Consider the following 57671-nt stretch of genomic DNA (forward strand, 5'->3'; position numbering starts at 1 on the left):
AACCATCAGCCAGATGAGCGATGATCCGCTCATCAGCCTGCCAGCCGTGGCGCGCTGATCATCCCGGCCCATGCCGGAGAACGCGGCGACCAAGGCCGCCACCTACACCACTCCCTGGGACAGGATCCGCGGGTGCCTTGTGCTTTTTTGCTCGACGTGTTTGCCACCGCGGATGAATTCTTCTGGAGATTTTGACCGCGCGCGACGATCCGGCAAGCCATCGAAGCGAGTATCGGTGATTTGGTATCGTCTTTTCAGGCCGGCGGCCGCCTGATAGCGCGAACCGCTACGCAACAGGGCGCTATCGACCATGTCAAAATTGTTTGAGCCGTTTCGACTAAAGGACACGGTGCAGCGCAACCGCATCGCTGTATCTCCGATGTGCCAATACAGCGGTGTCGAAGGTTCGGTGACGGATTGGCACCTCCCGCACTATGCAAACCTTGCACGCGGCGGAGCTGGACTGGTCTTCGTGGAGGCGACCGCCGTGGCACCTGAGGGGCGCATCACCGAAGGATGTCTCGGGCTCTGGAGCGATGAGCAGGGCAAAGGGCTCGCGTCCGTTGCAAGCGCTATTCGGGCGGCAGGCGCCGTGCCGGGTATCCAGATCGCCCACGCTGGCCGCAAGGCCAGCGCCAACCGTCCGTGGGAGGGCGACAACCACCTCGCAGAAGACGATCCACGCGGATGGCAGCCAATAGCGCCTTCCAGGATCGCATTCGGAGCCAACCTACCTCGCCTTCCAAGAGAAATGTCGACTGATGAAATCAAGCGCGTCAAACAGGATTTTGCCAACGCCGCATGGCGCGCTGCAAATAGCGGCTTCGAGTGGCTCGAGCTCCATTTTGCGCATGGCTATCTGGTGCAGAGCTTCGTTTCGGTCCATTCGAATCTCAGAGAAGATTCCTACGGTGGAAACTTCGCAGGTCGATCCCGCTTTCCGCTGGAGATTGTGGAGGCCGTGCGCTCTGTTTGGCCGGAGCGTCTGCCCCTGGCGGTCCGCTTCGGCGTCGTTGAATTTGACGGTCGCGACGAGGAAACTCTCGAGGAGTCGATCCAGTTGCTCCGGGCGTTCAAAAAGGCCGGTGTAGATCTCGTTGACGTGAGCGTCGGGTTCACCATACCCGAAGCATCCGTACCGTGGGGACCGTCGTTTCTTGTTCCGACTGCCGCGCGCGTCAGGCATGAGACCGGCCTTCCGGTTGCGACTTCGTGGAGCATATCGCCGCTTGCGGCCGAGCAGGCCGTTTCGGGTGAGCAGCTGGATATGGTAATGGTCGGCCGCGCACATCTTGCGTCACCAAATTGGACCTATGCCGCCGCTGGCACGTTGAAAGTAGATCAGCCCACGCAGTTCCTGCCGGAGGCTTATGCCCACTGGTTGAAAAGATACAGCCCCGTCTAGGCAGCTCGGAGAAAGCATCGCTCCACAGCCATGCTTGCCCTGGCTGTGGAGCGATGCGGGGACGAAAGTGCGCTCTACTGCGAAAGGCGTGATGTCGCCTGCGATACGAAATCGTGTCCGACCTCTGCAATCCACTGCGTCGTGAGGCGCCGGGTCACCGGCCCCGGAGCCCCGGCTTGCATCAACTCCCCATCAATGCTGCGCACAGGCAAGATGCAGAAACTGGTCCCGGTCAAGAAGGCCTCGTCGGCATTCTGCACATCATATAGGCTCATTCGAGTGACCCGAAGCGGGATGCCGATGCGGCTTGCCAGCTCAAACACTGTCTGCCTAGAAATCCCCATGAGCACGTGGCTGTCAGGCGCGGTCAGCAACTCACCCTCAATGACGGCGAAGAAGTTTGCTCCCGTGCCCTCGGCCACATATCCATCGGTGTCCAGCAGGAGGGCATCAGCACCCGCACTTATCGCGGATACTTGTTGGATAGCCAGATTATTCAGCATTCGGCTCGTCGTCTTCATGCGCGAATCGGGAGCGGACGACGCGCATATGCGCACCGAAGGAACCAGCAGAGGTACGCCGTCTCGATAACCCCTGCCGATGGAAGAGAAAGGGAGACGCTCCGTATGAATGATGATGCTCGGCCTACCGTCGGATGGAAGGCCTATCCGGCTTGCCATGCCTCGGGTCACAAACTGGCGGATCCACACGTCGTCGTCGGCATCGAGAAATCTGACGTTGTGTTCGAGCACTTCGAACGTCAGGCTCTCCAGTTCTTCGATGGACATGCCCGCATCAATGCGAGCGTATCGCAGCGACCTGAACAGGCGCTTGGTGTGTTCGCGCAGCTTGTACGGCTTATGCGCTATCGTGCGCACAGTATCGAAAACGGCGTCGGCGGTGCGAAAGCCCCGATCGAAAATCGAAATTGCTGCCTCTTCCTGGGGCACCAAGCGTCCGTTGACATATGCAATAGGCTGGTCTGGCAGAGCCATGTCTTCTCCAATAGAATTGCCTGAGCGCTTTGGGGCGTGCTTGCGACCTTAGCCGCTTGCAGAAGCAAACCCTTCAAGGAAGTTCGCGACGTTGATCCCCAACATATCCAGGTTGTATCCGCCCTCCATTGTGATCACCGTCGGCAGGCCGAGCGCGCCAATCATCTCGCCCGCCCGCAAGAAGTCCTCGCTTTCCAGCTGGAAGTGACAGGTCGGATTGGGCTCATCCTTATATGTGTCGACGCCCAGCGCGATAACGACGGTCTCGGCGCCGAATTCCCTGATAGCGTCAAGCGCCATCCCCAACGCACCGCTCCATCGGTCAAAAGCGCAACCAGGCTGAAGGGGGAGATTGATGTTGAGACCTTCACCCTTACCCCTGCCTTTCTCTTCCGCTGCGCCGGTATAGAACGGATAGGCGGTCTGTGGATCGGCATGGATGCTACATGTCAGAACTTGATCGGATTCGTAGAAGATTTCCTGCGTGCCATTCCCATGGTGATAGTCGAGATCAAGGACCGCGACCCTTTGGGATGTCTGTCTTGACAATTGGGCAGCCGCGATAGCGGCATTGTTGAGAAAGCACGAGCCGGCCATGATATCTGGCCCGGCATGGTGTCCGGGTGGGCGGCAGAGCGCAAACACCGCCTGATCGCCTGACGCCACGCAGGCCGCTGCCGTGGTGGCGCAATAGGAAGAGTAGAGTATCGCCTCCCAACTGCCTTCAACCAGGCAAACACCGGGATCGCGCGCGTAGTAGTCGACCATGTTCTCGACACCGAGACCGGGGCGCATCCCGGCTGGCCTCATGCGCCAGAAACTTGGCACAATCGGTCCGCTGCGCCCCGTTTCGGTCCAAAGACGCCAGGCAGATGAAAGGAAGTCGACGTATTCCGGCGAATGCACTGCGAGAATGGGAGCAAGCCCGCTCTCGACTGGCGGCGATACGTCTCCAAGCCGCCTCGCGGTCACCTCCCGTAGTATGGCCGAAGCACGCTCCGGCACTTCCGAAACTGCAACGAATGTCGCACCCACCGGTTCCACGCGATCCTTGTGACCAAAATGCCTGTCCGAGTAGACGATCCTCATGACTTCACATGGTCAGAGCTGGCGAGTCCCCACTTCTCATCGCGCACAAGCTCCTCCTGGCAGCGCAGTATAGCGAGCCGCAGCAGCCGCGCGAATTCGTCGATCTCACCTCTTGAAAGCACCAGCGGTGGCGAAAGGATGATCATGCTGCCAAGAGGGCGCACGATCAGGCCGAGTTCGCCAGCATGACGGGCGACGATATCGCCGACCGAAATCGAGGGATCGAATGGTTCCTTTGTGTCCTTGTCCTTGACGCATTCGATGCCGATCATGAAGTGACTGCCCCGAACCTCGCCGACGATACCGATGTCAGCTAGTTCCTTCATTCGCCTCTCGAAGTGAGCCCCTTCCATCCGGACATGCGCGCAAATGTGTTCGTTCTCCATCAGCGCGATGTTGGCGAGACCGGCTGCGCATGCGCCGGGATGCGCAGAGTAGGTGTATCCATTGCTCAGCGGATAGGGATAATTCGCCGCAACAAGCGTAGCGTGGATCGCGTCCGAGTAGATGAACCCGCCGAGCGGCTGGTAGCCCGAGGTCACTCCCTTGGCGAACACAATCATATCAGGCTCGGTTCCAAAGACCTCTTTGGAAGCAAAGAAATGACCGAGCCTGCCAAACGCAGTGACGACTTCGTCGGCAACATAAAGGATGTCAAATTCGCGGCAGACTTCCCAGGTTCTGCGGTTGTAACCCTCCGGCGGTACGATTACGCCTCCTGCGCCAAGGATGGGCTCAGCGAAGAACGCGGCGATGTTGTCCGCCCCGAGGTCGAGGATTTTGGAGCGGAGTTCATCGACAAGGAAGTCGCAAAATGCTTCTTCGCTCATCCCCTCGGGGCGTCGATACGGATTTGGGCATGACACCTGACGGAAATTGTCCATTACGAACCGTAGGTGTGGACTGCGCTCCGCGGGATTGCCGCCCATGGAGGCCGTCATGATCGTGCTGCCGTGATAAGCCCTTTGACGCGTGATTACGAGGCGCTTTTGTGGTTTGCCGCGAATGCTTTGGTAAAACTCGATGAAGCGAAGCGCGGAATCGTTTGCCGTCGAGCCGCCGCAGGTGAAGAAAACGTGGTTGAGGTCACCGGGCGCAAGCGAGGCGATCTTTTCAGCAAGCTTCACACCCGGTGCGTGAGCCAAGCCATCGGCCGGACTGTAGTAGGGCATTATGCGCAACTGACTGGCGACGGCATCACAGATTTCGTCACGGCCATAGCCCATGTTCACGCACCAGAGGCCCCCCATGCCGTCCAGATACTGCCGCCCGCTCGCGTCGAACACGCGCGCGCCGGCGCCACCACTGATCAGCAGTGCGTCCTCATTGACCTTGGAACGAAACACCGGCCAGGCGTGGGTCAGGTGCTGGTAGTCAGCCTGTAGAAGGAGGTCAGTGTCGTTTTTTGAGAGAGTGAACTGAGATCGGGACAAGGCGGCTTCGGTCAATGTCATCTTCTTCGCTCCATCGTTATACCTGCAGATGCAACTCACTACGGTTCGGCAAAACCCTGCAAAGCCTGGCCTAAAACCGCCCGTGACCTATGTTCGCTGCACTGTATGGGGGCGTTTGAACGAATTGTATCGGAAATGAGCCCTGCACGGTTCGGATTGGCGCGAGGCTCTGCGGACCGGGATCCGCCGTGCCGTTTGGCCTGATATCCCTTAGATTTGCCGTCGATTGTGAGGGCTTTCGCTGCTTGCGCTTCGAACGCCTGCTCGCCCAGCAGGATGAGTGACCCCGATTCGTTTCGCACTAGGGATCTGGCGCGTTGGCAGCGCGGCGTTCCGCACTGTGTTACAGCCGCTGCAAAGCACCTTGTTCCGGACCCCGCCTGCACGGTCGGCGTCGGCCGCAGTATGCGTATGAGGCGGCCGACAGACGAATAGGATTTCACGGTTCAGTTTCTAATTCTTCGCCCTACTTGCCGGAGAATTTGGGCGTGCGCTTCTCGATAAAGGCTTGCATACCTTCTTTCTGATCCTGGGTCGCAAAGAGGCTGTGAAAGACGCGCCGTTCGAACAGAATACCTTCCCTCAACGTCACTTCGTCGGAGCGATTGACAGCTTCCCGTGCCCAGCGGACTGCAGATTTGGAATAGCTCGCGATTTGCGCTGCTGCAGCGATCGCTGTCTCCAGAACCTTGTCATCGTCGACGAGGCGCGCAACCAGACCCGCGGACTTCGCCTCTTCGGCATCCATCATTCGCCCGGTCAGGATCAGATCCATGGCAAGCCCGCGTCCCACCAGCCGACTTAGCCGTTGACTGCCGCCAATTCCCGGAATAACACCCAGTTTGATCTCCGGCTGCCCGAATTTCGCAGATCTCCCCGCGATGACGAAGTCGCACAACATCGCGACCTCACAGCCTCCACCAAGAGCGAAGCCGTTGACTGCAGCAATCTTGGGAGTGCGGATCGCGGAAAACTCTTCCCAGATCGAAAAGTAGTCTTCATCGGCCATCTCCGGATAGGTGCGTTCCTGCATTTCCGCGATGTCTGCGCCTGCCGCGAAGGCCTTCTCATTGCCAGTCAATACAAAACACCCGAGATCGCGGTCGCGGTCGAGCGTGCTCGCCGTCTCCACAAGTTCCGCCGCCAGTTGAGCGTTCAACGCGTTCAGCTGTTTTGGGCGGTTGAACTTCAGCACCGCTACCCTTCCGACGCGTTCCACCGTTATCATTTCGGTCATTCTTAAATTTCCTCGTGCGCTCGTCCGCGTTTCTCGAAGCGAGGCAGGAGGGCGGAAAAATCCATCCCCCTGCCGTCCTCTTCCTCGACGAATGCTTCATAGATCCGCATTGCGAGCTCCCCCATAGGCGTGTCGGCATCCGCGGACACGGCTGCGGATTGCGACAGGCGCAAGTCCTTGAGCATGAGTTCGGAGGCGAAGCCCGGCTTGTAAGCGTTGTCTGCCGGGCTCTGGGGGCCGACGCCCGGAGCCGGGCAATATGCGTTCATCGACCAACTGTAGCCTGAAGAGGTCGAGATGACATCGAACATCTTGGCTCGGTCCAGTCCAAGTTTGTCTGCGAGCGCGAAAGCCTCGCACGTGGCCGTCATTGTGACCCCGAGGATCATGTTGTTGCAGATCTTGGCGGCCTGTCCGGCGCCCGACGTTCCGCACTGTACGGTCTTCTTGCCCATGACGTCGAGGAGCGGTGCGGCGGCTGCGAAAGCCGCGTCCGATCCGCCGACCATGAATGTGAGTGTACCCGCCACCGCGCCGCCGATACCACCGGAAACAGGTGCATCGAGCGCTAACACCCCCGCGGCTTCGGCCATTGCAGCCACCGCGCGTGCACTCTCGACATCTACAGTGGAGCAGTCGGCGAGAACCGCGCCAGCTTTCATCACGGGCAGGATCTCTTCGGCGACGGAGCGCAATATCTTGCCATTCGGCAACATGGTGATGACCACGTCGCGATTTTCGGCAGCCTCCGCTGCGGAGCCCGCCTTGGTCACTGCTTCGGGAACGTCTGCCACCAGATCGAACCCGGTCACGTTGTGGCCTGCCTTGGCCAGATTTGCGGCCATGGGACCGCCCATGTTTCCAAGGCCGATGAAGCCAATGTTCATTTTACCGTCTCCTTTTGATCAAATGTCAGTTCGGCGGCGCCGAGCGGACCAAGCATTGCAAAAGCCGCCGTTCTATCCAGCTCGGCGACCGACCGATGTCGCCATTTCGGAGTACGGTCCTTGTCGATGATTGCCGCACGGATGCCCTCCAGAAAGTCGGAGTGCTCGCAACTGCGATGCGTGAAGCGGTATTCGAGCGACAGTGCCTCACGGACGCCACCGCCGTTGTATGCATCGAGGATCGCAAAGGCCGACGCCAGGGCGAGGGGGCTTGCTTTTGCCATGGCGCTCAAAGCCGACCGGGCGAAGTCGCTTTGCGTGTTTTCCAGCCGTTTCAGAATGTCCGCGACATCGCGGCCGGCAAAGAGCGCGTCAATCTCGGGCCGGCTTTGCAACGTGTGCGCCGATCCGGCGTCGACGATTTCATCCTGCAGCACTCCCACATTGCCCGTCTGCGCCAAAGCTTCTATTATCGCGGGCCATCGTTCGTCGGGTATATGGAAATCGGCAAATCCGGCATGGATGGCGTCCGCAGGTCCAAGCTGGGCTCCGGTAAGGGCGATATAGCGGCCCAGACGACCGGGTGCTTGGGCTAGAATGCGGGTCGCTCCCACGTCGGGAATGAGGCCGATGCCGCATTCCGGCATGGCCAGACGCGTGGTTGCACCAACGACGCGATGGCTCGCATGGCAGCCAACGCCAACTCCGCCGCCCATCACGAACCCCTGCATCAGGCTGACGATGGGCTTCGGAAACTCGGCCAGCTTGCAGTTCATGCGATACTCGTCGCGCCAGAACTTGCGGCCGTATTCATAGTCGCCGGTGCGACCGGCTCGATAAAGCTCGGCAATGTCCCCACCGGCGCAGAAGGCCCTTTCACCTTCGGCGTCGATAACAATCAGCGCCACAGTAGTGTCGTTACGCCAGCTTTCGAGCGCCGCCTCGATCGCGAGGCACATGTTGTGCGTGAGCGCATTCAGAGCCTTGGGGCGACGAAGCGTGATGCGCCCGATTTTCTTGTCAGTTCGGATATCGATTTCGTCCACATTCACCCCCGCTCTGCGAGCAACTGGCGCGCAACAATCAGTCGCATGATCTCGTTCGTCCCCTCGAGGATCTGATGCACGCGCAAGTCACGTACGATTTTCTCAATGCCGAAGTCGGCCAGATACCCGTACCCTCCATGCAACTGCAGGCACTGGTCGGCGACACGTGAGCCAGTTTCGGTCACGAACCGCTTTACCATCGCGCAAGCCTTTGTTGCGTCGGCAGCGCCATGATCGAGTTTCCATGCAGCCTGACGTAAGAACACGCGGGCGGCTTGGAGCTCGATTTCCAGATCTGCCACGCGGAACTGCAGCGCCTGAAATTGATCCAGGCTTTTGCCGAATGCCTGGCGTTCGCCCATATACGCAAGCGTGGCGTCGAGTGCCGCCTGGGCGCCGCCCAGAGAGCAGGCCGAAATGTTAAGGCGACCGCCATCCAGGCCGGCCATCGCGTAGCGGAACCCGTTTCCTTCCTCACCAAGCATGTTGCTCTCAGGGATGGAGCAGTCGTCCATCTGCACCTGTCGGGTCGGCTGGGCTTTCCAGCCCATCTTGTCTTCCAAGCTACCGAAACTTAGCCCTGAAGCGTCTTTATCGACCACAAAGGCAGAGATGCCCTTTGCACCTTCGGCTCCGGTCCGTGCCATGACAATGTAGGCATCCGAGTAGCCACCGCCGGAGATGAACGCCTTGGTGCCGTTGAGGACAAAGTGACCATTGGCACGCGCCGCTCGCGTCCTGAGTGCGGCTGCGTCGGAACCGGCGCCCGGTTCCGTCAGGCAGTAGGACAGCACCGTCTCCATTGCGACGGCTTTAGGTAGATACACTTGTTGGAGATGGTCGGATCCGTATCGATCTATCATACTCGCGCACATGTTGTAGATCGACAAGAATGCCGCAACGGATGGGCAGGCCATCGCCAATGCCTCGAAAACAAGTGTCGCATCGAAGCGGGAAAGCCCCGCGCCACCCGAGCTTTCAGAGACATAGAGCCCGCCAAAGCCAAGTTGCGCAAGCTCCAGCCAGAGATTGCGCGGGATTGTCCCGTCCTTCTCCCATTGCCGTGCGTGAGGCGCGATCTCGCGTGCGGCGAAATCGCGAGCCATCTCAAAGATGGCGCTTTGTTCTTCGCTGATCGTGAATTCCATCAGTGCCTTCCACTGCCAATGCCCGGTGCTGCGACGTCATTCCGTTGACGCCGTCAGATGCTGCGGCGCAACCCCAATGCAGACTGGTATCTGCCAAACCGGATTTTTAAGCCAACCCCTCACTTAGTGAGCGGCATCGCACGCGCTTGGGGCTGCAAACCGTAGAACCGACACTAGCAAAGCGTCAGCGCCAACGATCATATGGCTCGGCTCTGCATACTCATCTTCATTGTGACTGATCCCGCGATAGCACGGAATAAAGATCATCCCCGCCGGACACGTTGAGGCAAGCAGCTTTGCGTCGTGAGTGGCGCCCGATATTATGTCCGTCGACTCGGCCATCGAGCTTGCTATCTGGCGGATGGTCGAGACTATGTTGCTGTCAAAGCGAACCGGCGGTGAATCCAGGATTTGGACGACGCTCGCTACGAATTGCGAGTCTTCAGCGGTACTGACCTTCACGATCAATTCACAGAGCTCTTTGAGGACGGAGCGGTCCGGATGTCGCAAGTCGATCGTAAAGCTCACTTCGCCCGGAACAGTATTTACCGCGTCAGGAAAAACGCGCAACGAGCCCACTGTGAAACGGACGCGATCATCGTAGCGCTCGACACGCGCTGACAATTCATCGATCAACTGCATTGCATATCGCAGAGCGTCCTTGCGAAGATACTTTGGTGTCGTACCGGCGTGGGCGAGCTCGCCCTTCACGGTGACGCGAAACTGAGCGACGCCTTGAATATCCGTGACGACGCCTAGGGCAAGTCCGCCTGCCTCCAGGACAGGACCTTGTTCGATGTGCGCCTCGAGATAGAGGGCTGTAGGGGTTCCGAGCGGGATATGCTGAAGCTTTCCCAGGCTCCGGATACTGGCCTCCAAAGCAGAGCGCACGGACACTCCATTGACATCCGTTGTTTCAAGCGCGGCGTCGATCGACAGTTCGCCGGCGTGCACTGCCGAGCCCATTGTGGTCGGGGGAAAGCGGCAGCCTTCCTCATTGTTCCATACGACCACTTCAAGTGGAAATTTCGTGACCAGGCCATGATCATCGATCGTCTCCAGCACCTCGAAAGCCGCCAGCACGCCATATACGCCGTCGTAGTTGCCTCCTGGCATCTGGCTGTCGAGATGCGACCCTATCCGGACGGGCGCCAAAGCGTCGTCGGATCCTGGTCGGCGGATGAAGAGATTGCCGATCGGATCCATGGCACACGTGAAGCGGCGTTCGCGCGCCCAATCAAGCAGAGTGCGCCGTGCAGCTGTCTCCTCGGCGCTCAGTGCGGGCCTGACAACGCCGCCATTTCCGGTCGCACCATGCGATGCCATGGCATGATGACGATCGAGCAATCGCGCTCCGTTCACTCGGAGCCGGGACATTTCAAGACTCGTGGCTGAAAGGTTGGTTGGAAATGACATTGTCTGGTTCCAGTTAATTCTGGCGAACTGCATCTTGCCAATAGGCCAACTTTAGCTCTCGCTTCAGTACCTTTCCGTAGGCGTTTTTCGGAAGGGCTTCGACGAAGTCGACGGATTTTGGCTTCTTGTACGAGGCGAGTCTGCTGCGGCAAAACTCGATGAGCGCGTCCGCAGTCGGCGCATCGGCGCCCGCCTTCAAGACAACGACTGCTTTCACCGATTCACCCCAGGTCTGATCGGGAACACCGATCACACAGGCTTCGTTGATCGCTTCATGTTGCAGGAGGACTTCTTCAACCTCGCGCGGATAGATGTTGGAACCGCCCGAGATGATTAAGTCCTTCACGCGGTCGGTAAGGAACAGATACCCTTCGTCGTCAAGGTATCCAACGTCTCCGGTATGGAGCCAGCCGTCCTTCAACGCTTCAGCCGTTGCCTCCGGACGGTTCCAGTAGCCGGGCATAACGACATCCGAGCGTACCGTGATTTCTCCCGGCACGTTGCGCCCGACCTCGCGTCCTTCACTGTCCACGAGCCTCAGCATGACGCCAGGATATTCGCGGCCCACGGATCCAAGCCGGCTCGACTTGGCCGGATCATGGGGGTCATATTCTGACTTGTGGACACCGACCAGAGCAGGCGCCTCGCTCTGCCCATAGTTCTGGCAGAACACTGGACCAAACACCTGAATTGCCTTGCGAAGCACCTCCACATACATGGGGCCACCTGCGCACAGGACGTTTTTCAAGCTCTTGACGTTGTAGTTCGCGACGCTCGGGCACTGCAAGAGCATCTGAACCATCGTCGGCGCCAGGAAAGCTGCCGAAACCCCAAAACGCTCGATCGCCTCCAGCGCTTTTTCCGGGTTGAAATTCGAAGTCAGCGGAAAGCACTGGGCAGCGCCGACCGAAAGATGAGCCAAGCCAACGCTGGCCGTCGCATGGGCGATCGGAGCAAAATGCATGACCACATCGGTTTCATCTGCGTCCGTGAATACGCCCAAGCGAAGGTGCTGGATCATCGCAAGAAGATTGCGATGTGTTTCCATGACCCCCTTAGGCTTCCCAGTCGTACCAGAGGTGTAAAAGAGCCAGGCAACATCGTCTGGCTCGATCAGCAGGTCAGGGCGTGAATCTGTGCTGCCTTCAAGCAGGTTTCGGTACGCCACGAAACCTGGAGCGTCTTCCATGCAGACCCACTGTTCGACAGTGGGTAGTTGCCCGCGAACTGAAGAGATTGCCTCGATGTATTCCGGCGAGAAAATGACGAACCGCGCGCCCGAGTCCGCTATCATGAGGGAGAGCTCAGACGCGTGCAGCTTGGGGCTGAGTGGGGTCGCGGTCATTCCCGCGTTCAAAGCGGCGAGGTAGGCCTCGAAGGCTTCGAACCTGTTTGTCGAAACGATAACAACGCGATCACGCTGCCTACCCATCCCAAGCAGGGCGTTGGAGATCTTGTTTATTCGTCGGACGCCGTCTCCGTAATTGATATTGACGTCTGCTCCCAACCATAGGGGACGCCCGGGATAACGTAGCGCTGAGCGATGGAGTAAATGGGCCAGATGCATGGGATCACCGTGTTGAAGGAAAGAGGGGCTTTCGATTTTCCAAGAAGGCGTTGAGGCCCTCTTGTGCGTCGGGCTCCATGAAGTTCAGGCCTTCGTATGCGACTGAAAGATCAAGGACGGGGGCCGCTTGGCGCAGCCAATGATTGAGGCACCGCTTTGTCCACTGCAACGCTCGTTGCGGTTTCTGACCGAGCCTGGCGGCAAGTTCCAAGGCGCTGGACAGGACCTCATCTTTCGGCTTGCACATCGACACGAGACCAATTCTCTCCGCCTCGCGCCCGTTTATGATGTCTGCAGTGAGCAGGTAGAGCTTTGCTTTTGGGAGACCGCAGTAGAGCGGCCAGACCATAGCCGCATGGTCGCCGGAAGCGACGCCGATGTTCATGTGAGCATCGGTCACACGAGCGTCTTCCGCAATGATCGAGATGTCCGCCGTCAATGCCACCGCTAACCCGGCGCCGGCGGCCGGGCCATTGATCGCGGAGATGATCGGCTTATCGAGATGGATCATGTTGTAGACGATCCGTAGCGCCTCCTCACCGGTGGCGATGACCTGGTCGATTTGACCGATGGTTTCGGTACCTTCCTTGAGGTCCCCACCCACGGAAAACGCACGACCGGCGCCGGTAATGACTGCGACCCTGACGGAAGGATCGTCCTTGATCGTCAGCCAAACCTCCGCGAATTCGCGGTGCAGGACTCGGTTGGCTGCATTGAGTTTGTCGGGCCGATTGATGGTGATGAGCAGGACGCCATGCTCTTGATGTTCAAACGTCAGATAGCGAAAATCGTCATATCCCATCAAATGTCCATTCCTTTGCTCGCGCCGCTGAGGGCGAACGACTGTACCTTCGAGTTGAGCTCGTTGAAGGATGGAGGAAGCGGCAGTGCCGGACCATCTACAAAACGCGATCCATGGTTCGCCTACGCTTGAACTCGCGGCATTCCTGTGCAGCCTCGGCGCACAAAGAATCGAAGTGGCCGGATACCTCTACCTTAATGCAGCAGGCAGGCATTGAGGGTTCGTGGCCCCAAGTGGACGCCCCTACCGATGAAAATAGGTCGAGCGCGCTGCGATTTAGCGTCGCCCCCGTGATTTCACGCGCGCAGCAATCCCCGAAATGACGAGGAAACGACAATTCAACATGTCAAACCAAGTCCGCCTACGACCCCTTGCAGTCGCAGGCGCCTAAGCTGCCGCCAAGGCCGTAATGCTCAGGTGTACCCGATGTCTCGCTTTTTGAGCTAATGGCACCCTCGCATATGCGAGCGCGCCGGAGAGGTTAGCTATCGGCTGCTACTAAAAAGGACGCCGAGGAGCTTTCGACGCGTCAAGGAGCCGCTTCGATTTGCTTCGGAAAAAGTCGAAGCAAGCCTCCGACCTTTCATGTTGCCCCGTTCTGTTCGAAGTGCTGTCATCATGGCTGGAACCAACATAAAACGCAAAGATCCAAACGATGAATGAGATTATGGCTCGAGCGCGCAGAGCAATGCCTGGCGGCGCATTTACCACTTACGTCCTCGATGACGAGGTTGATTTTGTCGTCAAATACGGAAAGGGCTCGAAGGTCTATTCAACCGACGGGACCGAATATATCGACTGCGTCAACGGTTCGGGGCCGATGTTGATAGGGCATGCCCACCCTGAAGTCGTCGAGGCGATGAAGGTGGCTGTCGAAAGTCCGTCCAACTACTATCTTCTCAACGAAAAGGGCATCGAGCTTGCTGAGACGCTCGTCGAGTCAATTCCTTGCGCCGAACAGATCAAATACGGTGTGACCGGTTCCGACGCCACGTTGTACGCGATGCGTTTGGCGCGTGCGTTTACCGGTCGGTCAAAAATTCTCAAGTTCGAGGGCGGATTTCTGGGTGGAAATGACTATGCCCTGATGAGTATGTCCCCGGCGAGCCCCTTCCCGAATTTCCCGGCCGCCCGTCCCGATAGTGCCGGCATTCCGCCGGTCTTGCAGGATGAAGTGCTGATTGCGCCATACAACGATTTGGAAGCCGTCACCCAGATTGTTGCCGGCGCAGCAGGGGAACTGGCGGCGATCATTGTTGAAGCGCAACAGCGCTGCATCGATCCGAAACCGGGCTTCCTTGAAGGCCTGAGGTCGCTTTGCGATGCCAACGGCATCCTTTTGATCTTTGACGAAGTCGTAACCGGCTACAGGCTTGCTTGGGGCGGCGCGCAGGAGCGCTACAATGTCAGACCGGACCTTGCTACCTACGGCAAGGTGATTGGCGGTGGCATGCCCCTGTCTGCAGTCGCAGGGCGCGAGGAGATTATGCGCTTGGCCAATCCGCGCAGCCCGGCCGATCCTCGCAAATGCTTCACCGGTAGCACGACTTGCGGCAACCCCGTCGCTGCCACGGCGGGTATCGCCACGCTTGCGGTACTTTCGCGGCCTGGAACATATGATCGCCTCAATGAAATCGGTGACCGCTTCCGAAACGGGGCGGCCGAGATCTTCCAAAGGCGCGGGGTGGCTGGCCAAACCCTCGGCTCGGGGCCGCTGACGCAGATCGTGCTCACCGACGTGCCGGTGATCGATTATCGCACAAGCGTTTCGGGTGACCTGCTCATGCAGCGCAAATTGACGACGGCCCTGGTGCGTGGTGGTGTCCTGACACACGGAAAATTCTACTTCTCGCTTGCGCTATCCAACGACGACATCGACCGCGTTCTCAGCGTCCTCGACGAGGCCGTTGCCTCGATCTTCTGAGTTGCCTGTTATGAGCAAATCCGGAGAGTAAGAGGTCAAGTACCGCCTTCGACCTCCTCGGCGTGCCGCACGGTTTCGACATCACCATTACGGTGATTTCCGTGCGCCACGCCATTTCATTTTGAGACTAGCGCCGCGCGAGTCTCGGTGAAACTGGGGTGAATTGTCACGTTATCGACGTGAGATCGAACTCCTCTCGAGAGGCCGGCTCAGGGGCACAGGGTCCCTGCTTCGCTTACCGCAGAATGGCGTTGCGGAGAAATCTGGTGCCGTCTCCTTTTGAGCGATACCTCGATCCTCCAAAAGTGCTCCATACACGACCTAGAGAGCCGCAGGGATCAGAGCGGGTGTATGATGGTCTTGCCCGGCTTCCGGAGACCGGCGCTGAAAGCAGAGTGATCGGACCGCCACACAGTGTTTTGAGCGCAGCTTCGATCGACAGTTCGTCCACATGGATTGCCGATGCAATCGTTGTCCGGGAACCGGCGCGCTGACCTCGCAGAGGATCGAGCGACATTGCCGGACCATTCATAAAACGCGATCCATGGTTCGCTAACGCTTGAACCCGCCGCAATTGCCTATGCGGCGTCGGCACACTAAGCATCGGGCCGGATGTCGCGAAGGAGCCCTGGCTGTTCATTGCCTCGCGGTACGTCGCGGTGTTACGATCTTCGCCAGTATCGAGGGAGCTAGATGTCTAAACTTGGTCAGTTACAGGATGTTGATCTCAAACTGCTGCGTTACTTCTGCACGATCGTGGAGGAAGGCAGCTTCACGGCTGCGCAGTCGACGTTGAACCTCTCGCAGTCGAGCCTGAGCGAGTATCTCAAGGCGCTTGAGATAAGGTTCGGTGTGGTTCTTTGTCAGCGAGGACCGAAGGGCTTCAAGCTCTACGAGGAGGGCAAAGAGATTTACCTAGCCGCGCGCGAGATGTTCGCGTCGATCGAGGCGTTCAAGAACCAGGTCAGCAACGTGAACGACGGCGCGGTCGGGCAATTGTCGATCGCCCTTCAGGACGGCATCATCGACAATCCTGTGTCTCGCATACCGGATGCGCTGGAGAGTTTTGCACGACAGTACCCTGGCATAAGAATAAAGCTTGAAACGATGCTCGGGTTCCAGATGATCGGGCGCGTAGCCGACGGCCTCATCCCCATTGGAATCGGGCTCAAAACCAACCGGTTCCCTCAGCTTTCGTTCGACTATCTATTCGACGAAGTGGGCGAGATGTATTGCGGGAGAGCGCACCAGTTGTTCCACAGCAAGGACGGCGACCTCACTGAAGAACACCTTAAGCAACATCGCTACTGCAGCCGCGGGCACCTCGAATCCATCCACCCGGATTGGGTCGACGATCAGCCATCTTCGGGCGACGTGGGTTGGGGCGGAGAGGCCCAACTCGCGCTGATCTTATCTGGCAGAAACCTGGGCTACCTGTCAGAGAACACCGCAGCCCCCTATATTGAACGGGGCTTGCTTCGACGGATCGAGAGTGAGTCCGGCCGACGGATCAATCGAGTTGCGGCGGTAAGTGGTCCGGGCACCAGCAAGTTCAAGCTTGCGCGAAAATTTATCGACACCCTCGTTGAAGCCCATCGCGGCATTTCTCCGGCGTCAATTGGACGGGATGAGTAGGAGCCCGACGGTCCTTAAATCCGACCAGTGCAAGGGCTACCGTCACCTTCTTGCCGCGGTTCGTCATTGCGGTGGGGGTGCACTATGCTTCACCGAGCGAAAATCTCTGCGCTTATTGCCTAAACCCGCATTCGGTGGCCAACGGCAGCCGCCGATAGCCTACAGCGTTGAACGGAGGCGCTTCGACGATAGCCGAGATCGAACAAAAGCGGGGGCGATAACGGGTAATCTCGGCAAGTTTGCCGAGCACCGCGCCCTGATGATTTCACCACAACCAGTGCCTCTCAAATTGCGATGCGACGCAAACTGTCGAAGCCGCGCCCGCTGCGGCCTCGCATGTGCGCCGGAAATCCACGCCACTTGTACCACGGCGCGGGGAGGCGGCGCTGCGTGGCCTTTACTCAGTTGTCACCGTATCTAAATGCGCGCGGATCGTGTCATTCACGACCGCAAGGGCCTCTTGCCTCGAAATGCCACCGGATTGAAGGCCGAGCCTTAGCCAAAGACCGTCGATCAGGCTGCTGATCAACAACGCCATTCGTCTGGCTTCATCGGCACAAAGCATGTCATTCAACGCGGAGAGGAGGTTGCTGCGCATCCGGGCGTGAATGACGGCTTGGATACGGGCAAGCTGCGGTTCGCGCGGCACTTCTGCACACAGCGATAACCAGGCATGGGCGGTTGCCGGCTGGTAGAAGCGCTCGTCAAAATTTCCCTCGATGATCGCGGCCAAACGTTCTCGCGGTGATTTGGCTTGACGGAGGCGTTCGGCAACCGCGTCGCGAAGGTTGGCATTCGCCTCCCGCATTGCCTGCTCAAAGAGTTCCTGCTTGTTGCGGAAGTAATGCAGGACGATGCCCTTGGAGGCGCCGGCATGCGTCGCGACCTTTTCCAGCGTCGCACCTGCCATGCCTTCGCGTTGTAGCACCTCAAGGGCCGCCTGCCGTAGTTCCTTGCGCCGGATGTCTACAAGCTTTGTGAGCTTTCCCGCCATGATGATTCCTGCATTCAATTTGGTGAATATTGACATTTTTTCCCAACAGTTCAACAATTGACCGATGGGTCAATAACTCGTCCTGCTGGACAAGTCGGAATGGGGAGGTACATCAATGAAACGCGCCATAGCCTGCGTCGCTGCATGCCTGATGACGATAGGGGCCGCACAGGCGGCCGAATTGGAGACCTGCCGGAAGGTCCGGCTCGCTGAACCCGGTTGGAACGACCTGGCCTTCACGACGGGCGTCGCGCAATCACTCTTGCATGCCCTCGGTTACGAGACGCAGAGTAATCTGCTCGGCATCGACGTCATCTATCTGAGCTTGAAGAACAAGGACCTTGACGTCTTCCTAGGTTATTGGGATCCAGCGATGAAGACGTATTTCACTTCCTACGAGAATGATGGTTCCGTCGAGACAGTGGGCAAGAACCTCATCGGCGCGAAGTACACGTTTGCGGTTCCCGCCTATGTGTGGGAGGCGGGCATAAAGGATTTTTCCGACCTCAAAACCCAGGCCGATAAATTCGAAAGGAAGATGTACGGGATCGAGCCCGGCTCCAACCAACTCATGCTGGCCGCCATCGCCGATCCGTCTCTCGGCCTCGATGGCTGGGAGGTCGTGGAATCGAGTGAACAAGGCATGCTCGCGGAACTTGCGCGCCACATCAACAAGAAGACGTTCTTCGTCTTCCAGGGGTGGGCGCCCCACCCGATGAACACGACGTTTGATATCCGCTACCTGACGGGCGGCGACAAGTTCTACGGTCCGGACTTCGGGGCCGCGACGGTCTCTACGCAGGTTCGAAAGGGTTATCTTGAAGAATGCCCGAATGTCGGGCGCCTCCTGAAGAACCTCGATTTCGACATCGAATTCGAGAATCGAGGCATGGGCTATCTGATGAACGACGGCCTGGCCCCTGAGGACGCCGGGCGCAAAGCGATAGGCGAGGAACCAGGGCGGCTCGACGCCTGGCTTGACGGCGTGACGACCGTCGATGGTAAACCAGCGCTTGCGGCAGTTCGCAAGGCGTTCGGTCTGTGACGGCAACGGTCGATCAGTCTGGCTGGAACGGCCGCAAGCGTTTCCTCGTATTGCGCGATGGCCGTCGCCTTGCCTATATCGACGAGAGCGGGGGACGCAACGTGCCACTGCTGCTGCTGCACGGCTACACCGACAGTAGTCGGAGCTGGTCGCTGGTTATGCCCCACCTTCGAGAATATCGCTTGGTGGCACCGGACCTGCCCGGGCATGGTCTTTCGACGCCCGCGCCGTTGCCCACACTAGAGGGGTTTGCGGATGACGTAATCAAGCTTGCGGATGCGCTCGGAATCAAGCGCTTTGCCGTCGCGGGCCACTCAATGGGAGCTATGACGGCTCTCGTGCTGGCTGCGCGGCATGGCGAACGCGTTACAGGTCTTGCCTGTATCTGCGGCAGTCTTCAACCCAGCCTCTTGACAAGCACAACGCTCGGCGCAGAAATCCAGGCGCTTGCCGACCCCATCGATCCAAACAGCCGGTTCTTTCGCGAGTGGTACCGATGCGCCGTGCCGGTAAATGCCGGTTTCATGCAATGGAATGCGCAGGAGGCAGCCGGTATGCCCGCCGCCGTCTGGCAGGCACTCTTTGCCATGATGGAGGCGACTGATCTACGGCAAACTGCCAAGCAGGTTTTCGCCTCCGTACTTCTGCTTGCAGGCGGTGAGGACGCACTCTTCGACGAAACGCACCGCGTGACGTTGCGAGGAGCCTTCCCCGAGGCGACAACGGAAATCCTTGCTGGTCTCAGTCATAACCCACATTGGGAGTCGCCGCAGCGCGTGGCCGACGCATTACGGGGCCATTTTTTGTAATCCTCTAAGAAGGGGCCCAACGCGGGTACGCAAAGCCGACGTTTCGCCGTGGCCGGCTTCTTGGCCCGGCTCCAAAGCATCACACAAAATGAAGGCTCTCGACTCACTTTGGCGGCAACTTCGTCTTTCGTCGACGAAGTGGGCCGCTTCGTCGCGAAGCGGCTCTCGGGCGCTCGGGAACGGCTGGAGTAGGCGATGTTGACTGAGCAACTGACCGTCCGAGCCTTCTTTCCGCATCGGCGAAAAGAAGGCTCTCATATAAGAAGGCTAGAGTATGCGCTCGCACGTCAAGCGGGCAGGAGGGTTCCCGCATCGGTCGGCCAATGGACAAACACGTCGTCTCCGAGGGAGAGTGCCGGTGAGCCGCCGTCGAGGGGTTCTCGAACCCAGACCGAAGAGGACAGGCCCGCCACGTCTACGCCAAGACGGCGACTGCTTCCAAAATAGTCGATGCTCGAGAGCTTTCCCGATAGCACATTCTGGTTTCCTTGCGGCACCTGAAGCGCGAGCTTCAGCCGTTCCGGTCGGACTGCAAGCGCGCGGTTCTTGTCCGTGCCGGACGTGCTGCCGCACTGGACGACACCGCCGTTGTCCAGACGCATCGCGCCATCGCCGCCTGATGCAGTACATGAGAAGATATTCACCTCCCCAATGAATTCCGCAACGAAGCGCGTTTTTGGCTTTTCATACAGCTCCGCGCCCGTCCCCACCTGGACAATCCGGCCTTTATCGAAAACGACGATCCGGTCGGAAAGCGTCAACGCCTCCTCCTGGTCGTGTGTCACGAAGACGAAGGTAATTCCAAGGTCGCGGTGGATGCGTTTGATTTCGTGCTGCAATCTTTCCCGAAGTTTCTTGTCAAGCGCTCCGAGCGGCTCGTCCATCAATAGAACCCGGGGACGGTAAACGATGGCGCGCGCAAGCGCGACCCGTTGCTGTTGCCCGCCGGAAAGCTGCCTGGGCAGAGCGTCGGCGCGCTCGGAAAGACCGACAAGTTTGAGAGCTTCAGCTACCCGCTCGGAAATCTCCGTGCGAGACACCCGGCGCCTGCGCAATGGGAACGCCACGTTCTCCGCCACACTCATATGCGGAAACAACGCATACTGCTGGAACACCATTCCTAGTTCCCGGCGGTGGGGAGCAAGTCCAGTGATCGGAACATCATCGATCAACACTTCCCCAGACGTTGGTTCGATGAAGCCCGCAATGATATTCAGCGTCGTTGTTTTTCCGGAGCCGCTCGGTCCGAGGAAGGACACGAATTCTCCTGGCGAAATTGTCAGCGATAGCTCCGGTAATACGAGGGCTTTACCGTAAGCCTTTGAAATGTTGACGAGTTGAACGGATGAACCTGTTTGAATTGTCATGATTGACCACCTGCCTTGCGAACGAGCAAAACTATCGTGAGAAAGATGCTGGTAAGAGCCAGCATCAGCGTTGCAGCCACGGCCACCGTTGGATCGATTTGCTGAATCATGCTGTTGTAGAGCTGGACCGGAAGCGTTCGGACTGCCGGGCTCACGAGGAATATCGCAACCACGACTTCGTCGAACGACGTTATGAACGCGAATACGGCCGCTGTAGCGACAGCCGGGAGGATGAGCGGAAGCGTTACAAGCCGAAACGTTGCCGCCGGGCCCGCGCCACAGATGGCTGCCGCATCCTCAACTCGCCGATCGAACTGAGCGAGCGCCGAACCAACCGTGATCAGGACGAGCGGGATGGCAAGAACGGTATGCGCGACAACGAATCCGACAAATGATCCCACCAGGTTCCATTTGAGAAAGACAGCGTAAGTTCCAACCCCGGTGATCACAACGGGGACGATCATGGGGGCGATCAGCAACGCCTGCACAAACCGCTTTCCAGGAAACTGCCCTCGAACGATCCCGTAGGAGGCCGCCGTGCCGAGGACAGTTGCAAGAATGCTGCTCAACGTTGCAACCTGAAGCGATGTAAGCGCGGAAACCAGCCACTCGGTGTTTTGAAAGAATCCCTCGTACCAGCGCAGCGACCAGGACGGGGGAGGGAACCGGAAGGATCGTGCGCCGGTGAAGCTGATAGGCACGACAACGAACATGGGTGCGACCAGCCACAGCGCCACCACAGCGCCGAAAAACGAAAGTAAGGGTGATACGCGATTGGATTCCATTACAGCTTGTCCCCTGCCGTTTTGGCGCTCGGGTCCGCTTTCAGCGCGAGCCAAACGAGCACGAGGGTGATTAGAAGAAGGACGGTGCCCATGGCTCCCGCTCTGCCCCAGGCAAGCAGCGTGCTGGCTTGCGTAGCAATCAATTGCGATATCAGGCTGTTCTGTGGAGAGCCAAGCAATGCTGGCGTGATGTAGAATCCGAGCGCCAGTACGTAAACGATGAGGGAGCCGGCGATGACCCCGGGCAGCGAAAGCGGCAAGTAAACTTTGATAAATGCGACCATCGGGGTTGCCCCCAAGCTTTGCGCGGCAACCAAGAGTGTGCGGTCAATCTTTTGCAGATTCGCAAAGAGTGGAAGGATCAAAAACGGCAGCATGATATGTGTCATGCCAACCATTACGCCGCTAAGGTTCCCAATCAGATCGACGCGACCTACGCCGATTCGATCGAGCAGGTCGTTAATAACGCCTTGCCGCTGAAGCAGGATAAGCCATGCGTAGTTGCGAACCATGAAGCTTGTCCAGAACGGCACCAGGACCATGATCAAGAGAATTGCACGCCACTTTCGCGAAACGACTGTGAGGAGATACGCGTAGGGGTAGCCGATGAGAAGGCACAGGAGCGTAACCAATCCGGCACTCAACAAGGTTCGAATGAAGACCCGGGCGTTTGTGGCGTCACCGAACAGCCAAACGTAATTGTCTATGCCGAGACCTGCGCCCTCGGGAAAGTCGGTAAAGCTTCGCGCAATCATCAGTACGATCGGGTAGCCAAAGAAGCATGCCATGAAGCCGAGGACGGGCAATACGAGGAGAGCCGGGCGCTGAACCAGACTGTCTGACAAGCTTGCCAGTGCATTGGTCGACGATCTCTGGACGGGCCGGGATAGTCGCTGATTTGTTTCAATCGACGACATCATTTGCCGCCCAGTTCGTGATGCGAGCCAGCGCCGACAACTCTGGCGAGAATTCCAAGCATTTCATGCTCCCCTTTTCTTGGCAGTTTTATGATATTGAATGGTAGCGTCCATGAGGCATCGGAGACATGGACATTTTCCGATCCATATATCGACTGGCTGAGGTTTGGGTGTTCGGTCGCAAGGTACCGGTTCACCACCTGATCTTCGTCCACATTGAGCAGTGGCGTGCGGGGGGGAACGCAGGTGTCCACGTAATCGACTGAAGGGAGAGGATACTCGCCGCAAAGGGGCTCGCTGTCGAAACGAGCGCCGACCGGGTCTTGGCCCGGTCGGCGCCGCTACGGCGGTCAGTTCCTTAACGGCCGGCCCGTCTTGAGCATATGGGAGATACGCTCCTTCGTCGCCGGCTGTTTCAACAGTTTGAGGTTTTGCTGAAGCTCAAGGGCCAGCATCTGTTCCTCGGAAATCATGCTTGTGGGGTTGTCCGTATCTCCTCCCGCAAGCACAGTGGCTAGCGATTGCGCAATCGCAAAGTCGGTCTCGGTCATGCGCCCGGCCTTTGCGGAGACCGATGCGGGTGCCAGAAGCCCACGTACTCCCGAAACGCCGGTGGCAAACAAGGCGACTCGTTCGGGTGCCTTGTATTCGGTGACGAGCGAGATCGCTTTTCGCTTGGCCGCAGGAATGAGGAGTTCCCGGTGCATGACGATCCCGTCGTTTGCCCTTAAGTATCCGGCGGCCTTTGCACCGATCGCGGAGGAGGACACGATCCCGTTCTGGATCGTTTCAAAGGCAGCAGCCGCAATTCCGATTGGCCCCCGTATCGCAGATGTCACCTGCGCCCTGACGAGCATCTGTGTGCAGCCGCCCCAGCCTGGAACAAGGCCAACCCTTACTTCCGGCAGGCCCATGTTTGTTTCGGCGTGGGCGACGATAGCGTCTGCATGCAAGGCAAATTCGCATCCCCCGCCAAATGTAAAGCCGTGTACTGCCGCCACGACAGGAACCGGCAGGTACTTTAGCGCGAGAAAAAGCTCTTGGCCGCGTTTGAGGTAGTGTGCGAGAGAATTCTCGTCGTCTGCTTCAAGCATCCGCGAGAGATGGGCTAGGTCGGCGCCGGCGGAGAAGGCACGGCTGTCGTCGTTTCCGATAACGAGTGCCCTGTAGTCGGTCCCCGCGCGCGCCAACGTTTCCTCGAGGACGTCGAAAGCACCCGGAGAAAAGGCGTTCATCTTTGTCGACATCTGGAAGCAGGCGACCCCGTCACCCAGATCGACCAGTCGTGCGTCGCCATTGCCGGTAATCACCGGCGCACCCTTGAGCAACGAGGCCGTACCGATTGAGGAGCGGACCCGGCCGTCGGTGCTGATTGCTCCACCGTCTGTGTAGAAGCCGCCTCCTTCCTGAGCTACCGCAAACAATGCGGGAACATCATAACCCAAGCGGCGCAGTGTGTTCACCACGACATCCAGACCCACCGCTTCGGCGAGCTTGAAAGGTCCCTGTCTCCAGGAATAGCCGAGCACCATGGCGGTATCGATGGCAAACACGTCATCCGCGATTGCGGGCGCATGTAGTGCGGTGTAACCTAGGATCCGGCTCAAGACGGAACGGGCATATTCCCCCATCTTGCCGCTGTCTGATATCAAAGCTGCAAGTTCACGGCCCTCACCGGGAATACCAACGGGCGGAATCTCTTGTCGATACTCGCCGGTGACGAGATCGATGACCAATCGTTCCTTTCCCGTCTTCTTGTAGAAACCTTGACCGGTCTTTCTGCCGTGACGGCCGTCCAGGATCATTTTCTTGATCAAGGCGTTCGATGGCAGGTCGAAACGGTGAAGATCGTCTTCGGCGGGCAGTGCCGTGTGCATGCTGCCCCAGACGTGTGGGACGAGATCCACTCCGATCAGGTCAAGGAGTCCGAAAACGCCTGTGCGCGGGATGCCGAGTGCGGCGTTAACTGCATCGGCCTCCTCGACGGTGAGTTCAAGCCTGATTGCCTCCAGCACCGCGACGGCAAGCCAGTAGCAGCCGATGCGATTGGCGATGAACCCAGGCGTATCGCGGCAAGCAACCACCGTTTTTCCGAGAATTGCGCGCACACCCTTTGTGGCACGATCAAGAAGCTCCGGTGCGTTTTCGGCAGCGCTGACAATCTCGACCAATTGCATGACGCGCGGCGGATTAAAGAAATGGGTAATGATGAAATCGCGAGCGAATTCCTTTCCGAGGCCCAGGACCAGCTCCGTGCGCGGAATGGTGGAGGTATTCGACGAAATAATCGTTCCGGGGCGACGCACTGCCTCAATACGGCGGTAGAGGTCCCGTTTGATGGCTAAATCCTCAATAACCGCTTCAACCACCCAGTCAGCGTCAGCGATACGGGAAAGATCATCGTCGACGTTTCCGGCGCGCACGAGCGACGGGTTCTCGTCGCCCATGAACCCTCCCGCCTTGATCTGACGGGCAATGCCGTTCTCGGCGGGCGCGTTTCTGTTCGTTTCGCCAGCAATGTCGAGAAGATCGACTGGAATACCCGCATTGGCGAATTGTGCGGCGATCCCAGCACCCATCGAGCCTGCGCCGATGACAACCGCGCGCTTGATACCGGCGGCGTCAGCGTCGATAGCGGGGGTGACGATGTTTTGAACTTGCATGTTCATGCGGCCTCCAGAACCATTGCGATACCCATGCCGCCACCAATGCACTGCGTCGCCAGGGCACGACGTTTGCCTTCGCGTTGCAGAAGGAGCGCTGCCTTGCCGATCAGGCGCGTACCGGTCGCCCCGAGGGGATGGCCGAGTGCCAGCGCACCGCCGTCAATGTTCAGTTTCTGCGGATCGATGTCGAGTGCGCGACGGCAAGCCTCGGCCTGTGCGGCGAACGCTTCGTTCATTTCGATAAGATCAATATCACCAATCTTGACCCCTGCGCGCGCCATCGCCTTGCGGGAAGCCTCGATCGGCCCGAGGCCCATGACACCGGGCGCGCATCCAGAAACGGCGAAGCTTGCCAGACGGGCGAGGGGCTTTAGATCGTGACGCTTCAAGAAAGCTTCGCTGCAGACAAGAACGGCGGTTGCACCGTCCGTCATTGGAGAAGACGAGCCGGCAGTCACCGTGCCCCCTTCAAGAAACACGGTCTTGAGTTCCGACAGCTTTTCAAGAGTGGTCTCCCGGACACACCCATCCCTGTCAACGATGCCGCTCGACGTCTGGTACGGTTCGATTTCCTGGGCCAGGCGACCATCGGCCTGTGCTGCGGCGGCCTTGGAATGGCTGACGAACGCGAACTGGTCCTGATCCTGGCGCGTTACGCTGCATTCTCTCGCAACGCGCTCTGCGGTCAGTCCGACATTGATGAAGTCGTCGACGTTCTCGCGCGACCAGGTCGGATGAGGCAAGACATTGAACCCCATCATGGGTACGCGAGACATGCTCTCGGTTCCGCCCGCGATAAATGCCTCGCCTGCATTCATTGCGAGCATGCCCGCTGCAGCCTGCACAGCCTGGATCGAGGATCCGCACCAACGGTTGACCGTCATCCCGGCCACAGTCTCGGGCAACCCCGCAAGAAGGCCTGCGGCGCGGCCAATGTTTAGTCCCTGTTCGCCTTCGGGAAAGGCGCAACCCCAGACGACATCCTCGATCTCCTCAGCCGGCGCGCCCGTACGCACAAGGAGCGAACGTATTACATGGGCAGCCAAGTCATCAGGGCGCACGTTCGCAAGCGCGCCTTTTCTGGCGAACGTGAAGGGTGTGCGGACGTAGCCGGCGATAAATGCGTCTTTGATCATGGGATTTGTTTCTCCTCGAAATGTCGCGGTCTTATCTGCCGCGGAAGGTGACGGGTCGCTTCTGGAAAAACGCTTCCAGTGCTTGAGAAAAGTCTTCTGTGGCGGCACAGGCCGCGAAGGCAAGCTGCTCGGCATCGAGGTGTTCTGCAGCGGTTGTGTCGAATGCCTGCCTCATCAGGAGCTTCGTGTGAGCCAATGCAGCCGGCGCGTGGGAGGCAAGTCGATCTGCCGTTTGTTCGGCCGAAGTCAGTAGATCTGCTGTTGGCACAACGCGATTGACAAGCCCAAGCCTGAGGGCCTCGTCGGCATAGATCGTGTCCGACAACAATGCCAATTCGAGTGCTTTTCGTGTTCCGAGCAACCTGGGCAGAGACCAGGAGGCGCCGCAATCCGGTGAAGTTGCTACGCGGGCGTAAGCCAGGTTGAAGGTCGCGTTGTCCGCAGCGATCGCAAGGTCCGCGAATGCGGCTATCGATACGCCTGCGCCTGCGACATTACCCTGGACGGCGCATAGTGTGATCGCCGGCGCCTCCACCAGGCGTTTCAACGCCTGGTGGATCGGGCCGATGATCGAATTGGCCAATGCCGACTTGTCTTCAGCGGCGCGAAAGCTTGACAGATCTCCGCCAGCGGCAAACGAGCGCCCCTCTCCACTCAGCAGAATAACCCGGGTCGTCGGTTCGGACAGGGCGATCTCGACCGCGTCCCTTATGCCTTCCGCCATCTCGACATCGATCACGTTAAGCTTGGTGGGTCTGTTGAGGCGCAGGTGCGCGACGCCGCCGCGCAATCTTGTCAGAACAGGATAGCTCATTTTTCCACCTCCATTGGGACCAGCCGCGGTGCGTCGATGCCGCCGCGGGACTCGCTTACGGGGAGATTTGTGACCTGCGGCCCGAGGCGGCCTGAATGTGCTGAAAACACTCGCACCTCCTTAGCCAAGAACTGATCGGGCCGCCGCAAGGCTAGCGGACCCGTTGATGACACGATCTTTCAGGGCCGTGGTCTCCCCGATCAGATTCTCCGCGGCAAATCGCGCAAGAGCGATACGGGCAGAAGCGCTGTCGTCGCCTGTCTCTACCAGGGCCGCTTTCGACAGATAGGTCGCCATCAACGTAAGGCCGAACTGGCGTTGATAAGGAGTTGCACCCGCCAGAGCCTCGCCGACGCGTCCTACACCCATGGCGGAGATGAGCCATGCGGTCGCGTCTTCCAGGTCTGCAACTGCCGATATCAACCTCTGCGCGGTGGAGCCAAATCCGGTGAGCTTCGATTGCCTGACTTCATTGGCGACCTGTTTGAGCTCCTCGATCAACGCCTTGACGTGGGCACCAGAAGATCGTGGCAACTTGCGACCAACGAGGTCGCCGGCCTGCACGCCATTCGTGCCCTCATAAATCGGCGTGATCCGGGCATCGCGATAGAGTTGTGCCGCCCCGGTTTCTTCAATGTACCCCATGCCTCCGTGGACTTGCACGCCCAAGGACGCCACCTCGACCGCGGCATCGGTCGGGAAGCTTTTTGCAATAGGGGTAAGTAGGCCTGCACGCTCCTCCCAAAGGGCGCGAGTAAGCCCCTCCGATACATGCGCCATGTCGATGGCGTGTGCACAGGCATAGGCGATCGAACGACTGCCTTGTGTGAGTGCTTTCATCGTCAAGAGCATGCGCTGGACGTCTGGATGTTCGCATATGGGGCTCATGCCCGCGCCGCTCCAGCCCGGCGCGCGGCCTTGGGTTCTCTCCCTGGCATAAGCGGTCGCTTTTTGCGTTGCTGCTTCGCAGATCGCCACGCCTTGGATTCCAACAGCAAGGCGAGCGTTGTTCATCATTGTGAACATGCAAGCGAGACCGTCATTCTCCTCGCCGACAAGCCAGCCCACGGCACCCTTTTCGCGCCCGAACTTCCCATCGCCGTAGATCATCGTGCAAGTGGGGGAGGCGTGGACCCCAAGCTTATGCTCGATCGAGTGGCAATAGAGGTCATTTCGGTCGCCGAGTGAGCCGTCGTCATTGACGAGATACTTCGGGACCAGAAATAGCGAAATGCCCCTCGAGCCCGAGGGAGCATCCGGAAGCCGCGCCAGCACGAGGTGCACGATATTCTCGGTGAGATCGTGTTCTCCGTAGGTGATGAAGATCTTCTGTCCAAAGATCCGATAGGATCCATCGTCGCGGCGCTCGGCTCGCGTTCTCAAAGCACCGACGTCCGTGCCGGCGTGCGGCTCGGTCAGGTTCATTGTTCCGGTCCATTCACCGGAAACCATCTTTGGAAGGTATGTGTCTCTAAGGGTAGGAGAGCCGTGTTTCTCGATCGCCTCGACGGCTCCGATCGTGAGTGTGGGTCCCATTGCGAAAGCAAGGGCACTGCTGTTCCACATTTCGAAAGTCGAAGCAAACAGCAGTTGTGGCAGGCCCTGCCCGCCGAACTCCGCAGCGGCGTTCAGTCCGCTCCAACCGCCTTCTCGCCAAAGCCGATAGAGATCGCGCCAACCATCGGGAACCCGAACCTCGTGATCCGCCAGGCGTGCGCCCTGTTTTTCCCCAATCGCTGCCAAGGGCGCGACCTCCTGGGTCGCGAAGCGGCCAGCTTCTCTCACGATAGCCTCGACGAGATCCTCGCTAACCTCGCTGTAAGCTGCCTCTTGAAGCACACGATCTATGCCGATGACGTGTTTGAGGTGAAAAAGTATCTCTTCAGTAGGCGCGTTATACATGAGCTCCTCCTCGGGGCGCTGGAGACTGTGCTACATAACCTCGCTAGCTGTTCCGCTTGGAATAGGCTTTTTCCGAACCATGAATCGATGTGGAACGCGCCAACTGCCTATCCGATGGATCACTGCATCTTGGTCCGCGCTGCTCTTCGCATAGCTGCTTGCACCGCCCAGATTGAAACCTTCCCTTCGAATCCGATGCTCGCATTCCTCAATTGCGATGGTGAAGAACGTCAGCAGCACATACTGCCTGTCTCAGAGGCACGTGTGTTCTTTCGATCAAAGAGTCTGAGAAGCCGGGAATATGAGCGTGATTGAATTACCCGAACGCGAGAGCATGGAGTTCGACGTTGTGATCGTGGGTGCGGGGCCGGCGGGTCTGGCCGCGGCGATCCGGTTGAAGCAGGTCAATCCGGAGCTTTCGGTCGTCGTGCTCGAAAAGGGCGCCGAAGTCGGTGCGCATATCCTGTCGGGCGCCGTCGTCGATCCCATCGGCATCGACCGCTTGCTGCCGGACTGGCGCGCCGACGCCGACCATCCGTTCAAGACCGAGGTGACGGACGATCATTTCCTGTTCTTAGGGCCCGCCGGCTCGATCCGCCTGCCGAACTTCCTGATGCCGCCGCTGATGAACAATCACGGCAACTACATCGTATCGCTTGGGCTCGTCTGTCGCTGGCTGGCGACCAAGGCGGAAGAGCTTGGCGTCGAGATCTATCCGGGCTTTGCCGCCACCGAAGTGCTCTACAACGACGAGGGTGCGGTCATCGGGGTTGCCACCGGCGACATGGGCATCGAGAGGAACGGCGAACCGGGCCCGAACTTCGCCCGCGGCATGGCGCTGCTCGGCAAATACACCCTGATCGGCGAGGGCGTGCGCGGTTCGCTCGCCAAGCAGCTGATCGCCAAGTTCGATCTCTCCAGGGACAGCGACGTCCAGAAGTTCGGCATCGGTCTCAAGGAACTCTGGCAGGTCAAGCCGGAAAACCACCGGCCGGGTCTGGTGCAGCACTCCTTCGGCTGGCCGCTCGGCATGAAGACCGGTGGCGGTTCCTTCCTCTATCACCTCGAAGACAACATGGTCGCCGTCGGCTTCGTCGTGCACCTGAATTACAAGAACCCCTATCTCTTCCCCTTCGAGGAGTTCCAGCGCTTCAAGACGCATCCGGCGATCCGCGGCACGTTCGAGGGCGGCAAGCGGCTTTCCTACGGCGCCCGCGCCATCACCGAGGGCGGCTACCAGTCCGTACCGAAACTCTCCTTCCCCGGTGGCGCGCTGATCGGCTGTTCGGCCAGTCTCGTCAACGTGCCGCGCATCAAGGGCAGCCACAATGCGGTACTTTCAGGCATTCTCGCCGCCGAGAAGCTGGCAGCGGCGATTGCCAGTGGCCGCGCCAATGACGAGCCGATCGAGATCGAACGCGGCTGGCGTGACAGCGCCATCGGCCAGGACCTGAAGCGGGTGAGAAACGTCAAGCCGCTGTGGTCGAAGTTCGGCACGGCGATCGGCGTTGGGCTCGGCGGTCTCGACATGTGGACCAACCAGCTGTTCGGCTTCTCCTTCTTCGGCACGCTGAAGCACGGAAAGACCGATGCGCAGTCGCTCGAACCCGCAGCGCAACACCAGAAGATCGACTATCCGAAGCCGGACGGGGTTCTGACCTTCGACCGGCTGTCGTCGGTGTTCCTGTCGAACACCAACCACGAGGAAGACCAGCCGGTTCATCTCAAGGTCAAGGATATGGAGCTGCAGAAACGCTCCGAGCATGACGTCTATGCCGGTCCGTCGACGCGCTACTGTCCGGCCGGGGTCTACGAATGGGTGGAGAAGGACGGCACGCAAGTCTTCGTCATCAACGCCCAGAACTGCGTGCACTGCAAGACCTGCGACATCAAGGACCCGAACCAGAACATCAACTGGGTGCCGCCGCAAGGCGGCGAAGGCCCGGTCTATCCGAATATGTGAGGCGCGCAGCGCTCCTCACCGACACCGCCAGGTAAGCCAGCGAAGGTCCTGTTTAATCAGACAGGTAAGATGCCGGCTCTTACGCGCGGAAGTCTCCAACACCCTTCTTGAAAGGAACACCTCATGTTGACAATCAAGCGACTAAGCCTTGCCGATGCCCATCTGCTGTTGGAGGGTGCCAAGGCCAGGGCCGTGCAGATCGGTGTGCCTATGTGCATTGCCATCACGGATGAGTCCGGACAATTGATCGCCTTCGAACGAATGGACGGGGGAAAGATTACCAGCACGGTTATTGCGCAAGACAAGGCTTATACCGCAGCAGGCGCCAAGCGAACGACAGAGAGCTATGGCGTCGCAAGTCAGCCCGGAAGCCCTGCCTACGGGATAAATTCCGCGATCGGCGGCCGTCTTCTCGTCGTTGCCGGCGGCTTGCCGGTCATTGCCGATGGTGAGGTGGTTGGCGCAATCGGCGTAAGTTCTGGAACGCCTGCGCAGGACACTGAGTGCGCTCAAGCAGGCATTGACCACTTTGTGCGACAGCAGACCGGCAATGACTAAACAGATGTAGAGCTTCCGGAGACCGCTGCAATGGAAGAAGGGCGGGGTCCATTGCGTACGCTATTATTCCGACACCGGCCGCACATATCCGCACGACGGAAACAGCGGTGAGCCCAGTACAACCCAGGCGGCAGACATCCGGCCTGGGTTCTACTCATTCTCAGCCTATGCACACATCTCGTGTTCGACAGCATGTGCAACGAGTTCGGCGGTTGCGCACGAGAGAGTCCAGCCCAGGTGACCGTGGCCTGTATTATAGAAGACGCCGGGACGCGCGCCGCGGCCGACACGAGGCAACATGTTCGGCATCATCGGCCGTAGCCCTGCCCAAGGATCAACTCGAGACGTTACTATCTGAGGAAACAACGTTCTGACCCAATCGACAAGCGGTTTGATACGGTCCGCGCGGATGTCTTTGTTGATGCCGTTGAATTCTGCCGTGCCCGCGACGCGGAATCGGTCGACGCCAAGACGGCTGGTGACGATTTTGGCCCGATCGTCAAGTATGCTTGTCCATGGTGCTCCGGATTGGCTTTCCTCATCATCAAGGTGAACAGTGATGGAGTATCCCTTAACGGGATAAATATTGACCCTGTCACCAAGGATCGCGGCAAACCTTCGACTCGCTACTCCTGCGCAGACTACGATGCTGTCGGCGACAACGCGCTGGAGCTGACCGTTAGCTTGGTCGGTCGGCTTGAAGTCAATTGCTACTGTGTCGGTGCAGCTGATGTCGGTCACATCCGCATCAAACAGGAATTTGGCGCCGCGCCGAGCGCAGGCGTCCGCCAAGCCTCGAGTGAATTTATGAATGTCACCCGTTGAATCAGACGGTGTGAAGAAGCCGCCGAAAAAATCACCTTCCAATGTTGGCTCAATCGACGTGATTTCGCTCGGGGACACCGCCCTTCGTTCGAGGCCGCCTTTGCACAAGAGATTATTGACCTTAAGCGCATGCTCAAAACTCTTTTGGTCATGATAGATATGAAGGATTCCGCGTTTTTCGAGATTGAAATCAATGTTCTCTTTGTTCGCGATCTCGAACATGCGCCGGCGGGCTTCGATGGCGAGCCTCACGGTTGCTATCGTGTTGGCCTCATACTGGCTTATATTCCCTAGGAATTCGGCCATCCAAGAATACTTGTGCCAGCCAGGCGAAGGATTGAGCAGCAGCGGAGCGTCGCTCTTCAGCATCCACTTGAAACCCTTCGCGACGGTAGACCAGTGATTCCACACCTCTGCATTGCTTGCAGACAGCTGGCCACCGTTGGCGAATGACGTTTCCATCGCGGGATAGCGGTTCTTTTCGATCACGGTGACTTCGTGACCCCGTTCCAGCAGCGCATAGGCAGTTACGACGCCGGTAATCCCGGCGCCCAAAACGGCAATGTGTGACATGTTTTCTCCGACAGTGGTTCCGGAACTCCGCCAGTTCCTAGCCCCCAATCTGTCTTTTTACCTGAGAGCTTCTCCTCCGATGTGGAGGTCCCCTTCGGTGGACACAATCACTGTGTCTCTCTCCAGATGGTAAAGCCTAGCAGTCCTTTCGCCTGAGAGTTTCCTGGGGGGTTGCTCCGTCGGCGTGGCCGTCTAGGCGGCCCTCTCTCCTGATAGGCTTGTGAGGGAACTGTAATTTTCAAGCCGCCAATTTAGCTGATGTGAAAGGTCCGGCTCATAGGCGAGACTTGGCTACGGGTTGAAAAAATGTTCCTTCGAAATATGCGCTTCTGCGCTGTCTGCCCGTCGCCAGAAGGCCACGGGCAGATTTGCTTGAACTATTTGCTTGTCCATTCGGTCCAACGACGATTGATTTCGTCGAAGTTATCACCGACCCACTTGGCATCAAGCACGACGGACGATTTCGCGTTGTCCCCGCTGTTCGGCAAGTAGGAGCTGAGAAGCGGGTCGACGTTGAGTTTGGTGTCCTTCGTTGCAGCCCCGTATGGCACGAACTCCACCAGGCGCGCCTGCTGTTCCGGCTGCGCGACGTAACTCAGGAAGGCTTCAGCAGCGTCGCGATTCTTCGAGCCCTTCACAACGGCAAGGGTATCTGTCTGCAAAATGCTCTGATTCCAAACGGCTTCGTAGGGAGCGCCTTCCTTGACTGCCATGTACGCGCGGCCATTGAAGGCAATTGCCATTGGCACGGCTTCCGATACAAGTAACTCTGACAATTGCGTGGAGCTTTGTGTAAACACGATGTCACTCTTGATCGTGTCCAGCTTCTTGAACGCACGATCGAGGTCCAGCGGGTAGAGCTTGTCGGCCGGAACCCCGTCCGCCAGGAGAGCGGCTTCGAGCGCGCCGTTGACCGGAAAATTGATCATTGCACGCTGGCCCGGGAACTTCGTGGTATCGAAGAAATCTGCCCAGCTCTGGGGCTTGTCTCCGGTAAACTCGTTCTTGCTGTAGACGAGAACAGCAGCATTTACGACGATCGGAATGCCACACGGATTGAGGTCGAGGCGTTCGTCGAGCTTTGAGCGATCGACCGCCGCAGTTAGTGGCTCGAACAGCTTTCCGCACTGGGCCGCACCGAAGTAGCCGTCGACATGGACAACGTCCCAATAGACGTTCTGTGCTTCCACCTGTGCCTTGATCTTTGCGAAATCGATCGGCTGATCTACGGTGATGCTTACACCGGTCTTTTGGGTGTAGGGTTCGGTCCACGCAACTTTCTCTGCCTCGAGACCGCCGAAAGTCGCGAAAACGAATGAGTCTGCGGCGCGCGCATGGAAGGCGCCTGTCACGGAAGCAGCAAGAACCGCCCCGAGGATAGATAGTTTCCCAGTCTTATTCATCATAGTTCCCTTTTTTGAATTGGCGTTCTCCAAATTGGTAGCGCGGGGATCGTTTGATGGACATGCGCATTTTCCAATGCAAACTTCGGCTCCCGGCCCCTTCGACAGTCTCTACCGACGACGAATTCAAGAATATCGGCAAATGAGTGGGGCGGCGCGGCGCTGGGACGCGTCAAGGCAAAGTTGTGAGACAAGCCGTCAGACCGTGTCGGTCTGAAGACGTCGAGCCACGCCGAAGTTTGAATCGAGATTCGCCGAAGGACAGGAGTTAGCTCGGCGTCTATCCTTGAGCGATGTTGTGATCGGTCACAGGGCCGGCTGCCCATTGCACCTTTTCAGGAGTTTTTGATGTCTCAATCGACCTTCTCGCCTGTCGATTCTCTTTTTGTTCCGCGATTTGCAGAGCCGGCCACGTTCTTCCGGACGCCTTGGCTTAAGCGGGACGCAGAAGTCGATATTGCCCTGTTGGGGGTGCCGTTCGACTTCCAAACCAATCGGGCGGGCGCACGCCATGGACCGGCACAGGTGCGCGAAATGTCGAGACTGGTACGGCGCTACAATTCGGATGGGGGACCTTCGCCATTTGATCAATGCACGGTGGCGGACCTTGGGGATGTTCCTGTAATCCCGATTGATATTTCGCGCAGCGTCGAGAGCATTGTTCATCATGTCGGCCAAATCGCAAGCCGCGGCGCAACTACCGTTTGCGTTGGAGGCGACCATGGGGTGACATATCCTGTCATCAAAGGTCTGGGTTCCAGCGAACCGCTTGGAATCATTCACTTCGATTCGCACCCAGACACCTATTCCGACGCTTGGGGTGATCGCTACAATCACGGCACCCTGCTCAGGCGCTGTGTAGAAGAAGGCCTGATCGACCCGAAGCGCAGCGTTTCGGTTGGCATCCGTGGCACCCGGTTTTCGCTCGATGACAGAGACTATCATCTCGAGCACGGTATGCGGCTCATCAGTTTTGACGAGTTTGAGGAGCTTGGTCGGGCCAAGACCATCGAGACCATTCGACAAGTGGTCGGTAAGGGGCCGACTTACCTTACATTCGACATTGACTCCCTTGATCCGGCCTATTGCATCGGTACGGGTGCGCCGGAGCCGGGTGGGTTCACAATGCGCGACGCACAGGTTCTGTTGCGTGGTCTTCGCGGTTTGAACATCGTCGCCGGCGATGTGTGCGAGGTTTCGCCTCCTTTCGATAGCGGCAACCACACCGCACTGAACGGCGCAAATCTCATGTTCGAGATCCTGTGCCTCGTGGCCGATTGCGTTGCCCGGCGAAAGGCAAGCGTCGCAGGATAATCCTTAGTTCGAAATGCAAGCTTGGTAAGTGGATCCAAGTGGGCGGGACCGCGCCGGCTCTCGCCCGCGGTCAGAGCAATGAGGAATGCCATGAAAATACTTGTGACGGTGAAGCGGGTCGTTGACTACAACGTCAAGATCCGGGTGAAGGCAGACGGTTCGGGCGTCGAACTTGCGAACGTGAAGATGTCGATGAACCCTTTCGACGAAATCTCGGTCGAAGAGGCGCTGCGGCTGAAGGAAGCCGGCAAGGCCGAGGAAGTCGTCGTCGTTTCCGTTGGTCCGGCCAAGGCCGAAGAGACGCTGCGCACGGCGCTTGCCATGGGTGCCGACCGCGCCATCCTGGTTGAGACCGAAGACCAGGTCGAGCCGCTCGCTGTCGCCAAGATCGTCAAGGGCGTGGCCGAGGCTGAACAGCCGGGCCTGATCATCGTCGGCAAGCAGGCGATCGACGACGATTCGAACCAGACCGGCCAGATGCTGTCGGCGCTGCTCGGCTGGGCGCAAGGGACCTTTGCCTCCAAGGTCGAGATCGGCGATGGCAAAGCGACCGTCACACGAGAAGTCGACGGCGGTCTGCAGACGATCGACATCAAGCTGCCGGCCGTCGTCACCACCGACCTGCGCCTGAACGAGCCGCGCTACGCCTCACTGCCGAACATCATGAAGGCGAAGAAGAAGCCGCTCGACAAGAAGTCGCCGGCCGACTACGGCGTCGACACGGCCGCCCGCCTCAAGGTGCTGAAGACCGAGGAGCCGTCGGGCCGCAAGGCCGGCATCAAGGTCAAGTCGGTCGCCGAGCTCGTCGAAAAGCTTAAAGTCGAAGCCGGCGTGCTCTAAGTTCAGCAAAGGGAGATTTTATCATGGCCATTCTTCTTCTGGCTGACCACGACAGCAACCACCTTTCCGACCAGACCGCCAAGGCTCTGAGCGCTGCTTCCAAGATCGCCAGTGGAGCTGGGACCGACGTCCACATCCTCGTCGCCGGCGCCAGCGCCAAGGCTGCCGCCGAGCAGGCTTCGAAGCTTGCAGGTGTATCCAAGGTCCTCGTCGCCGACGACGCCTCGCTTGCCAACAACCTCGCAGAACCCTTGGCAGCGCTGATCGTCTCGCTTGCCGGCAGCTACGACACCATCGTGAGCGCCGCGACCTCGGTCGGCAAGAACGTCATGCCACGTGTTGCAGCGCTGCTCGACGTTTCCCAGGTCTCGGAAATCATCGAGGTCGTCTCTTCCGACACCTTCAAGCGCCCGATCTATGCCGGCAATGCCATCCAGACGGTGCAGGCCACCGGCGCCTGGAAGGTGATTACAGTGCGCACCGCCTCCTTCCCCGCTACTCCTGTCGGGGCCAACTCGGCTGCCGTTGAACACGTTTCAACGGCAGCCGTCTTTTCGGATTTGTCCCGCTTCGTCTCAGAAGCGAAATCGAGTGCGGATCGCCCGGAGCTGACGTCTGCCAAGATCATCATCTCCGGTGGTCGTGCGCTCGGCTCTTCGGAAAAGTTCCAGGAAGTCATCCTGCCGGTTGCCGACAAGCTCGGTGCTGCCGTTGGTGCATCGCGCGCTGCGGTTGATGCCGGTTACGCGCCGAACGACTGGCAGGTCGGCCAGACCGGCAAGGTGGTCGCACCCGATCTCTACATCGCCTGCGGCATCTCCGGTGCCATCCAGCACCTCGCCGGCATGAAGGACTCGAAGGTTATCGTCGCGATCAACAAGGACGAAGAGGCGCCTATCTTCCAGGTCGCCGACTACGGTCTGGTCGCCGATCTCTTCGACGTCCTGCCCGAGCTTGAAAAGATGATCTGACAACTGTTTTCCGAGCAACCGTCCCTGCAAGTTCGCTGTTCGGGAAAAGGAGGAGCGGGCGGTGATCAGCGTACCGCTCGCTCCGACCAAGGCGCCTGGAGGCGCTTAATGACGAATGGGCAGGCTGGAACCTTCGGGCTCAAGGGTCCAGCACTTCAGCGCCGAAGGAGGAGCTTTGTGGAAAAGTATGTCAGTGCGAAATTGCACGGAATTCGCGTTACCGGTTCAAAGCTGAACTATCACGGTTCGATCACGATCGATGCGGAGTTTTGTAGAGCAGTGGGAATCAAACCACTTGAGTATGTCGATATCTGGAACAAGATGTCTGGAGCACGCATCAGCACCTATGTGCTTTACGGCGACCCCGGTTCCCGCTGCTGCATCTTGAACGGTGCAGCGGCCCGTACATGCCAGGAAGGGGACGAGATTATCATTGCCTCAAGCGTTTTCTGCGACGTTCAAGATATCATTCAGCGAAATCCGCAAGTTCTCGTTTTTGGGGAAAACAACGAGCTGGTTGACCATCTCTGCTATGAAGTCTTCCACGATGATCACGGCATCTTGAACATGCGTGTAACCGGGGCCCGTCATCCCGAGGCCTATGGCTTCCCCCCGTCGCTGACTCGCGACGCCTAGTGAGGCTACGTTCACATCCGCCCGGTCGACGGGAAGATTTGTTTATATTGCCGCCAATCTCGTTCACTGTCGGTGCACAAGGCGAGGAGGTGGATGCCTGCCTTCTTGTGTCGGAACCGGGTGACAAATCAATCCTTCGCGAACTAGCGAGGATCGTTTGAGACAACGGATCTTGAGCGGGCACTCTGTTTCTACGGCGTGCCGCGCCGCCTCGGTGAAATTACCAGAGGCAGGTTGTATCGAATTCAAGACAGAGCGCGAACGGGGAAATGTATCCGTTCCGGCTCATCCAGGTTGGCCCCAAAAACTCGACCACCCTGACCTAGATGTCGAAGACTGTTTTGCCCAGTCCAGGAATTGCGCAAGGGGGTGTACGTTGTGACGAACCGATAGTATTCGAGGTTTCGTAAGCTTTTTTGATCCTGACGGCAATCGCCTGCAGGTGTGTGGGGTCCTCCACCAATTAACCCTTCGATGAATGCCCAAAAACTTCTGGCAGGCCAGGTCGGTCCGGAGGGCTGCTTGGCTCGATAGAAGGCGGGATTTTGCGCAAGCACTATGAAAACCGCTCTTCGGCTTCAACGACTGCCGCAGAAATGAAGTCTGCGACTACTTTAATACGACGCAACGAGCGTACCGACTCGTGATAGGAGAGCCAGTAAGATCTGCTGATCTTGTGATTTGGTAAGACGGGGACCAGCTCGGGATAATCCTGAGCGATGAAGGTGTGCAGAATACCGATTCCGCCGCCGGCACGCACCGTAGCCACCTGTCCAAGCGCGCTCGAAATCTCGAAGCTTGGATGCCAGTCGCGGGTCAATTCCGGTGCGTAGTGCAGCGATGGATTGATCACCAGGTCTTCGACGTATCCCACCAGGCGGTGGCCGCGCACATCGTCGATGGACACTGGAGTGCCGTATTCAGCGAGATAGGACCGGCTCGCATACAGTGCTAGGCTGTAATCCACGAGCCTTTTTGCGACGAGCCGTCCCTGCGCGGGCAGGTCAACCGTGATGGCGATATCCGCTTCCCGCCGTGACAGCGAGAACGAAACCGGGACAGGGACAAGTTGTATCCGCAGTTCCGGATGCCTGATGGTCAACTGGGGTAATATCGGTGCGAGGAAGCTAACCCCGAACCCGTCGGGCGCCCCGATCCGCACGGTGCCGGCTATCGCAACGTCCTCATCGCCTAAGGCGGAACGTGCCGATAGCATCTCCGTTTCCACGCGTTCTGCGAACGCGAGGAACTCTTCGCCCGCCTGCGTGAGTTCGCAACCATTGGTTCGCCTTGTGAGTAACCGTGTGTTCAGTGCGTCCTCAAGAGACGTCATCCGTCGCGCGACCGTGGCGTGGTTTAGACCCAGTCTCTTGGCGGCCAACAGGATTTGGCCGGCACGGGCCACGGCGAGAAATATGCGTACGTTGTCCCAGTCCACGGCGACCTCCAGGGCTTTATTTTTTGCACAACGGATGCGCTTTTCGTCACCTTGCATTATTTTTTTTTGAAAGTCATGATCCGCCGGAATTTAAGCCAAGGAGGAAATTCAATGCGCGAGGTCGGACACTTTATCGGCGGCAAGCACGTCGCCGGAGCAAGCGGTCGTACCGCAGACATCTACCAGCCCATGGACGGAACGGTGCAGGGCCGGGTTGCCCTTGCGACACCCGCCGAAGTGCGCGCCGCGATCGAGAATGCCAAGGCTGCTCAGCCGGTATGGGCCGCTACCAATCCCCAGCGCCGCGTGCGTGTCATGCGCAAATTCCTCGAGTTGGTTGAAGCCGAGTACGACTCGCTTGCCGAACTGCTGGCTCGCGAGCACGGCAAGACGATTCCCGATGCCAAGGGCGACATCCAGCGCGGCCTCGAAGTGGTCGAGGTCTGCCTCGGCGCAGCTCACATGCTCAAGGGCGAGTTCACGGACAGCGCCGGTACAGGCATCGACGTATATTCCATGCGGCAGCCGCTGGGTGTCGTTGCGGGCATCACGCCATTCAACTTCCCGGCAATGATTCCGCTCTGGAAGGCCGGCCCGGCCATCGTTTCGGGCAACGCCTTCATACTGAAGCCGTCTGAACGTGATCCGGGTGTCCCGATGCGTTTGGCCGAACTGTTCCTCGAAGCGGGTCTGCCCGCAGGCATCTTCAACGTCGTGAACGGCGACAAGGTCGCTGTCGACACCATCCTGGACGATCCGGATATCAAGGCAGTCGGGTTCGTCGGCTCCACTCCGATCGCTCAGTACATCTACAGCCGCGCAACGGCAAACGGTAAGCGCGCCCAGTGCTTCGGGGGTGCGAAGAACCATATGATCATCATGCCGGACGCCGACATGGATCAGACCGTCGATGCCCTGATCGGCGCTGGCTACGGTTCGGCTGGCGAGCGTTGCATGGCGATCTCCGTCGCAGTTCCTGTGGGCAAGGACACCGCCGACCGCCTGATCGAGCGTCTCGTCCCCCGCGTCGAAGCCTTGAAGGTAGGTCCGTCGACCGATCTCAAAGCCGACTACGGCCCGGTCGTCACAAAGCAGGCACTCGAGCGGATAACGCAGTATGTCGACCTTGGCGTCAAGGAAGGCGCTAACCTCATCGTGGACGGCCGTGGCTTCAAGATGCAGGGCTACGAGAACGGCTACTATATGGGCGGCTGCCTCTTCGACAACGTCACGCCGGACATGCGCATTTACAAGGAAGAAATCTTCGGACCGGTTCTGAGCATCGTTCGCGCAGAAAACTATGACGATGCGCTTCGTCTGCCCAACGAGCACGAGTATGGCAACGGGGTCGCCATCTTCACCCGTGACGGCGATGCCGCACGTGACTTCGCTGCCCGCGTCGAAGTCGGCATGGTGGGCGTGAACGTTCCGATCCCGGTTCCGATCGCCTACTACACCTTTGGTGGCTGGAAGGCTTCGGGCTTCGGCGATCTCAACCAGCACGGTCCGGACGCGTTCCGCTTCTATACCAAGACGAAGACCGTCACCTCGCGTTGGCCGTCGGGCGTCAAGAACGGCGCAGAGTTCGTCATCCCGACCATGAAGTAACCGTGAACGCCTGGGCCAGCCGCTGGTTGGCCCAGGCGGCTAACTTCCGTCCGGCATTAAGACGCTCAACGGCGGACACTAACCGAGGACGGCCAAGCGCATGCGTATCGCCGATCCTGGTTAATATGGCCAGAGAACATCCGAAACTCGAACTCCTTCGGTTCAGTGATCTGGAGCTGATGTGCTGGTGAGAGATACGATCTTGCCATACGTAACGGCCCGACAGTGAAGGTAACGGACTGCGCACGAGGGACGAGGACGGAAACCTGAGGGAGTGCGCGCTCAATTGGCGCCTGCGATTTGACGACATGGAAGCAATCGTTGATGCGGCCGTGGCCGACGCCGGCATCGCCTTGTGCCTGACTGGGCCCTGCGCCAACATCTCAGTGCAGGCCGTTTGGTCACATTGTTCGACAACTGTCCCTTGAGCCTGCTCGATACTATCGCGGTTTGGCCGGACACGCCCTATCTGTCAAGGCGCGTGAGGCTCGCTATCGAAACGGTCGTGGCGCACCTTCTGAGCTCGGCGAAAAGTCCCTCTGCGATCGAATGGCCTCATTGGAAAGGCCTCTGCGGCACATTGCGACTATCGTCGCTGGGCACAGATCTCTATCTCTTTCTTGAAGCCAGGGCCGGCTGCGACCGAGCGGTCCTCTGCGAGCAGTGTGTAGATGTGAATTCAGCTGCGATCGAACAGCTAAGGAAAACGCCCAGGCGCTGGCTGAGGATCTGCTTCAAGATTTAGAGGGCTCACGAAACGGCACTGGAACCGCTCATGCCTCGCGTACTCGCGATTGATGAATTCAAGCCATTACGGCAAGCGAATTAAGCCGCCTAATCGTTCTGTTCCTCCTCGGCTACAATCGCGAAATTTCCAACGAAACTGGCGAACGGGGAGGTACGGCCATGTTTTATGAAAGCTCACGTTACGTGGCCTGAGCGGAAGCTCTTAGCCGAGCTTAGAGACATCAAAGATCGAACTCCTGCCTGGATAATGGACTGATGGGTCCTCGCCGCGCGTCTCGGCACTGGCGATGGAGCTGCTCAGGATTTCCGGTTTACCGTCGACGACGCTGACACGCGGATCGTCCGCAGGTTCGCGTCGGTAAAACCGGCCTTAACTCGAGGAAATAGCCACCAATGCGCCCCTTTATCATCTGTCACATGGTGACCTCAATCGACGGTCGCCTCCACCCCAGTCGGTTCACGGCTGCCGCATCGAGACTATCTGCGAGTCAATTGGCCAGCCATTACGAGTCGGTTGCGGAGCAATTCGAAGCCGACGGCTGGATCGTCGGACGCAAGACCATGTCCGAGATGGCAAAGGGGTCAGAGCGTGCTGCCGCGAGCAAACCGATCGCAACACGCGAACCTTATCTCGCAGATCGCAAGGATCGCAACTTGGCAATTGCCATCGATCCAAAAGGGCGCGTGCACTATGGTAAGGACAATATCGGCGGCGATCACATCGTTGCAGTGCTTGCGGAGGCGGTGGCAGACTCCTACCTCGCAGAATTGCGCGAGGATGGTGTCTCATACATATTTGCGGGGCCGGAGGGAGATGATCTCAGCGGAGCAATGGCGCAGTTAGCAAGCCTCTTTGGCGCAAAGAAGCTTCTGCTCGAAGGTGGCGGCATTCTGAACGGCGCCTTCCTTCGCCATCGTCTGATCGACGAATTCAGCACACTCATCTATCCGGCGGTCGATGGTGTTGCGGGGACACCAAGCATCATCGACTACAACGGTGCGGACGGGCGGCAACCGGGGGCAGGGCAGACACTCCGCTTGATCGGCTGCGAAGCGCTGGACGGCGGCATGGTGTGGCTACGCCATGCCGTCGGGGTCATCTCCTGATCGCTGGCATAGCGACCGACCGGGATGGTGGTCCCGGCGAGTATTTTTCGAATTAGGGGAGCGCTCAATGGTACGTATCTTCATTACCGGCAGTACCGATGGGCTTGGCCTTGCGGCCGCTCGGGTATTGCTAAAGGAGGGACATCATGTCGTTTTGCACTCATGCTCGCAGGAGCGTGCCTCTGCGGTGGCGAACCTGGCGCCGAGGTCGCTCGGAGTGGTTGTTGGCGATCTGACCAGCGCGGCGGAGACGCGATCCGTCGCAGATCAGGTAAATTCCATAGGACGCATGGAAGCGGTCATACACAATGCGGGCATATACTCAACGCCCAGCCGGGCCGCGACGCCTGAGGGTCGCGCGAGTATCCTCGCGGTCAATGCACTTGCCCCCTACATGCTGACGGCGTTGATGGAGCGTCCCGACCGCCTGATTTATATCAGCAGCAGCATGCATCGGGGCGGAGCAGGCTCTTTGCGCGATGTTGACTGGGTCAAGCGGCACATCTGACCCAGACCTGGCTTGCGGCGGGCGAGGGCTCTGCGGCGGAGTGCAGCGGCCGGTACTGGCATCACCGTCGGCAAGAGGTACCTGCAGGCGCGGTGTCCGATGTGGGCTTTCAGGACGAGCTTACGGCCAGACTGGCGGCGTTTTGCGGTATCTCGCTCTTTTGAAGAACGCCACCTAGCGGCCAGGGGCGCCGGCGCCCCGAACGCCCGCGCAGCGCATCGAGAAAAGGCTGCGTTGTCGGTTCGAGAAAGGACCGAATGGACGATCACGTCACGGCGACAGGCGGTGGACCTGATCAGACGCTCGGCGGCTCCAGAGGCTGCCGCAAGCTCCAGATTATGACCATGGCGCCTGATCAAGTGCATCGCGAGAAAAGGTGCTTGCCGGACAACGCGCAGGACAACGGTGATTTTTCACGCGAGGATGATGGGCGATCTTGAGGAGGATCGTCATGTACAGGAGGAGACCCATGAGAGTCGGTCCGGGAGGATACCGATGAGCCCGCGCATTCGGCACCAGCCGAACTTCTTTGCAGGGCTCCTTTTTGCATGTTTTGGCGCAGCGTTCGGTTTGGGCGCGACACGCTATGAGATCGGGACCGCCGCAGAAATGGGGCCGGGCTACTTCCCGCTGATCCTTGGCGGGCTGCTGGCTTTGTTCGGGCTAATCATCGTTGCCCGCAGCATCACCGCCGATGACGAGGAAGCGGTGGAACGTGCGTCTTTGAGGCCGTTCTGGTTGATCATCGGATCAGTTGTCCTTTTTGGCGTGCTGCTCGCGCCGCTCGGGCTGATCGCCTGTTCACTGCTTCTGGTTCTTGCTAGCGCCTTCGCAAGCCATGAATTCGGCTGGCGTTACGCCATTAGCAGCGCCGTCATCCTGATCGCCTTCTGCTACCTGATCTTCATCTACGTATTGGGCCTTCCTATCCCCGTCTGGCCCGGAGGTCTCTAATGGAGCTTCTTCAGCATCTCGTCCTGGGTTTCGAAACCGCATTGACGCTGCAGAACATCGCCTATTGCTTCATCGGCGTCCTTGTCGGAACCGCCATAGGCGTCCTGCCGGGGCTCGGTCCAACCGCAACGATTGCGATGCTCCTGCCCATTACATACGGTTTGCCGCCGATTGCCGCACTCATCATGCTGGCGGGTATCTACTACGGTGCCCAATATGGCGGCTCCACGACGGCTATCCTCGTCAACCTTCCCGGTGAAGTGTCGTCCGTCGTCACATGCCTGGACGGATATCAGATGGCGCGGCAGGGACGGGCCGGAACCGCTCTGGCGGTCGCGGCACTCGGTTCCTTCTTTGCCGGAACGGTGGCCACGATGCTGATTGCCGCCTTCGCTCCGGCCCTGACGGCCTTTGCCTTCGAGTTCGGACCGACGGAATATTTTTCACTGATGTTGCTCGGTTTGATCGGTGCTGTCGTGCTGGCGCACGGCTCTCTGGTCAAGGCGATCAGCATGGTCTTGCTCGGCCTGCTGCTCGGGTTGGTCGGCACCGACGTCAATAGCGGCGTTCAACGGTTCGCCTTCGGAATTGCACCCCTTGCCGATGGGATCGGCGTGGTCGGGGTTGCCATGGGCGCTTTTGCCTTTGCCGAGATCATCCTCAACGTCGAAAGGAAGGAAAATCGTGCAGCCTTCATCAACCGGGTAAAGGGCCTGTGGTTGACCAAGCAGGAGTTCCAGGAGGCGGCACCGGCGGTTCTTCGGGGAACGGCCCTTGGTTCGATCCTGGGCGTTCTGCCTGGCGGCGGATCTCTCCTGGGTGCGTTCGCCTCCTATGCGGTCGAGAAGAAGCTTTCCAAGACGCCGCAGAATTTCGGGAAGGGCGACATCCGCGGTGTCGCAGGCCCGGAAGCGGCCAACAATGCCGGCGCACAGACCTCCTTCATTCCCATGCTGACGCTCGGTATCCCCGCCACGGCCGTCATGGCCCTGATGATGGGTGCGATGATGATCCACAACATCCAGCCCGGCCCCAGCGTGATGAGCTCGAATCCCGCGCTCTTCTGGGGGCTGATTGCCTCGATGTGGATCGGCAACGCCATGCTGATTCTTCTCAACCTGCCGCTCATCGGCTTCTGGATCAAGCTGCTGGCCGTTCCGTACAAGGTCCTCTACCCGGCCATCCTGCTGTTTTGTGTCATCGGCTCGTTCAGCATCAACAACTCGGTCTTTGATATCTACATCGCAGCCGCTTTCGGCGTGCTCGGCTATATCTTCGCCAAGCTGCACTGCGAGCCGGCGCCCATGCTGCTCGGTTTCGTGGTCGGACCGCTGCTGGAAGAAAACCTGCGGCGCGCGATGCTGCTCTCGCGGGGCGATGCGAGCGTCTTCTTCACGCAGCCGATTTCTGCGGTGCTCCTTCTCGTCGCCGCGGGGATGATCATTCTGGTCACCTTGCCGGCCATCCGGAAGGAGCGCGACCACGTCTTCAGCGAAGAGGAAAGCTGACGCTAAACGGCTCACCGCGGCGGTCCGCGCCGCGCAACTGCAGTGACCACAGGCGCGAGACGGGCGGAGACCCGTCAGCGTCACAATCGGAAGGAGGAACCATTGAAAACGCAATCCAAACTCTCGTTGCTGCGCTGCTGTGCGCTTGCGGCTATTATGGCTACAGCCGGCACGGCCACGTCGGCGCTCGCGGAGACGTTTCCCACCAGGGCGATACGCATTGTCGTCAACACCGGTCCAGGCGGCCTTGTCGACGTCACGACCAGGCTGGTGGCGGAGAAGATGCAGGAGAATCTCGGACAGCCCGTCGTCGTGGAAAACCGGGCAGGAGGCGATGGGTTGGTCGGCATCCTTGCCGCGAAGGAAGCAGGCGCCGATGGCTATACGCTGCTGGCGACCGCGGCAACGATCGCCATCCAACCCGCCGTTAAAAAGAATCCTGGTTACGACTTGGTGAACGATTTCGCCGGCGTCGGTCCGATCATGCGCTCTCCCTACCTCGTCGTGGAGGGGGCCGGCGAACCAGACAAGACGCTTGGCGACTTCATTGCAAGAGCGAAGGCCGATCCGAAAAAAATGTCCTATGCATCGGCGGGTGTCGGTACGGGGACGCATCTGGCGGCCGCGTTGTTCCTAAAGCAGGCTGGCGTGGATATCCTCCACATCCCCTACAAGGGCAACGGCCCGGCCATGCCCGATGTGATGGCTGGACGAGTCAACATGATCTTCGAAGCCTACAATAGTGGCGCTTCCAAGCTGAAGGACGGCACGCTGAAGGCGCTCGCTGTGACGTCGACCGAGCGCCTGTCCAGTCTTCCGGATGTGCCGACGATCGCCGAGGCCGGCTTGGAGGACTACAGCTACTACGTCTATACGGGCCTCGTCGCACCGGAGGGAACGCCGAAAGAGGTGATCGACCGGCTCTCGTCCGCCCTGCAGAGCGCCCTTTCCGATGAGGCGGTGAAGGCACGTTTTAAGGAAGGCGGCGGGGAAACCATGAGCATGACGCCGGCCGACTTCGACCAGTATCTGAAGGACGACCTCGTTCGCATGAACACGCTCGTCGAGGATCTGGGTATTCCGAAGAAGTAGAGCACGCGCTGCTCAAAGGCCGCATCAGGTTGTCGATGCGGCCCCAGCGAGTTGCTCTCTTGGCCGAAGAGGCGGTGTCGAACACGCCGCCTCATTCTTGTGAGCAGGGAAGTTACCTTCGCACTGAAGGATTTTGAGAGTTCGACACCGTCGTGGGAGACCTCAATGTTCAGATGGTGGAGCAAAGGCAGCACCACTTCATCACGATAATGCCGGCAAAGCATTCAACTTTACCGGCATTATCTATGGTGGCGACCAGCAAACAGCGTAACCACTTCTGGCGGTTTAATCTCAGGTCTCCAACTCTGGTGAAGGCCGTGACCGGTCACTTACTTCTTCTCGAGGTTTAGGGTCGTTATCGCGTCGCTCATTCGTTTGTATTCAGTTGTCAGGAATGCATTGAACTCCGCCGCCGTCTCGGACGCCGGTTCGGATCCATCAGCGCGCACACGCTCCGAAAGGGCCGGGTCCTTGCTGGCGCGCACGAGCGCCTCCCAAAGACGTGCGATAGCGTCGTCAGGCGTCCCGGCCGGGGCGACGATCCCGAGCCAGGACAACGGACCGAATTCGACACCTGCCTCCATTAGCGTCGGCACGTCCGGAAGCGGCGTGGTTCGCTTTGGTCCGGCGATGCCGATTGCGCGCAGTTTTCCAGCCTTGAGGAACGATGAACTGCTGATATAGCCGTCGAAGATCATGTCGACCCTCCCAGCGACGACATCAGGCAACGCTGCACCGTTGCCCTTGTAGGGCACATGCAGCAGTTCGAGTCCGGCCGCTTTCAGGAACATAGGCGCGACCACATGCGGCGGGGTCGCTACGCCCGCCGAAGCATAGGTCAGCTTCCCCGAGTTTTCCTTGGCGCGCGCGATGAAATCAGCGAGCGTGCGATCCGGCTGGTCGCCTCCGACGACCATCACGAAGGGAAATCGGGCCATCAATCCGACACCAGTAAAATCTTTCAGTGGCTCAAACGGCTGCTCCACCCTCAATTGCGGGACCATCAGCAGGCCCTCGGCCTGCGCAAGCAGCGTGTATCCGTCCGCTGCGGCGTCCTTGACGGCGAGCGTGCCTGGAATGGTATCGCCTCCGGGGCGATTTTCGACGATCACTGGTTGGCCCAGATCCTCACCCATCTTCTGCGCGTAGAGACGGGTCGTCAGGTCGAGGGTGCCGCCTGGTGCCGTCGGCACGATTATCCGGATCGGCCTCGACGGGAACGCGGCGTCGGCGAAGGCCGCGCTGTTGGTGGTGCACAATAGGCCTAGCAGAGCCAGTCCCTTGATAGCCAGAATGCGGAACGTCATACAAAATCCTCCCAATCGTATGTGGTCCCAACGATGAAGGTGAAAGGCTAAAGTTAGACAGTGACTAGCCGTTTGCGGCGCAAAGCACTTTTCCGCCGCATGTACCTGAAGAAGTCGATGCCGTGATCTTGGACTACAACCGCGTCAAGAAATGCAAATTGCCGCTGGCAATGCGTGTGTTTCGCGACTTTAGAGAACTGCCCGCGGAAGTCCCTTTTTCAACCCTGCACCTTGAGGTCGAATTCTAACTCGTGAGAGCGTTTACCGCCTTAGGGCAGGCAGGTCGCGATAGAGTTGCAGCGCTTCCGGGTTGGCGAGCGCTTCCTTGTTCCTGACGGACCGCCCATGAACCATGTCACGCACGGCGAGTTCAGCAATCTTGCCGGATTTCGTGCGTGGAATATCGCTGACCTGCAGCACCTTCGCCGGCACGTGGCGGGGCGATGCTCCGCTACGGATCCTGCTCCTGATCTTTTTCTCGAGATCGGCGTCCAATGTCACCCCCGATGCCAGCCGCACGAAAAGAACGACGCGCACGTCGTCGTCCCAATCCTGACCGACGCAAATCGCCTCGGCGACTTCGTCCATCTGTTCCACCTGGTTGTAGATCTCGGCCGTACCGATGCGAACGCCGCCCGGGTTGAGTGTGGAGTCCGACCGACCGTGGATGACGATGCCGCCGTGTCCGGTCCATTCCGCGAAATCGCCATGACACCAGGTGTTGGGGAAGCGTCCAAAGTAGGCAGCTTCATATTTTCCACCGTCGGCGTCGTTCCAGAAGCCGAGCGGCATCGCCGGGAAGGCCTTGGTGCAAACAAGTTCCCCCTTCAGGCCACGCACCGGCGTGCCTTCATCGTCCCAGACGTCGACAGCCAAGCCGAGTCCCGGCCCTTGAATCTCGCCGCGCCATACGGATTTGACCGGATTTCCAAGGACGAAGCATGACACGATATCCGTGCCGCCGGAGATCGACGCAAGCTGCACGTCGGATTTGATCCCTTCATAGACGAAGGAAAAACCGTCCGGCGACAACGGGGAACCGGTTGAGGCGACGAGCCGGAGCGCCGTGAGGTCGTGACTCCGCATCGGCAGAATGCCACTCTTGCGGATCGCGTCGATGTATTTCGCCGACGTTCCGAAAATTGCGACTTTCTCCTCTGCGGCAAAGTTCCAAAGGACAGTGCCATCCGGAAAAAAGGGGGAGCCGTCGTAAAGGCAAAGGGTTGCCCCTGAAGCGAGCCCCGAGACGAGCCAGTTCCACATCATCCAGCCGCATGTCGTGAAATAGAAAAGCCGGTCGCCCTCCCTTAAATCATTGTGAAAACGATGCTCCTTGAGGTGCTGAAGCAGCGTGCCGCCGGCGGAATGGACGATACACTTGGGAATGCCCGTGGTCCCCGAGGAAAACAGGATGTAGACGGGGTGGGAAAAAGGCAGGGGTTCGAATTCGACCACCTTGGGCACGAAGGGCGCGACGAGTGCATCGAGCGTCCGTCCATCCCTCAGCGCGGAGGCTAAGGCTTCGGCCTCGCCTGCATAATGAACGACGAGCACGGGCGCACCGATTGTCGGCTCGACATTGCGGACCTTCTGCGCGACGTCTTGCAGCTTGCCGTTGTACCAATAGGCGTCGCAGGCGATGAAGAGCTTTGGCTTGATCTGACCGAAGCGGTCGATGACGCCCTGCTCGCCGAAATCCGGCGAGCAGGAGGACCAGATCGCACCGATCGAGCTGGCGGCCAGCATGCAGGCGATGGTCTCCGGCATATTAGGCATCATGGCGCAGACACGGTCGCCCGTGCCGATGCCCAGGGCGCGGAAGGCCTGCTGCAAGCGTGAGACCATGCCGTGCAATCGGTCCCATGACCAGCGATACGCCACCTTGTCCTCGCCGCGAAAGACCAGCGCATCACCGCTGCCTCTGCGCGCGAGCAGGTTTTCGGCGAAATTCAGGGTCGCGTCGGGAAAAAAGCGGGCTTCCAGCATATCGTCGCCATGGACGAGTGCGCGTTCTCCCCGCTGGCCGATGACATCGCAGAACGACCAGACGGCCGACCAGAAGCGCTCACGATCTGCGATGGACCACGCGTGGAAGTCGTCATGGGAGGGCAAGGGGATCCGATACTCATTCTCGCACCATCGCCTGAAACCCGTGATGGCTGCGTCCTCGATCCGCGCGGGGCTCGGCGTCCATAACGGTGCGACATCCGCCTTGTGTTCGATCGACATGTGTGCCTCCCTCAGTGATTGAGCGCCTTGACGATATCTTCCGTCACCTTCTTGGCGTCGCCGAGCAGCATCATCGTGCCGTCCTTGTAGAACAGCGTGTTGTCGATGCCGGCATAGCCGGAGCCGAGCGAACGCTTGACGAAAAGGCAGGTCTTGGCCTTGTCGACGTCGAGGATCGGCATGCCGTAGATCGGCGAGGACTTGTCGTCGCGCGCCGCCGGGTTGGTGACGTCATTGGCGCCGATGACATAGGCGACATCGGCCTGCGCGAACTCTGAATTGATATCCTCGAGCTCGAACACTTCGTCATAGGGAACGTTTGCTTCCGCCAGCAGAACGTTCATATGGCCGGGCATGCGGCCCGCGACCGGATGGATCGCATATTTGACCTCGACGCCGGCCGCCTTCAGCTGATCGGCCATTTCGCGCAGCGCATGTTGCGCCTGAGCAACTGCCATGCCGTAGCCGGGCACGATGATCACCTTGGAGGCGTTCGCCATCAGGAAGGCCGCATCATCGGCCGAGCCCTGCTTGACCGTGCGCTGGACGCCGTCGTCACTGCCGGCCGCTGCTGTCTCACCGCCGAAGCCGCCGAGGATGACCGAGATGAACGAGCGGTTCATGCCCTTGCACATGATGTAGGAGAGGATCGCACCGGACGAACCGACGAGCGCCCCGGTGATGATCAGCGCCAGGTTGCCGAGCGTGAAGCCAATGCCGGCCGCCGCCCAGCCCGAATAGGAGTTGAGCATCGAGACCACCACCGGCATGTCGGCGCCGCCGATCGGAATGATGATCAGCACGCCGAGCGCCAGCGACAGTACGACGATCAGCCAGAACACCGTCGTGCTTTGGGTCAGGACCAGCATGATCACCAGCACGACGAGCGCCGCGGCAAGACCAGCGTTGATCGCATGGCGACCCGAAAGCATGATCGGCTTGCCGGACATGCGACCGTCGAGCTTCAGGAAGGCGATGACCGAGCCGGTAAAGGTGATCGCGCCGATGGCGACGCCGAGCGACATTTCGACCAGCGCCTGCGCGTGGATGTCACCGATCGTACCGATGCCGAAGCTTTCCGGCGCATACATGGCGGCAGCCGCCACCATGACGGCCGCAAGACCGACCAGCGAGTGAAAGGCAGCAACAAGTTGCGGCATCGACGTCATGGCGATGCGGCGGGCGATGAACGCACCAATACCGCCGCCGATGGCAAGGCCGAGCACGATCAGCATCAGGCCGCCGAAACTCGGCTTGGCGAGCAGCAACGTCGTGACGATGGCGATGCCCATGCCGACCATGCCGTAGGTATTGCCCTTGCGGCTGGTGGTCGGATGCGAGAGGCCGCGCAGCGCCATGATGAACAGGACGCCGGAGACGAGATAGAGGAAGGCTGCGAAGTTGGCGTTCATCGGGCCGGCCTCACTTGTCTTTTTTCTTGTACATGGCCAGCATGCGCTGGGTGACGAGGAAGCCGCCGAAGATGTTGACCGAGGCCAGCACCAGCGCAATGAAGCCAAAGCCGGTCGCCAGCCCCGAGGCGGAAATGCCGACCGCCAGCAGGGCGCCGACGACGATGACCGAGGAGATCGCGTTGGTGACCGCCATCAGCGGCGTGTGCAGCGCCGGCGTCACCGACCAGACCACGTAGTAGCCGACGAAGATCGCCAGCACGAAGATCGCCAGGCGAAAGACGAAGGGGTCGATCGCCCCGCCGGTGGCGCCATGGGCGACGGCACCGGCCGCATCCGGCACATACTCGGCCGCGGTGCGGACCGCTTCCACCGCCCGGTCGAGATCGGCGAGCGCCTTGTCGAGAAGTTCATTCGCCATCACTTGTCCCCCTTGCTGGCGCCGAAGTTCGGATGCACGACCTCACCGCCATGGGTGAGCGCCGTCGCCTTGACGAGTTCGTCCTCCATGTTGAGCGCGAGCGCCTTGGTTTCCTTGGACACCATGGTTTCCAGGAAGGTGACGAGGTTCTTGGCGTAGAGACCGGACGCGGAGGCCGCGATGCGGCCCGGCACGTTGAGATGGCCAATGACCTTGACGCCTTCGACCTCGGCGACCTTGCCGGGCTCAGCACCCTCGACGTTGCCGCCGCGTTCGACCGCAAGATCGACCGCGATCGAGCCGGGTTTCATGCTTTTCAGCATGTCACGGGTGACGAGCCGCGGCGCCGGACGGCCGGGGATGAGTGCAGTGGTGATGACGATGTCCTGCTTGGCGATATGCTCGGCAACGAGTGCGGCCTGCTTGGCCTGATACTCCTTGGACATCTCCTTGGCGTAGCCGCCAGCCGTTTCGGCCGCCTTGAATTCCTCGTCCTCGACGGCGATGAACTTGGCGCCGAGCGAGGCGACCTGCTCCTTGGCTGCCGGACGCACGTCCGTCGCCGAGACCACGGCACCGAGACGGCGGGCCGTCGCGATTGCCTGCAGGCCGGCAACGCCCGCGCCCATGACGAAGACCTTGGCGGCAGGAACCGTCCCGGCCGCCGTCATCATCATCGGCAACGCCCGATCATATTCGCAGGCGGCGTCGATCACGGCCTGATAACCGGCGAGGTTCGCCTGGCTCGACAGCACGTCCATCGACTGCGCACGGGTGATGCGCGGCATCAGTTCCATCGCAAAGGCAGTAAGCCCGGCCTTGGCCATCTCGGCGATCGCCGCCTCGTTGCCATAGGGATCCATGATGGCGATGACGATGGCGCCGGACCTGTAGTCGGCAATCTCGACACTCGTCGGCCGGCGCACCTTCAGGATGATATCCGCCGTTTTGGCCGCCTCCTGGGAGACAACGCGGGCACCGGCGGCTTCGTAGTCCGCATCGAGGATGCCTGAGGCGAGCCCCGCGCCGGTCTCGACCAGCACGTCGAGCCCCAAGCCCTTCATTTTCTTGATCGTTTCGGTCGATGCCGCGACACGCGGTTCACCTCCGTCATGCTCTCTTGCAGTAAATACCGTTCCCAACTTCGTCTCTCGCTTGTTGATCCCCTGCAGCCCGAGGGCGCATTTGGGGCGCCATCGGGCTGCAGGGAGCCTGGGAGGCGCTCGAAGCTCATGCTCCGAGTTGGCTTACCCGTCGGTCGGGATGGCCTCCGCAGCGGCAATCCTATCGATTGTCGCACTCAGCCGCCGACACGGACGTCGATATGGAGGTCCCCTCTTGCGCACCTCCGCGCCAGGCAAGGATGCCAAGGATTTTCGTCTTCAAACATTACTTTGCGAGGAAAAGAGCTTTGCGCTTGGTTCACTTGCCGACTGAACGTGACTGTGGATCGTACGGGGAGGCGATCATTCGATCAGCCTCGCGCACACGAAAAAGCCGTCGTGAGTGAAACCGCGACGCACTGATGGATGAGGCGGCATTGGAAACATACGACTATATCATTGTTGGTGCCGGCTCTGCCGGCTGCCCCGTCGCCGCAGCGCTGTCGGCCGATCCTGATATAAAGGTTCTGCTGCTGGAGGCAGGGCCCCACGCCGATCGTTTCTGGGTGAACACGCCCGCCGGCATGGGCAAGCTCTATTTCAACAAGCTGCTGAATTGGAACTATCATACCGAGCCGATGACGATGTTGAAGGACCGCCGCATGTATTGGCCGCGCGGGAAGACGCTCGGCGGCTCAAGCTCCATCAACGGCATGGTGTTCATCCGCGGCCACCGGGGTGACTTCGATAGCTGGCGCGACCTCGGAAATCCGGGTTGGGGCTATGACGACGTCCTGCCGTATTTCCGCAGCATGGAGCATTTCGAGCGCCGTGAAGATCGTTTTCGCGGCCAGGGTGGTCCACTCTGGATCAGCGATCCGGTCCGCAAGGAGCCGGCCAGCGGCGACTTCATCGAGGCTGCCAAGCAACTTGGCCATCGCGAACTCGAGGATATGAACGGGGAGGAGCATGACGGCGTTGGCTTCATGCAACACACGATCAGGAAGGGGAGGCGGCATTCCGCGTTCGTGGCTTTTGTAAAGCCGATCCTTCATCGCAGCAATCTGACGGTGCGCACCGATTGTAGGGTCGAAAGGTTGTTGTTCGAGGGGCGGACAGTGATCGGGGTCGAGGTTTTTCACAAGGGCCGCAGACTGAAGATCGCTGCCAGCCGGGAAGTCATTCTTTCCGGCGGCGCAATCAACAGTCCCCAGTTGCTGATGCTGTCAGGTGTGGGACCGGCTGAAGAACTTCAGAAGCATGGCATACCGGTCGTGCTGGACGCTCCCGGCGTCGGGCGGAACCTGCAGGATCATTTCTATGTCCACACCGGTTGGCGCGCACGCGCGGACAGTTCCTACAACGCGAACCTGGCCGGTCTGAGAAAATACTGGGAAGGCTTCAAGTACCTGATGAGCCATCGAGGCTATCTGGCGCTAGGCTCCTCCCAGGTCGCCGCCTTCGTAAAAAGCCAGCCGGAGGAAGAACGCGCCGATCTCCAGATCAGCTTCCGTCCCATGACCTTCCAATACAATGCGGACGGGACCGTGGACGTGGAGAATCAGCCAGGTATGGGCGTTTCGGTCTACCAGCTGCGGCCAAACACGACTGGCGCGGTGACGCTGCGTTCGCCAAATGCGGCCGACAAGGCGGTGTGTACCCCTCACTTTCTCACAGATCCCGACGACATTTCGGCCGTGATAAGCGGCATACGCCAGATCCGCGACATCATGACGAGTAAACCCATCGCCGCGCGAGTGGTTTCGGAAGAGATACCGGGGCCGCAGGTCTGCACCGACGATGAGATTTTCCGGTTCATGCAGGATACCGGCAATTCTGCCCACCATCAGGGAGGCACCTGCCGGATGGGCGGGGACGGCATGGCTGTCGTGGACGAACGATTGCGCGTTCACGGACTGGCGCGCCTGCGAGTCGTGGATGCCTCGATCATGCCGCATCTGACATCGGGCAACACCAATGCGCCCACGATCATGATCGGTGTGAAGGGCGGCGACATGATCCGTCAGGATATGGCTCCGCGCCGTTCGATCGCGATGGAGCAAGGTGCGACGTAAGGAAAGGCGGCGCGGCCTGGGGGGCATCGCCGAAATGAAGCAAGGTGCCTGTCATGTCCGATCGAAAGTCCCTCCTATCGCCGCTTGCCCATGCATCATTCCGAAAGCTGTGGACGGCGTCGATCGCCTCAAATCTTGGGACGTTGGTACAGACGGTCGGTGCCGGATGGCTCATGACATCGATCACGCCCTCGGAAAACATGGTTGCCCTTGTTCAGGCGTCGGCGGCGATGCCGATCATGCTGTTCTCCATCGTTGCCGGAGCAATCGCCGACAATTTCGACCGAAGACGGGTGATATTGGTTGCTCAGGTCTTCCTCTGCGCCGTTTCCTGCCTGCTCACGGCCAGCGCGGGGTTTGGCCTCGTGACGCCGTGGAGTCTCCTCACCTTCACTTTCCTGATCGGCTGTGGAACAGCGCTCGCATATCCGGCCTGGCAGGCCAGCATCGGTGATCTCGTACCGCGTGACGAGGTTGCGAATGCTGTGTCCCTCAGCGCCATCGCCGTCAATATTACGCGGAGCGTGGGCCCTGCCATCGGCGGTGTCGTCGTCGCGGTTGGCGGTGCGGCTGCCGCCTTCGCCGTCAACACCGTTTTCTGTCTCGGCCTGGTCGCGACGTTTCTACGCTGGGAGCGGCGGCAGGACGTGGGGAGTTTGCCGCGCGAACACATTGGACAGGCCATTCTTGCCGGCCTCAGTTATGTCTCCATGTCGCCACACCTCTTGAAGGTGTATTTTCGCGGTTTCGTCTTCGGTGCGGGCGCCATAGCCGTGTTGGCTTTGTTGCCTGTCGTGACGCATCAGAAGCTCGGCGGCGGCCCGCTGACGTACGGCCTGATGCTTGCCTCCTTTGGCGTGGGGGCCGTGCTGGCGGCACTGTTGAACGCTCGTCTTCGGGCAAGGCTGTCGAGCGAAGCCCTCATCCGTCTTTCCTTCGGGTGCTTCGTGGCGAGCGAGCTCACGGTCGCCGCCAGTTCTCAGATCGTCATCCTTGCGGTGGCGATCATCATTGCTGGGGCTGCTTGGGTCATCGCACTGTCGCTCTTCAATACGACCGTCCAGCTTTCCGCGCCGCGCTGGGTAGCCGGGCGAGCACTTGCCTTCTACCAAACTGCGTCCTTCGGTGGGATGACCGGAGGGAGCTGGCTTTGGGGAACGATCGCAGAGAGCCAGGGCCTGGGCGCAGCCTTTTTCATCGCGGCACTGCTGGCGGTTGCCGGGCTCCTGATCGGGGTCCTATTGCCGATGCCGATGCTCGAAACCACCGACCTAGATCCGCTTCAGCATTTCAAGGAACCGATGCTCCGGCTTGCAATCCGGCCGCGTAGCGGTCCGATTGCAGTTCATATTGACTATGAAATTCGCGAGGAGGACGTGGAGGAGTTCCGGCAACTGATGGAATGGCGCCGTCGTGTGCGAATTCGTGATGGCGCCAAGAGCTGGCGGCTGCTGCGTGACCTTGAGAACCCGTCGATCTGGATGGAGACCTACCATACGCCGACCTGGGCGGACTACATTCGCCACAATCAGCGGCGCACCAACGCGGACGGCGACAATCATAATCGACTCCTGGCGCTCCACCAGGGCGCGCGGCCAATCGGCGCGCGGCGTTTCATCGAACGCCAGGTCATTCCTCCGGCAGACGATGTCTTCCATCAAGCAGCAGGCGAGATCCGTTAGGGCGCAGCAAGGTAATCTTTTCACAATGCGCCAAGCTGTTTAGCGGGCGACCATGTATCTGGCGGCAATCGTCGCGGATAACGTGGGCTTCCGTGGCGCACCAGCGCGCCGGGATACTGGAATTTGTAAGGGAGGAATGCATGGCTTCGCTTGAAGATAAGAAAGTTCTTATCACCGGAGCGCTCGGAACGCTCGGGCAGGCTCTGGTCGCACGTTTTACCAATGAGGGCGCCGCTGTTTTCGCCTGGGATCGACCGGATGCTCCGGACCCCCAGGCTGTTCTCGACAAGATCGCGGGTGGCGTAACCTTCGTCGGCGGCGATCTCAACGACCTTTCGGCGACGGATGCGATCGCCA

The 57671-nt window shown here is 59.3% G+C and carries 46 protein-coding genes, 1 pseudogene and 1 riboswitch (1 of these 48 running past the window's edge); of the genes and pseudogenes, 21 read left to right on the forward strand and 26 right to left on the reverse strand.

Translation table 11 applies throughout. The features are described from left to right. The first annotated feature begins 310 nt into the window (after window positions 1-310). On the forward strand, window positions 311-1405 hold the full coding sequence (locus IB277_RS21020; RefSeq protein WP_192371571.1) for an NADH:flavin oxidoreductase/NADH oxidase: 1095 nt from the start codon (window positions 311-313) through the stop codon (window positions 1403-1405). Window positions 1406-1479: 74 nt separating this feature from the next. Here the strand turns inward: IB277_RS21020 and IB277_RS21025 are convergent, their stop codons facing one another. The 10 genes from IB277_RS21025 to IB277_RS21070 form a co-directional block, all read right to left on the reverse strand. Continuing rightward, complete coding sequence (locus IB277_RS21025; RefSeq protein ID WP_192371572.1) at window positions 1480-2400, reverse strand: aminotransferase class IV; 921 nt, start codon at window positions 2398-2400, stop codon at window positions 1480-1482. A 48-nt stretch (window positions 2401-2448) separates the two neighbouring features. Then, window positions 2449-3489 carry a histone deacetylase family protein gene (locus tag IB277_RS21030; protein ID WP_192371573.1) on the reverse strand — a complete coding sequence of 347 codons (1041 nt, stop codon included), beginning with the start codon at window positions 3487-3489 and terminating at the stop codon, window positions 2449-2451. After that, a complete protein-coding gene (locus IB277_RS21035; protein WP_192371574.1) occupies window positions 3486-4943 on the reverse strand; it encodes an aminotransferase in 1458 nt (485 codons plus the stop codon). Before IB277_RS21035 ends, IB277_RS21030 begins: the two co-directional genes overlap by 4 nt. A 466-nt stretch (window positions 4944-5409) precedes the next feature. Further along, window positions 5410-6180: an enoyl-CoA hydratase-related protein gene (locus IB277_RS21040; protein WP_192371575.1), complete on the reverse strand. Its 771-nt coding sequence runs from the start codon at window positions 6178-6180 to the stop codon at window positions 5410-5412. Between the two features lie 2 nt (window positions 6181-6182). Continuing rightward, on the reverse strand, window positions 6183-7067 hold the full coding sequence (mmsB, locus tag IB277_RS21045; RefSeq protein ID WP_192371576.1) for a 3-hydroxyisobutyrate dehydrogenase: 885 nt from the start codon (window positions 7065-7067) through the stop codon (window positions 6183-6185). Then, window positions 7064-8113 carry an enoyl-CoA hydratase/isomerase family protein gene (locus IB277_RS21050; protein ID WP_192371577.1) on the reverse strand — a complete coding sequence of 350 codons (1050 nt, stop codon included), beginning with the start codon at window positions 8111-8113 and terminating at the stop codon, window positions 7064-7066. Before IB277_RS21050 ends, mmsB begins: the two co-directional genes overlap by 4 nt. A gap of 2 nt (window positions 8114-8115) precedes the next feature. Beyond that, a complete protein-coding gene (locus tag IB277_RS21055) occupies window positions 8116-9261 on the reverse strand; it encodes an acyl-CoA dehydrogenase family protein (RefSeq protein ID WP_192371578.1) in 1146 nt (381 codons plus the stop codon). A gap of 123 nt (window positions 9262-9384) precedes the next feature. Continuing rightward, window positions 9385-10608: a M20 family metallo-hydrolase gene (locus tag IB277_RS21060; RefSeq protein WP_210339638.1), complete on the reverse strand. Its 1224-nt coding sequence runs from the start codon at window positions 10606-10608 to the stop codon at window positions 9385-9387. A gap of 82 nt (window positions 10609-10690) precedes the next feature. After that, complete coding sequence (locus tag IB277_RS21065) at window positions 10691-12244, reverse strand: class I adenylate-forming enzyme family protein (RefSeq protein WP_192371580.1); 1554 nt, start codon at window positions 12242-12244, stop codon at window positions 10691-10693. Window positions 12245-12248: 4 nt separating this feature from the next. Beyond that, complete coding sequence (locus IB277_RS21070) at window positions 12249-13046, reverse strand: enoyl-CoA hydratase/isomerase family protein (RefSeq protein WP_192371581.1); 798 nt, start codon at window positions 13044-13046, stop codon at window positions 12249-12251. A gap of 655 nt (window positions 13047-13701) precedes the next feature. On the opposite strand from IB277_RS21070, the gene IB277_RS21075 reads away from it, so the two are divergent. Together IB277_RS21075 and IB277_RS21080 are read left to right on the forward strand one after the other, a co-directional pair. Beyond that, complete coding sequence (locus IB277_RS21075; RefSeq protein WP_192371582.1) at window positions 13702-14970, forward strand: aspartate aminotransferase family protein; 1269 nt, start codon at window positions 13702-13704, stop codon at window positions 14968-14970. A gap of 693 nt (window positions 14971-15663) precedes the next feature. Next, on the forward strand, window positions 15664-16605 hold the full coding sequence (locus IB277_RS21080) for a LysR family transcriptional regulator (RefSeq protein ID WP_192371583.1): 942 nt from the start codon (window positions 15664-15666) through the stop codon (window positions 16603-16605). Window positions 16606-17002: 397 nt separating this feature from the next. Here the strand turns inward: IB277_RS21080 and betI are convergent, their stop codons facing one another. Further along, a complete protein-coding gene (gene betI / locus IB277_RS21085; RefSeq protein ID WP_192371809.1) occupies window positions 17003-17599 on the reverse strand; it encodes a transcriptional regulator BetI in 597 nt (198 codons plus the stop codon). A gap of 115 nt (window positions 17600-17714) precedes the next feature. On the opposite strand from betI, the gene choX reads away from it, so the two are divergent. Both choX and IB277_RS21095 read left to right on the forward strand, forming a co-directional pair. After that, window positions 17715-18644, forward strand: coding sequence for a choline ABC transporter substrate-binding protein (gene choX, locus IB277_RS21090; protein ID WP_192371584.1), 930 nt, complete (start codon window positions 17715-17717; stop codon window positions 18642-18644). Next, window positions 18641-19453 (forward strand): alpha/beta fold hydrolase, encoded by an 813-nt coding sequence (locus tag IB277_RS21095; RefSeq protein ID WP_192371585.1) that lies wholly within the window; start codon window positions 18641-18643, stop codon window positions 19451-19453. Before choX ends, IB277_RS21095 begins: the two co-directional genes overlap by 4 nt. A 287-nt stretch (window positions 19454-19740) precedes the next feature. Here IB277_RS21095 and IB277_RS21100 read toward each other — a convergent pair whose 3' ends face one another. The 7 genes from IB277_RS21100 to IB277_RS21130 all read right to left on the reverse strand — a co-directional run bounded on the left by IB277_RS21100 (window position 19741) and on the right by IB277_RS21130 (window position 29040). Further along, window positions 19741-20820 carry an ABC transporter ATP-binding protein gene (locus IB277_RS21100; protein WP_192371586.1) on the reverse strand — a complete coding sequence of 360 codons (1080 nt, stop codon included), beginning with the start codon at window positions 20818-20820 and terminating at the stop codon, window positions 19741-19743. Then, window positions 20817-21605, reverse strand: coding sequence for an ABC transporter permease (locus IB277_RS21105; protein ID WP_192371587.1), 789 nt, complete (start codon window positions 21603-21605; stop codon window positions 20817-20819). Before IB277_RS21105 ends, IB277_RS21100 begins: the two co-directional genes overlap by 4 nt. Further along, window positions 21605-22522: an ABC transporter permease gene (locus tag IB277_RS21110; RefSeq protein ID WP_246812774.1), complete on the reverse strand. Its 918-nt coding sequence runs from the start codon at window positions 22520-22522 to the stop codon at window positions 21605-21607. Before IB277_RS21110 ends, IB277_RS21105 begins: the two co-directional genes overlap by 1 nt. A gap of 350 nt (window positions 22523-22872) precedes the next feature. Beyond that, the gene (locus IB277_RS21115) at window positions 22873-25191 is read right to left on the reverse strand and encodes a 3-hydroxyacyl-CoA dehydrogenase/enoyl-CoA hydratase family protein (RefSeq protein ID WP_192371588.1); all 2319 of its coding nucleotides are present in this window, start codon (window positions 25189-25191) and stop codon (window positions 22873-22875) included. Next, the gene (locus tag IB277_RS21120) at window positions 25188-26321 is read right to left on the reverse strand and encodes a thiolase family protein (protein WP_192371812.1); all 1134 of its coding nucleotides are present in this window, start codon (window positions 26319-26321) and stop codon (window positions 25188-25190) included. The genes IB277_RS21115 and IB277_RS21120 overlap by 4 nt, the downstream gene beginning before the upstream one ends. Window positions 26322-26355: 34 nt before the next feature. Then, window positions 26356-27138 carry an enoyl-CoA hydratase/isomerase family protein gene (locus IB277_RS21125; RefSeq protein WP_192371589.1) on the reverse strand — a complete coding sequence of 261 codons (783 nt, stop codon included), beginning with the start codon at window positions 27136-27138 and terminating at the stop codon, window positions 26356-26358. Window positions 27139-27258: 120 nt separating this feature from the next. After that, window positions 27259-29040: an acyl-CoA dehydrogenase gene (locus tag IB277_RS21130; protein WP_192371590.1), complete on the reverse strand. Its 1782-nt coding sequence runs from the start codon at window positions 29038-29040 to the stop codon at window positions 27259-27261. 301 nt (window positions 29041-29341) lie between these two features. Here IB277_RS21130 and IB277_RS21135 point away from each other — a divergent pair, with 301 nt between their 5' ends. Both IB277_RS21135 and IB277_RS21140 read left to right on the forward strand, forming a co-directional pair. After that, a complete protein-coding gene (locus IB277_RS21135) occupies window positions 29342-31003 on the forward strand; it encodes an electron transfer flavoprotein-ubiquinone oxidoreductase (protein WP_192371591.1) in 1662 nt (553 codons plus the stop codon). Window positions 31004-31126: 123 nt separating this feature from the next. Beyond that, window positions 31127-31561, forward strand: a complete 435-nt coding sequence (locus tag IB277_RS21140) for a heme-binding protein (RefSeq protein WP_192371592.1) — start codon at window positions 31127-31129, stop codon at window positions 31559-31561. A gap of 165 nt (window positions 31562-31726) precedes the next feature. Here IB277_RS21140 and IB277_RS21145 read toward each other — a convergent pair whose 3' ends face one another. Beyond that, window positions 31727-32959, reverse strand: a complete 1233-nt coding sequence (locus tag IB277_RS21145) for a D-amino acid dehydrogenase (RefSeq protein WP_192371593.1) — start codon at window positions 32957-32959, stop codon at window positions 31727-31729. Between the two features lie 130 nt (window positions 32960-33089). Beyond that, window positions 33090-33181: riboswitch (glycine riboswitch) on the reverse strand. A gap of 155 nt (window positions 33182-33336) precedes the next feature. Then, window positions 33337-34365, reverse strand: a complete 1029-nt coding sequence (locus tag IB277_RS21150) for an ABC transporter substrate-binding protein (RefSeq protein ID WP_192371594.1) — start codon at window positions 34363-34365, stop codon at window positions 33337-33339. A 345-nt stretch (window positions 34366-34710) separates the two neighbouring features. Here IB277_RS21150 and IB277_RS21155 point away from each other — a divergent pair, with 345 nt between their 5' ends. From IB277_RS21155 to panD, 4 genes are all read left to right on the forward strand, one after another. After that, window positions 34711-35676 (forward strand): agmatinase, encoded by a 966-nt coding sequence (locus IB277_RS21155; protein ID WP_192371595.1) that lies wholly within the window; start codon window positions 34711-34713, stop codon window positions 35674-35676. A gap of 90 nt (window positions 35677-35766) precedes the next feature. Then, a complete protein-coding gene (locus tag IB277_RS21160) occupies window positions 35767-36516 on the forward strand; it encodes an electron transfer flavoprotein subunit beta/FixA family protein (RefSeq protein ID WP_192371596.1) in 750 nt (249 codons plus the stop codon). Between the two features lie 23 nt (window positions 36517-36539). Then, window positions 36540-37487 carry an electron transfer flavoprotein subunit alpha/FixB family protein gene (locus IB277_RS21165; RefSeq protein ID WP_192371597.1) on the forward strand — a complete coding sequence of 316 codons (948 nt, stop codon included), beginning with the start codon at window positions 36540-36542 and terminating at the stop codon, window positions 37485-37487. Window positions 37488-37595: 108 nt separating this feature from the next. Beyond that, window positions 37596-38123, forward strand: a complete 528-nt coding sequence (gene panD / locus IB277_RS21170) for an aspartate 1-decarboxylase (protein WP_210339639.1) — start codon at window positions 37596-37598, stop codon at window positions 38121-38123. A 556-nt stretch (window positions 38124-38679) separates the two neighbouring features. Here panD and IB277_RS21175 read toward each other — a convergent pair. Next, window positions 38680-39561, reverse strand: a complete 882-nt coding sequence (locus tag IB277_RS21175) for a LysR family transcriptional regulator (protein ID WP_192371815.1) — start codon at window positions 39559-39561, stop codon at window positions 38680-38682. A gap of 111 nt (window positions 39562-39672) precedes the next feature. Between IB277_RS21175 and IB277_RS21180 the strand changes: the two genes are divergently transcribed. From IB277_RS21180 to IB277_RS21210, 7 genes and pseudogenes are all read left to right on the forward strand, one after another. Next, complete coding sequence (locus IB277_RS21180; protein WP_192371598.1) at window positions 39673-41169, forward strand: CoA-acylating methylmalonate-semialdehyde dehydrogenase; 1497 nt, start codon at window positions 39673-39675, stop codon at window positions 41167-41169. 1140 nt (window positions 41170-42309) lie between these two features. After that, the gene (locus IB277_RS21185; RefSeq protein WP_192371599.1) at window positions 42310-43023 is read left to right on the forward strand and encodes a dihydrofolate reductase family protein; all 714 of its coding nucleotides are present in this window, start codon (window positions 42310-42312) and stop codon (window positions 43021-43023) included. 67 nt (window positions 43024-43090) lie between these two features. Continuing rightward, a pseudogene (locus IB277_RS21190) lies at window positions 43091-43695 on the forward strand (SDR family NAD(P)-dependent oxidoreductase). 93 nt (window positions 43696-43788) lie between these two features. Beyond that, a complete protein-coding gene (locus IB277_RS21195) occupies window positions 43789-43971 on the forward strand; it encodes a hypothetical protein (RefSeq protein WP_192371600.1) in 183 nt (60 codons plus the stop codon). Further along, window positions 43958-44485: a tripartite tricarboxylate transporter TctB family protein gene (locus IB277_RS21200; protein ID WP_210339641.1), complete on the forward strand. Its 528-nt coding sequence runs from the start codon at window positions 43958-43960 to the stop codon at window positions 44483-44485. The genes IB277_RS21195 and IB277_RS21200 overlap by 14 nt, the downstream gene beginning before the upstream one ends. Further along, the gene (locus IB277_RS21205; protein ID WP_192371601.1) at window positions 44485-45993 is read left to right on the forward strand and encodes a tripartite tricarboxylate transporter permease; all 1509 of its coding nucleotides are present in this window, start codon (window positions 44485-44487) and stop codon (window positions 45991-45993) included. The genes IB277_RS21200 and IB277_RS21205 overlap by 1 nt, the downstream gene beginning before the upstream one ends. 102 nt (window positions 45994-46095) lie before the next feature. Further along, window positions 46096-47085 carry a tripartite tricarboxylate transporter substrate binding protein gene (locus IB277_RS21210; RefSeq protein ID WP_210339642.1) on the forward strand — a complete coding sequence of 330 codons (990 nt, stop codon included), beginning with the start codon at window positions 46096-46098 and terminating at the stop codon, window positions 47083-47085. Between the two features lie 329 nt (window positions 47086-47414). Here IB277_RS21210 and IB277_RS21215 read toward each other — a convergent pair whose 3' ends face one another. From IB277_RS21215 to IB277_RS21235, 5 genes are all read right to left on the reverse strand, one after another. Continuing rightward, complete coding sequence (locus IB277_RS21215) at window positions 47415-48392, reverse strand: tripartite tricarboxylate transporter substrate binding protein (RefSeq protein ID WP_192371602.1); 978 nt, start codon at window positions 48390-48392, stop codon at window positions 47415-47417. 261 nt (window positions 48393-48653) lie between these two features. Beyond that, window positions 48654-50621 (reverse strand): acetoacetate--CoA ligase, encoded by a 1968-nt coding sequence (locus IB277_RS21220; protein WP_192371603.1) that lies wholly within the window; start codon window positions 50619-50621, stop codon window positions 48654-48656. An 11-nt stretch (window positions 50622-50632) separates the two neighbouring features. Beyond that, entirely contained in the window at window positions 50633-52033 is a 1401-nt protein-coding gene (locus tag IB277_RS21225; protein WP_192371604.1) for an NAD(P)(+) transhydrogenase (Re/Si-specific) subunit beta, read from the reverse strand. Between the two features lie 10 nt (window positions 52034-52043). Then, window positions 52044-52454, reverse strand: a complete 411-nt coding sequence (locus IB277_RS21230; protein WP_034786897.1) for an NAD(P) transhydrogenase subunit alpha — start codon at window positions 52452-52454, stop codon at window positions 52044-52046. Beyond that, the gene (locus IB277_RS21235) at window positions 52454-53596 is read right to left on the reverse strand and encodes a Re/Si-specific NAD(P)(+) transhydrogenase subunit alpha (RefSeq protein WP_192371605.1); all 1143 of its coding nucleotides are present in this window, start codon (window positions 53594-53596) and stop codon (window positions 52454-52456) included. Before IB277_RS21235 ends, IB277_RS21230 begins: the two co-directional genes overlap by 1 nt. Window positions 53597-53994: 398 nt before the next feature. Here IB277_RS21235 and IB277_RS21240 point away from each other — a divergent pair, with 398 nt between their 5' ends. From IB277_RS21240 to IB277_RS21250, 3 genes are all read left to right on the forward strand, one after another. Next, window positions 53995-55632, forward strand: coding sequence for a GMC family oxidoreductase (locus tag IB277_RS21240; protein WP_192371819.1), 1638 nt, complete (start codon window positions 53995-53997; stop codon window positions 55630-55632). A 53-nt stretch (window positions 55633-55685) separates the two neighbouring features. Then, window positions 55686-57314 (forward strand): MFS transporter, encoded by a 1629-nt coding sequence (locus IB277_RS21245; RefSeq protein ID WP_192371606.1) that lies wholly within the window; start codon window positions 55686-55688, stop codon window positions 57312-57314. A 140-nt stretch (window positions 57315-57454) separates the two neighbouring features. Further along, on the forward strand, window positions 57455-57671 hold the 5' portion of the coding sequence (locus tag IB277_RS21250) for an SDR family oxidoreductase (RefSeq protein WP_192371821.1). The gene runs 527 nt beyond the window's last position; 217 of the gene's 744 nt are visible here — the first part of the coding sequence; it begins with the start codon at window positions 57455-57457; the stop codon falls past the right edge of the window.

The organism is Ensifer sp. ENS07, assembly GCF_014852185.1.
GTDB lineage: Bacteria > Pseudomonadota > Alphaproteobacteria > Rhizobiales > Rhizobiaceae > Ensifer > Ensifer adhaerens.

What these genes read in the sequence shown, in the direction of transcription:
- IB277_RS21080 (WP_192371583.1), top strand. Translation starts at nt 15,664, where the DNA reads ATGTCTAAACTTGGTCAGTTACAGGATGTTGATCTCAAACTGCTGCGT.
- IB277_RS21125 (WP_192371589.1), bottom strand. Translation starts at nt 27,138, where the DNA reads ATGAGCTATCCTGTTCTGACAAGATTGCGCGGCGGCGTCGCGCACCTG.
- IB277_RS21130 (WP_192371590.1), bottom strand. Translation starts at nt 29,040, where the DNA reads ATGTATAACGCGCCTACTGAAGAGATACTTTTTCACCTCAAACACGTC.
- IB277_RS21225 (WP_192371604.1), bottom strand. Translation starts at nt 52,033, where the DNA reads ATGAACGCCAACTTCGCAGCCTTCCTCTATCTCGTCTCCGGCGTCCTG.
- panD (WP_210339639.1), top strand. Translation starts at nt 37,596, where the DNA reads ATGACGAATGGGCAGGCTGGAACCTTCGGGCTCAAGGGTCCAGCACTT.
- IB277_RS21055 (WP_192371578.1), bottom strand. Translation starts at nt 9,261, where the DNA reads ATGGAATTCACGATCAGCGAAGAACAAAGCGCCATCTTTGAGATGGCT.
- IB277_RS21100 (WP_192371586.1), bottom strand. Translation starts at nt 20,820, where the DNA reads ATGACAATTCAAACAGGTTCATCCGTTCAACTCGTCAACATTTCAAAG.
- IB277_RS21200 (WP_210339641.1), top strand. Translation starts at nt 43,958, where the DNA reads ATGGGCGATCTTGAGGAGGATCGTCATGTACAGGAGGAGACCCATGAG.
- IB277_RS21205 (WP_192371601.1), top strand. Translation starts at nt 44,485, where the DNA reads ATGGAGCTTCTTCAGCATCTCGTCCTGGGTTTCGAAACCGCATTGACG.
- IB277_RS21145 (WP_192371593.1), bottom strand. Translation starts at nt 32,959, where the DNA reads ATGTCACACATTGCCGTTTTGGGCGCCGGGATTACCGGCGTCGTAACT.
- betI (WP_192371809.1), bottom strand. Translation starts at nt 17,599, where the DNA reads ATGGCGGGAAAGCTCACAAAGCTTGTAGACATCCGGCGCAAGGAACTA.
- IB277_RS21030 (WP_192371573.1), bottom strand. Translation starts at nt 3,489, where the DNA reads ATGAGGATCGTCTACTCGGACAGGCATTTTGGTCACAAGGATCGCGTG.
- IB277_RS21215 (WP_192371602.1), bottom strand. Translation starts at nt 48,392, where the DNA reads ATGACGTTCCGCATTCTGGCTATCAAGGGACTGGCTCTGCTAGGCCTA.
- IB277_RS21105 (WP_192371587.1), bottom strand. Translation starts at nt 21,605, where the DNA reads ATGGAATCCAATCGCGTATCACCCTTACTTTCGTTTTTCGGCGCTGTG.
- IB277_RS21035 (WP_192371574.1), bottom strand. Translation starts at nt 4,943, where the DNA reads ATGACATTGACCGAAGCCGCCTTGTCCCGATCTCAGTTCACTCTCTCA.
- IB277_RS21245 (WP_192371606.1), top strand. Translation starts at nt 55,686, where the DNA reads ATGTCCGATCGAAAGTCCCTCCTATCGCCGCTTGCCCATGCATCATTC.
- IB277_RS21020 (WP_192371571.1), top strand. Translation starts at nt 311, where the DNA reads ATGTCAAAATTGTTTGAGCCGTTTCGACTAAAGGACACGGTGCAGCGC.
- IB277_RS21160 (WP_192371596.1), top strand. Translation starts at nt 35,767, where the DNA reads ATGAAAATACTTGTGACGGTGAAGCGGGTCGTTGACTACAACGTCAAG.
- IB277_RS21220 (WP_192371603.1), bottom strand. Translation starts at nt 50,621, where the DNA reads ATGTCGATCGAACACAAGGCGGATGTCGCACCGTTATGGACGCCGAGC.
- IB277_RS21195 (WP_192371600.1), top strand. Translation starts at nt 43,789, where the DNA reads ATGGACGATCACGTCACGGCGACAGGCGGTGGACCTGATCAGACGCTC.
- IB277_RS21075 (WP_192371582.1), top strand. Translation starts at nt 13,702, where the DNA reads ATGAATGAGATTATGGCTCGAGCGCGCAGAGCAATGCCTGGCGGCGCA.
- IB277_RS21185 (WP_192371599.1), top strand. Translation starts at nt 42,310, where the DNA reads ATGCGCCCCTTTATCATCTGTCACATGGTGACCTCAATCGACGGTCGC.
- IB277_RS21155 (WP_192371595.1), top strand. Translation starts at nt 34,711, where the DNA reads ATGTCTCAATCGACCTTCTCGCCTGTCGATTCTCTTTTTGTTCCGCGA.
- mmsB (WP_192371576.1), bottom strand. Translation starts at nt 7,067, where the DNA reads ATGAACATTGGCTTCATCGGCCTTGGAAACATGGGCGGTCCCATGGCC.
- IB277_RS21065 (WP_192371580.1), bottom strand. Translation starts at nt 12,244, where the DNA reads ATGCATCTGGCCCATTTACTCCATCGCTCAGCGCTACGTTATCCCGGG.
- IB277_RS21150 (WP_192371594.1), bottom strand. Translation starts at nt 34,365, where the DNA reads ATGATGAATAAGACTGGGAAACTATCTATCCTCGGGGCGGTTCTTGCT.
- IB277_RS21115 (WP_192371588.1), bottom strand. Translation starts at nt 25,191, where the DNA reads ATGAACATGCAAGTTCAAAACATCGTCACCCCCGCTATCGACGCTGAC.
- IB277_RS21140 (WP_192371592.1), top strand. Translation starts at nt 31,127, where the DNA reads ATGTTGACAATCAAGCGACTAAGCCTTGCCGATGCCCATCTGCTGTTG.
- IB277_RS21040 (WP_192371575.1), bottom strand. Translation starts at nt 6,180, where the DNA reads ATGACCGAAATGATAACGGTGGAACGCGTCGGAAGGGTAGCGGTGCTG.
- IB277_RS21165 (WP_192371597.1), top strand. Translation starts at nt 36,540, where the DNA reads ATGGCCATTCTTCTTCTGGCTGACCACGACAGCAACCACCTTTCCGAC.
- IB277_RS21070 (WP_192371581.1), bottom strand. Translation starts at nt 13,046, where the DNA reads ATGGGATATGACGATTTTCGCTATCTGACGTTTGAACATCAAGAGCAT.
- IB277_RS21135 (WP_192371591.1), top strand. Translation starts at nt 29,342, where the DNA reads ATGAGCGTGATTGAATTACCCGAACGCGAGAGCATGGAGTTCGACGTT.
- IB277_RS21025 (WP_192371572.1), bottom strand. Translation starts at nt 2,400, where the DNA reads ATGGCTCTGCCAGACCAGCCTATTGCATATGTCAACGGACGCTTGGTG.
- IB277_RS21180 (WP_192371598.1), top strand. Translation starts at nt 39,673, where the DNA reads ATGCGCGAGGTCGGACACTTTATCGGCGGCAAGCACGTCGCCGGAGCA.
- choX (WP_192371584.1), top strand. Translation starts at nt 17,715, where the DNA reads ATGAAACGCGCCATAGCCTGCGTCGCTGCATGCCTGATGACGATAGGG.
- IB277_RS21230 (WP_034786897.1), bottom strand. Translation starts at nt 52,454, where the DNA reads ATGGCGAATGAACTTCTCGACAAGGCGCTCGCCGATCTCGACCGGGCG.
- IB277_RS21110 (WP_246812774.1), bottom strand. Translation starts at nt 22,522, where the DNA reads ATGTCGTCGATTGAAACAAATCAGCGACTATCCCGGCCCGTCCAGAGA.